The organism is Pseudoalteromonas luteoviolacea (assembly GCF_021654285.1).
Lineage (GTDB): Bacteria > Pseudomonadota > Gammaproteobacteria > Enterobacterales > Alteromonadaceae > Pseudoalteromonas > Pseudoalteromonas luteoviolacea_J.
The window spans coordinates 57672-115342 of record NZ_JAKFZS010000012.1 but is presented as its reverse complement, the minus strand read 5'-3'; the positions used below and the strand labels follow the sequence as shown (position 1 = coordinate 115342).

Sequence of the window (57671 nt, the reverse complement as noted above, 5' to 3'; positions counted from 1 at the left end):
AACACGGCCTGATTTTAACAAGCTAATTGCCTCAGCCCAATTATAGGCATCACACACGCCGTTAAGTGGAATAGCTGACATCAAACGGGCATTTACGAATGCTCTGTGAAGTGCATCACGCATTGCCAAGCCATTCATCACTGTCGCCAACATACCCATGTGATCACCAACAACACGGTTCATACCCGCTTCAGCTAATGAGCCACCACGTAAAAAGTTACCGCCGCCGATAACCAAACCCACTTCTACGTCGAGTTCTACAAGCTCTTTGATCTCTTGCGCCATACGATCCAATACTTTTGGATCGATACCAAAGCCTTCATCTCCCATTAAAGCTTCACCGCTTAATTTAAGAAGAACGCGTCTAAAAACAGGTTTTCGATTGATAGTCATAATTTCCGGGCCAAGTTAAAATTGAGACAAAAAATAACCGCGCTTATGATAGACATAAATGCGCGGTTATTTTAGAGAATTTTCTTCATTGACGCAAAAGCAAATCAACACTTTTATGTCAATAAGATTATTCTATTGCGATTATTCGCCTTTTGCAGCTGCGATTTGAGCAGCAACTTCAGCAGCGAAGTCTTCTTCTTTCTTCTCGATACCTTCACCTACTTCTAGGCGAATGAATGAAGAAACTGTAGCGCCTTTCTCTTTAAGGTACTCACCAACAGACTTCTTAGGCTCCATGATGAAAGCTTGACCAGTAAGAGAGATCTCACCAGTGAACTTCTTCATACGACCAACAACCATTTTTTCTGCGATTTCAGCAGGCTTGCCTTCGTTCATAGCGATTTCAACTTGAACCGCTTTTTCTTTTTCAACAACGTCAGCTGGTACGTCTTCTGGCTTCAGGAAGTCAGGCTTAGAAGCAGCAACGTGCATTGCAACGTGCTTAAGTGTTTCTTCGTCAGCATCACCAGTTACAACAACACCGATACGGTCGCCGTGACGGTATGCAGATAGCTTGTCACCATCGATGTACTCAACGCGACGAACGTTGATGTTTTCACCGATTTTAGCAACTAGTGCAACACGAGTTTCTTCGAACTTAGCTTGAAGGTCAGCAATTGTTGCTTTAGTAGCAACAGCGTCGTCAAGAACAGTGTTAGCAAAACCTAGGAAGTTTTCGTCTTTAGCAACGAAGTCAGTTTGACAGTTAACTTCAAGAAGTGCAGCGAAGCCTTCGCCTTGCTTGATAAGGATTGTACCTTCAGCAGCGATGTTACCCGCTTTCTTAGCAGCTTTAGCAGCACCACTCTTACGCATGTTCTCGATCGCTAGATCGATGTCACCGTTAGTTTCAGTTAGTGCTTTTTTACAATCCATCATGCCAGCGCCAGTACGCTCGCGAAGTTCTTTAACTAGGGCAGCAGTTACAGCCATTAGAATATCCTCAATTCTGAATTCGGTTTTTTGATAAGCGAATTACCGCTTGTAAAGAATATCAAGTCTTCATCACAATTGGATGAAGACTTGATGACAGCTAATTACTCAGCTTCTACGAAATCGTCGTTTTCTGCTTGAGCAACGATGTTGCTTTCACGACCTTCAGTGATAGCAGTTGCAACAGCGTTAGTGTAAAGCTGGATTGCACGGATCGCGTCGTCGTTACCTGGGATGATGAAATCAACACCATCTGGGTTTGAGTTAGTATCAACAACAGATACTACTGGAATACCTAGGTTGTTAGCTTCGCGGATTGCGATGTGCTCGTGGTCAGCATCGATTACGAAGATAGCGTCAGGTAGACCGCCCATATCTTTGATACCGCCAAGGCTCTTCTCAAGCTTTTCCATTTCACGCGTTTTCATTAGCGCTTCTTTCTTAGTAAGCTTCTCGAAAGTACCGTCTTGGCTTTGTGCTTCAAGGTCTTTAAGACGCTTGATTGATTGACGAACTGTTTTCCAGTTAGTCAACATACCACCTAACCAACGGTGATTTACGTAGAACTGCTCACTTGAGATAGCTGCTTCTTTAACTGCTTCACCAGCTGCACGCTTAGTACCAACGAAAAGGATTTTACCTTTGTTAGATGCAACGTTTGATAAAAACTTAAGTGCATCGTTGAAAAGTGGAACTGTCTTTTCTAGGTTGATGATGTGAACGCGGTTACGTGCACCGAAGATGAACGGCTTCATCTTAGGGTTCCAGTAACGTGCTTGGTGACCGAAGTGAACACCAGCTTGAAGCATATCGCGCATTGAAACGTTTGCCATTGTATTTTCCTCTATTTAGTAGGGTTAGGCCTCCACATATCCCATAGCACCAACATGCTTATTGCGTATCATTTGTCGATACAAACATGCACCCAAGTGTATGTGTCGATATGTGTGTGTGTTAAAATTAAATTTTGTGTGTCTTAAGTACAAACAACCATCAAGATCAAATCGAGAAGATTTATTTGTAAAAAGACGGCGCGCTTTATACCATATAAAATAAATTAACTCAATGATGAGACCAAAATTTGCTCGTCATTGCTTTGTGAAAAATATGACTTGGAGTCTCAATGAGTGCAGTGATTAAAACCCCTGAAGAAATCGAAAAGATGCGTGTTGCCGGTAGGTTAGCGGCTGAAGTATTGGAAATGATCGAAGAGTATGTGAAGCCTGGGGTTACCACAGACGAATTAAATACAATTTGTCACAATTACATTGTGGATGTGCAAGGCTGCATCCCTGCTCCGCTCAATTATCACGGATTTCCAAAATCAATTTGTACATCTGTTAACCACGTTATCTGTCATGGTATCCCGAATGAGAAACCACTGAAAGAAGGTGACATCGTTAATATCGACGTGACAGTTATTAAAGACGGTTACCATGGCGATACATCAAAAATGTTCTACGTCGGCACACCAAGTATTCAAGGCAAGCGCTTAAGTGAAATCACCCAAGAATCTCTTTATCTCGCGATTAAGATGGTAAAACCGGGCGTACGCCTTGGTGATATTGGCGCGGCAATTCAAAAGTTTGCGGAAGGGTTCAATTACTCAATCGTACGTGAATACTGCGGCCACGGCATCGGTGCACAATTTCATGAAGAGCCACAAGTTATGCATTATGGCAAACCAGGTACTGGTGAAACCTTAAAAGCAGGTATGTGCTTGACTATTGAGCCAATGGTTAACGCAGGCAAACGCCAGTGTAAACTGCTTAAAGATGAGTGGACTGTTGTAACGAAAGACCGCAGCTTATCTGCACAGTGGGAACACACACTACTGGTCACGGGCAATGGTGTTGAAATCCTTACGCACCGTAAAGACGACACGATTGACCGCGTGATTGAACACGCTTAAATCAAAATCCGCTGCTTGTGACTGCAAGCAGCACCCTACTTTTATTTCATCAGACTGGTTCAGTATTAGGTAAAAAATACCCAATTAGTCGTTCAATCCTGTAAAACCCGTAAAAAAACGCGCCTTTGCCGCTTCAAGTCGTGCCCATATACAAGTAAACTGACTTCATCTTGTGCTCCAAGGATCTCTCGTGGCGTTACCAAATAAAGTAAAGTTGTTGCTTGACCAAGCCCAACAACTTGATGATTACAAAGGTTGTATGACCTACTTTTACAAGTGGCTCAATAATCAATTTTCAAAGCAGCCAGTCAGACTGCTGATTAAAGCGCGCTCTGAATTTATTGATACCTTATTGAAAAAGCTATTTGTTCAAACCGGCCTCTCAGAATTTTCTCAATTGGCCCTGATTGGTATCGGCGGATATGGGCGAGGTGAATTACACCCATTTTCTGACATTGATTTTATGCTGCTCACAGATGGGGAACCCTGCGATGAGCTTCGCAGCGCTTTAGAGATCTTTGTAACCTACTTGTGGGATTTAAACTTAGACATCGGTCACAGTGTGCGTACCCATGAGCAAGTTCTTGAGCAAAAAAGTAAAGATGTTCACTTCACAACAAGTTTATTAGAAAGCCGCTTAATTTGCGGTAACCTCGTTGAATTTGAAAGACTCAAAAGTCATATTGTAAAAACCCCGATTTGGCGTTCCGATGATTTCTTCATTGCTAAGGTCAAAGAGCAAAAGCTTAGGCGCAAAAAATGCCATGGTACTGCCTACAACCTAGAACCAAATATAAAAGAAAACCCAGGTGGATTAAGAGACTTACAAACTATTTTTTGGGTTGCTAAAAAGCACTTCCATGCTGAAACATTAGAAGAGCTCATTGGTCATGGTTATTTGACTCATGAAGAATACCAAGAGCTCATGGAATGCTTGGAAAACCTATGGAATATTCGCTTTGCACTTCACCTTGCCGCCGGGCGTTGTGAAAACCGCCTGCTATTTGACTATCAACCGCATGCTGCTGAATTGCTTGGGTTTGGCTCTGAAGGTAAACCATCAGTAGAGCGCATGATGAAACGCTTATTCAGGATCATGAGCCGCGTCCGAGAGATGAACCAAATGCTGCTCGCCTATTTTGAGCAAAGTATACTTCCAGATCATGATGCACATGTCGTCACACCTTTAGATGCGCATTTTGAACGCATCGGTAATAAAATTCGAGTAAAAGATCCCTCCGCGTTCTTTTTACGAGAAAACCTTCTAGTCCTATTTGAGCATATTGCTGACAATACTGACATCACAGATATTGACCCAAATACCATACGCTCAGTCAGACAAGTACGCAGGCGTTTACTGGGTGACCTGCAAGACTACGCCGCATGTCGTGACGCATTTATGCGTTTGCTCAAGCATCCAAATGGCATGGGTAGAGCATTCACGCTGATGCACAAACATGGCATTATCGCAGCGTATTTGCCGCAATGGAGAAGCATATTCGGGCAAATGCAATTTGACTTATTTCATGCTTATACGGTAGATGAACACACTCATAAGCTAATTAATAATATCCATAGATATCGGGAAAAACAGCGTAATAAAGACTTTCCAATTTGTACGGAGATCATGACTCGCATGGATAAGCCAGAGTTACTGTATCTGGCCGCTATTTTCCACGATATTGCCAAAGGGCGTGGCGGAGACCACTCAGAGCTAGGCGCTGTTGATGCCACTGCGTTTGCCAGCATGCACAAATTAACCCCATCAGATGCTAAGCTCATTGCTTGGCTAGTTCAGCATCACTTGCTCATGTCAGTTACCGCGCAACGTAAAGATATAAACGACCAAAATGTCATCAACGAATTTGCTTCTAAAGTAAAAAATGAACGACAACTTGATTATCTCTATTGCTTAACAGTGGCAGACATCCGCGCGACTAATGACAATTTATGGAATGATTGGAAGAATATTCTTCTTAGAGAGCTCTATTTGCAAACACAACGAGCTTTAAGATTAGGCCTTGAGCACCCAATGGATATGCGCGATCAAATTCGTGATAAAAAAGCGCAAGCCATGGAAAGGCTTATTGAAGACGGGTTCATAAAAGAAGATATTGTAAATCTATGGTCCCGTTTCAAACCCAACTATTTTACGAGTTTCAGTGAAGAGTTAATATCATGGAATAGCAAACACTTACTAACCTCATATAGTAAAGAGAAATCGGGAGTTGCAGTTTCTGAAAAACCAATGCAAGGCGGTACACAAGTATTTGTTTACGCCCCTTATGAAGCAAGCTTATTTGCCAAACTTGTGTCTGTTATAGGCAGTAAAAAAGCTCAAATTCAAAATGCGCAAGTCATGACAACCAAAGATGGCTATGTGGTGTTTAGCTTTGTTATTTTAGAAGTCAACGGCGATGCCATTAGCGGTAGTCGCGCGAAGAACTTGCGTAGAGGGCTCGATAGCATTTTGGTCGATCCGAAGAAAAAAATACGCTTGAAGAAAAACCGCTCACAGCGATTTAAAGATTTTAATATCAAACCAAAAGTGATTGTCCGTCCACATGCGCGTGACGATAGAAACCTAGTCGAAATTCAAGCCGTGGATATTCAGGGCCTATTAACCAAAATTGCGGAAGTATTACAGGTTCATAACCTACATATTCACGCAGCACGGATCACCACAGTTGGGGAACGTGCAGAAGACTTTTTCGTGGTCTCAAACGAACATTATTTAGCATTAAGTGAAGATGAAAAAACCGCTTTACATCATTCACTAATGAAAAAATTAAACGCCGAATCTGAATAAAAGAGGAAACTATGTCGGATTTAAAAAGTATTATTGAACAAGCGTGGGAAAACCGCGATACCATCACACCAACTACTGTTGCACCTGAAGTTAAAAGTGCAATAATTGATTCTTTAGAGTTACTTGATAAAGGCGCAGCACGAGTTGCTGAAAAAGTCAGTGGTGAATGGGTTGTTCACCAATGGCTAAAAAAAGCAGTATTACTGTCTTTTAGAATTCGTGATAACCAGCCAATGAATGATGGCGTAAACCAATTTTACGACAAAGTACCACTTAAATTTAGCGATTACACGCCAGAGCAATTCCAACAAGGCGGCATGCGTGTTGTACCAAATGCTGTCGCCCGCCAAGGCAGTTTTGTTGGTAAAAACGTTGTATTGATGCCTTCATACGTTAACATCGGTGCATACGTTGATGAGGGCACTATGGTCGATACATGGGCTACTGTAGGCTCGTGTGCGCAAATTGGTAAAAATGTACACCTGTCTGGTGGTGTTGGCATTGGCGGTGTTTTAGAGCCTCTACAAGCTAATCCAACCATCATTGAAGACAACTGCTTTATCGGCGCACGCTCAGAAATCGTAGAAGGTGTGATTGTTGAAGAAGGCGCTGTTATTTCTATGGGTGTTTATATCTCTCAAAGCACACGTATTTATGACAGAGAAACTGGTGAAATTCACTATGGTCGTGTGCCTGCTGGTTCTGTGGTAGTGCCAGGCTCGCTGCCTAGTAAAGACGGTACCCACAGTCTTTACGCTGCAATTATTGTGAAAAAAGTGGACAAGCAAACACGCGAAAAAGTCGGTGTAAACGCCCTACTTCGCTCTGTGCAAGACTAACCCATACCTGGCCGTGCGCAACTTAGCTGCACGGCTTCTTTTCAATTCAAGTTCGATTCATTATTTTCAACCCTGTCAATCTGTGATTAAAGTAACAACACACCCAAACATGGAAAGACATAATGATAACAATATTCCGTAGGTGCCTTCTTTGCGTATTCATCTTATTTTTAGCTGGATGTGCCAATACGACAACCGTACACATTTACGCTAAATACATACCAGATGAATCTCTTATTCAATTAAAGCAAGCTCTAGAAGAAAATGGTTTCAATGTCGAGACCAACACTCTCGCTTTTCCAACCAGCATTTCCCGAAATACAATGCTTCATTCTCTTATGCTGCAAGACCCAAATGCAGTAGAAACTGCTAAGCATACGGCCAACAAAAGTGGTTTTAAGATCTCAGATATTCAAGCTCTTAAAGAGGGTAACCATTGGTACACCAAAAACGCCATTGCAATTTATCCCTTTCCAAAAGATAAACAAAATAGCCCGCTCCTTAAAGCAGACTTGGCACAGCATTTTAAAACAACCTCATGTGACAGTGAATATAAGCTCAAGCTCCATAAAAATGGCGCCTACGAGCTCTCTGGTCAGAACATATCAGAAGAAAATAAAGGGTTTTTAAAAGGTACTTGGCACTATGTGCAATATCCATATATGGAGCTCAGACCTTACAAAGGCATTAGCTGGAGCCGCTATTTTGAAATACACCAGTTAGTCACGCGAGATAAAATCAGTGAAATTGAATTAATACAACTAAAGCCAATTGAAAAACACTACGTAAGCCAACATTGCGTATATGAATTCGGCACGCGTCTTTAATTTTTAAGTTTATTGAATAAAACAAGAAAGGTGAGCCGTAGCTCACCTTTTACTTTTATCACGACGGCCTGTTTACAGGCCGCGATTCATTTCGTCAAATTTAGCTTCTATCGTTTTTGAAGGCGGTGCCGTCATTAAGCTCACTGCCACAATTGCAATGGATGCTGCAATGAAGCCAGGTACGATTTCATAAATGAATCCGCTTGGGCTTTGACCTGCAATTGTGAATGGTGCATAAATCCATACAAGCACGGTAACAGCGCCAACAACCATACCTGCAAGCGCACCTGAGAAGTTCATACGTTTCCAGAACAAGCTAAACAATACCAATGGGCCAAACGCAGCGCCAAAGCCTGCCCACGCATTGCTCACTAGGCTTAGGATTGTGCTTTCTCTGTCGTGAGCAAGATAAATCGCTAACACAGAAACGGCTGCTACGCTGATACGACCTACCATAACTAGCTCTTTATCTGTGGCATTCGGTTTGATAAATACCTTATAAAAATCCTCAGTTAAAGAACTTGAGCTCACCAATAGCTGTGATGAAATCGTACTCATAATCGCTGCTAAAATAGCAGCCAGTAAGAAGCCAGCGATCAATGGGTGGAACAATAGTTCAGACAAAACAAGGAAAATTGTCTCAGCATCTTTAACAACAATGTTGTTTTCATGAGCATAAGCTGCACCAAACAAACCTGTTGTGATAGCACCAACTGTGGCTACAATCATCCAACTCATGCCAATATTTCTTGCTGTCGGCATATCTTTAACACTGCGCACCGACATAAAACGCACGATGATATGTGGTTGACCAAAATAGCCTAAACCCCAAGACATTGCAGAGATAATACCAATGACGCCACCAGCACCCACCCAAGTGAGCATATCAACATCAGGATTCATCTGGTTTATCTCATTCAATGTAGTGACTAACGGCTGCTCCAAAAGGCTAAAGGTCACAAAAGGGACTAAAACAAGAGCAATAAACATGATACAACCTTGCACAAAATCCGTGAGGCTGACTGCTAAGAAGCCGCCAAACAGCGTATAAAGTACAACCACACCAGTCGTTACATACAAACCGGTTTCGTAACTCATACCAAATGAGTTTTCAAATAGTTTGCCCCCTGCTACGACGCCAGAAGAAGTATATAAAGTGAAGAACACAATAATAACAATGGCAGACACAACACGCAGTGCGTTACTGTTGTCTTCAAAGCGATTTGCAAAGTAATCTGGAATCGTGATCGCATCGTTGGCAACCTCGGTGTAGACACGTAGTCTTGGTGCGACAAGTAAATAGTTTAAGAATGCACCAATTACCAAACCAACCGCAATCCAAGTGCTGCTGAACCCTGTTAAAAACATTGCGCCAGGCAATCCCATTAAGATCCAACCGCTCATATCTGATGCACCAGCTGAAAGCGCTGCAACGCTAGGTGGTAGATTACGACCCCCTAACATGTATCCAGATACATCATCGGTAGATTTACGATAGGCATAAAGGCCAATAGCTAACATTGCAACAAAATACAAAGCCAGCGATATCATTGTGCCAATTTCCAAAATGACCTCCGTTAAAAAGAGCTTCTCTCCGAATAACAGTAAACTTACTCCTTAACTGATATTGGAACAAAAGCCAAAAACAAAGGCGCACTATATCACGCCTCCTCTTTACCCCCAAGCAAGTCTACGCAAATAGCTGTTATTGCGCATTTCACACTCTAAAATATTACCCTTTAGTACCAAAATACTAAAAAAGTGTAAATTTAATAATGAAATACGCTTTATATTGCCTTATATTGAAGTGAAATGAAGTAACAATTGGGTGTCTTGTTCCATGTATTTTTATGCCGCTAGGCAACCTATTTTAAATATAAATAAAGAAGTCGTCGGCTACGAACTGCTGTTTCGTGATGGCGTAGATAACGTGTTTCCTAATATTGATGACGTAGAAGCTACATCCAAATTAATAGAGGGTAGCCAGTTCAACTTCGGTTTAGAAGACCTGACCGACTCAAAGCCTGCGTATATCAACTTTACACTTGAAACAATTCTAAAAGGCTACCCCACTATGATGGGGCGCGATCAACTTATTGTTGAGATTTTAGAAACAGTTCAGCCTGGTAAGCGCCTGTTGGCCGCAGTCCAAGATCTCAAAGAGAAAGGTTATAAGTTGGTGTTAGATGACTATAAACATCAAAAAGTTTGGCGTCATTTTTATCCCTATATTGATCAAATTAAAGTGGATATGTTGGTAACCAGTGTTGATGAAATTCATGAACTCAAAGAGGCCATAGCGCCACATACACATATCGAGCTCGTTGCAGAGAAAGTAGAAACTTACGAACAATACCAACTCGCCCTTGAACTGGGTTTTACACTTTTCCAGGGGTTTTTCTTCGCTAAGCCAGAGATGGTGCAAACCAAAGCATTGCCGCCTTCTGAAATGGCATTGGCTGAGCTTTTATATGAAACATCCAGTGTAGATGTCGATTTGAAACGCATTACACAAGTGTTCGAGCGTGATGTAAACCTAAGCTACAAATTACTGCGTTACTCAAACTCAGCCGCCTTCAAACGCAGAGCTGAAATATCCACAATCAAGCAGGCATTGGTTGTGCTCGGAAATCAAGAACTGAAGAAGTTTCTCTCTTTATTGTTCGCATCTCAGGTTGCCTCAGATAAGCCCATGGAACTTATTCGACTGTCCCTAACACGGGCAAGATTTTGTGAACTGCTCGCAATCAAACACAACCAAATGCGCGATACCGGTATGGCGTTTTTGACCGGTATGATGTCCTTAATGGATGCTATCTTAGATGAAACCATGGACAGTGTAATGCAAAAGCTCCCTTTAACTATCGATATTAAAGATGCGCTATTACAAGGTGAAGGCATGCTGGCGAAATATCTAAGTCTTGTCATGGCATACGAAAAAGCAAATTGGTCTGATGCATCTCAATTGACTGAACAGTTAAACTTGCAAACTCAGTCTTTGCCCGAGTTATACTCTGAAGCTCTACAGTGGTGCGATCAACAAGTTGAAGCCATGGGTATTTAACCCATGCTTTCATTACTTCATAAAGCGGTGATGTCTTACATCATCGCTTTAAAACTCAAGATTTTTGAGCTGAATCAATTTTTCAAAGTTTTGTAACCGAGTGCGACATTTTGTCACATCCCAACCTGTTCCCACATCAGTAAAATACGCCTCAGAATAAACTATTGGCAATCAAATCAACTACCTTACTAAAAAGTTATGTTGATATACAACTCTGAGGATATCCATGAAAAAGCGTCTGATCTGTACCGCGATAACCGCATCCATTGCTTGGCAAGGACACGCACAATCTGAACAAACGATGGAACACATCGAAGTCATTGCCCCCATGCATAGCCCGCTCGATATCAAAACAGATCCTAAAGCCACAAGACAGCCTCTACCTGCACAGGATGGCGCAGATCTACTCTCTAGCATTGCGGGTTTTTCACTGGTCAAAAAAGGTGGCGCAAGTAGCGACCCTGTTTTCAGAGGTATGGCGGGTTCTCGTATTAACATTATCACCGATGGCGGTGTCACATTAGGTGGTTGTGGTGGTCGAATGGACCCGCCAACTGCCTACATTACACCGCAGACTTATGACACTTTAACCGTAATTAAAGGGCCGCAAACCGTCTTATATGGTCCTGGTAATAGTGCAGCAACTGTGGTCTTTGAACGTGAATCTGAGCGCCTGCTTGAGCGTGGTACAACGGGTTTCGTTAACACCACACTGGGTGACTTTGGAAAACGAGTCATAAACAGTGATATCAAAGCTGGGACTCAAGATTACTTCGCGAGAGTTGCTGCCAGTTACAGTGAAGCTGACGATTACCAAGATGGCGACGGCACCAGTATTCATTCGGCATATGAAAAATGGAATTTGGATACACAATTTGCATATACACCAGATGATACCACTTTATATAGCTTAAGCCTTGGTCGCAGTGATGGTGAAGTGGCATATGCCGACAGAATGATGGATGGCAGTCTCTTTGATAGAACACAAGTGGCTTTACACATTTCAAAAAGCGAGCTAAGTGGTTTTGTCACGAGCATTGAAGCCAATGTGTTTTACAACAACATAGATCACATCATGGACAATCACAGTTTGCGCCAATTTATGCCAAATATGATGATGAAAACGCCCGTCTCCTCTAACCCAGATAGAAGAACTTTTGGTGGTAAAATCTTACTCAATTCAGAGCTCAATGATAAAACGGCTCTAGCCTACGGACTTGATCATCAACAAAACCGCCACCGTATTCGAATTGGCCGAGACCTGGAAAATACCCCCGTCGAATCATTGATTCGTCAAGAAACAGCAGAGTTCGAGCAAACCGGTTTATTTGCCGAACTTGAATATAGTCTAAGTCAAAACAGCCAGTGGGTTAGTGGCTTAAGAGTTGACGATTGGCAAGCCACAGATAGACGCCAAACTCGCACTGTGATGATGAACATTGTGCCTAACCCAACAGCAGATATGACACGCGATGATACCTTAATCAGCGGTTTTACACGTTATCAAGCGCAAACAAAAAACAGTAGTTATTATATAGGTGTTGGACGCACAGAGCGGTTCCCTGATTACTGGGAAGTAATGGGCGGCGGCCGTGGTGCGGTTGATAGCCCAAGTGCATTTCTCGTCGACCATGAAACAACAAATCAGTTAGATATTGGTTGGCTTGGTCAGTCGAGTGCTTTTACTAATTCGGTCTCTGTATTTTTCAACCGTATCGATAATTACCTCCTTACTGATAACCTATATGAAAAAATGGGCATGGCCAGTAAAGTGACTCGCAATATTGATGCGCAAACCTATGGTTTCGAGGCTGAGAGCCGCTACAACGTCAGTAAAAACCTCATGGCAACAGCGAGCATAAACTATGTCAAAGGCGAAAATCGTACTGACAATATAGCCCTTGCCCAACAACCTCCTTTGCAGCTCCGCTTTGCGCTTAGCTATACCAAAGAAAAATGGCAATTTGGCGGCTTATGGCGTGTAGTCCAAGGCCAACACCGCGTCGCGATAGGCCAAGGTAATATTGCTGGCCAAGACATATCTCAAAGTGACGGCTTTGGCACATTGGCGCTCAACATGTCCTATTCACAATCAGATGATTTGGTCTTTAATCTGGGTCTGGACAATGTGTTTGATAAAACCTACGCAGAGCATTTAAGTCGTTCAGGCACAATGGTAAGTGGATATTCACAAACCAGTAAAGTAAACGAAGCTGGCCGCACGGTGTGGCTAAATATGAACTGGAAGTTTTAATTCATAGTACCGATTAATTGAACATACTAGTAAAAATATAATAGACTGCACGCCAATTTAGTTACTTTCTACATTGGCGTAAGGAAATGAAATTAGAACATATTCAATCAGATACTGGCACATGGATGGGGGTTAAATTTAAAGCCCCCGAGCACCTAAAAAAACCACTATTCTCTTTCCAATCAAACAGTCAAAAACAAATACGCTGCCAATTTAAAGATAAAACCCTATTCTTAGGTAATTTGGTCAATGCTGGTGAAGGCTGCTGGCTAATTCCAAATCACGATACGATTAATCTACTTCCCGCTATTACATCACAAGACATACAAGCAACAATAAAAAAAGATAATATTTCAAGGCTAAGGGGTTGGTGCTCATATTTTGGTAAAAAGCTAACGGAAACAACACATATTTTCGATCAAACAGATTGGTATTTGGCTCCATATCAAGTTAGATGCGGTTCATATGAGCTTCTAGGAACAAACCAACAACTTCGTTTACCCCCTTTGTACATAAATAAAAACACCATCTTCAATAAACATAGCCACTGGATTGACTGGGAAAGCAGCAATGGAAGCTGTGAGTTATTCACACTGCGCAGCACCATGACCTCAAAAGCGCGGATTAAGTGGTATACCAAATGCGCCCAACAAGGCCACTTACCGCCGATTTTGGTTATTTACGTACGATTTTTTGATGCCTATATTGTCCTAGATGGACATTGCCGTTTAGAAGCTGCACTAAAATTAAATATTTCCCCTGACATAATCTCCATATCTCCTTGTCAAAATACAGTTTACTCCCTCACAAAAGAGCAACGTTTAAGCATGCTACATAATTTAAAAAATAAAATGATAAAACGCCCAGATAAGGCTCAGGATACAGCTTGGGTAAATAGTGTTTTATTAAGTTGTTTTGCTAAAACGGAGTATATACACCCGACAATGTTTGCAACTTGTAATCTTGATCCAGAGCAGTGGCACCATGAAACCAAAAGCCTCACGAGCAGAGATCCGAATCAGACATTGATACTAAAAGGAATAGCTCCATAATGAACATTAAAAAGCCAGCGTATGCTGGCCTTTTAATTAAAGATTCTCTAAGAAATCATCATCAAAATCTTCTGGTTCTTCTTCCATTGGCGGATTGCCATCATGCAGTTCAAAAAGCTGTCTTTGAAAGTAGATATCCTTTAAAAACATGTACGGGTCTAGCGCTTCGTTAAGTAACTTTTCTTGCGACATCAATGATGCACGTGCTTCAACGGCTCGCAGTGCAAATACAATCAAAGTTTGTGGTGTCGTCAGTGCAATCTCTGGCAGCACGATATTATCAACAAGATCACCTGTGGTATTTCTCACCGTAGATGGTCCCATGGCTGGCAACATTAAATATGCCCCATCTCCAACACCCCAAACACCGAGTGTCTGGCCAAAGTCTTCGTCTTTGTGCTCAAGGCCTATTTCTCTTGCAACATCAAAAAATCCTAGAATACCGACGGTTGAGTTAATTAAAAACCGTGCAACATTAATCCCTGCATCTCCAGGCTTTCCCTGTAAGGCTGAGTTTATTGCATCCGTTGGCGCCGCAATATTGGTGGTAAAGTTAACTATACCACTGCGCACGGGTGCTGGCGTGATGGCCACATATCCCTTCGCCGCTGGACGCAAAATATAAGCATCCAGCACATCCATATTAAAGTCATAGATGGGTCTATTCATTGATTGCAAGGGATCACGAGGGTCTTCTTTTACCTCAGGGACCTGTGCGCAGCCTACAAGCATTAACGCAAGCGCTGCACCGACAATTTTTTTATACATTTAGCTTCCTGTGCTGGTTATAACACGACTTATAATGACATTAACCTGTTGGCGCATATCGTTATTTATCGTGATCACGTCGGAGGTGCCTTCAAGCTCACCTGCTTGCGTCATCACCGAGTCATCAATAGAAATACGCGCCGTTATCACAACTTTATTAAAGTTCGATAACTTCAGATCTGGCAACATTGCCATACTATCATTCAAAGTGACAACCAAAGGCAAGTTAAAAACTGTAAGTTTTTGCACTGCAAGTGGCATTCTCGGTCCGTTTGCTGCTTTTGCGAACACAAACAAGGTTGCATTGTCTGGTAATTGACTCACTAGCTTATCATCAATACGCACCTGCACACTCAACTGAGGCCCAGATCCTGAATGCACAGACTCGTTTTCCCCGAGCTTTTCAGCAATCTCATCAATACGCTGTTTGATCATGGCGTAACGTGGATCATTAGGCTGTACAGTTGACAGTAAAACCTCAAATGCAGATTTCGCTTCAAGCCAATCCTCTCGCTCATACGCAATTAATGCCAACAAAGAAATCGCATCAATGTTTTGTGGCTCAGCCCTAAGTACACGAGATAACATTCGTGCAGCTCGGTTAATACTTGCCTCGGAACCTTCAATTAATAGCGCTTGGCTGTAATTAACCAACACATTGTGATTATCAGGCTGCATGATCAATGCTTTATCAAACGCCTGCATCGCCATTTCATAATCGTTTAATGACATGGCGACACGTCCTAACAACATCCAAGCAACGGCATCATCACCACTGTTGGCTAGTTTAGTTCGCAATCCCAGTGCAAATGCTTGCAATTCGTTAGCCGATAAAGGCTCACCGGTTTGCAGCACTGCCCTTTCACCATATTCAGGTAGCTTTTCCACCGCTTTTTGCCAATTGGCTATTTGCTGATGGCTACCTGTGAAGTAGTAAAAAACACTGCTGACAACCACAGTAAACGCAATACCTGTAGCACCAAGCACTAGATTATTGCCACGCGTATCCAATGTTTGCTCTGGAGACAACTCATTTAACAGCCGCCTTTTTAACTCAATGACGGACTCTTCAAAGTCATTTTGACCGATGCGCTGATTTTCTAATTCGCCTTTTAGTTCATCTAACCTTTGGTGATATATTTCAATACGCTGTGCATTGGCATCATGATCAACTGACACCACTTTTTCTTTGCGAAGAAAAGGCATCACCACAAATAGGCAACTCAAGATTCCCAGCAACGCAAAAACACCCCACATTTGAGTCAACTCTATCATTGCTGGCGCTCCTTACGCTGATACTGTGCAATCAACCGTTCGAGTCTTTCATCATCTGCTGCGCTCCACTGCTGCTTCTTTGATGCCTTCTTTTGTCTAAACACGATAAAACCAAAACCTAACACAACGATGATCACTGGCAGCACCCACAAAATGATAGTCGCAGGCGTCACTGGCGGCTGGTAGTGCACAAAATACCCGTACCTATCAATCATGTAATCAATTACTTCTTGCTTAGAGTTACCCTCTTGTACTAGAGCCACAACCTTATCGCGTAAGTCTTTTGCAACAACCGCATCTGAGTCGGCAATATTTTGGTTCTGACACTTTGGACAGCGAAGTTCTAATGTCAGCTCTTTAAATGTTTGTGCTCGCTCAGCATTTTTAAATTCATACTTATCTTCAGCAGCATTGGCAACTGTGGCACTTAACAGCAATATCATCACCAACAGCATCACATGTCTGATCTTCATGGTTGCAACTCCTCAAGGACAGGTAAGAACTTATTTCGCCATACTCGCTGGTTAATATCTCCAGTGTGATGCAGCAAAATTGTACCTTCCTTATCAACCAAAAAAGTCTCTGGTGCGCCCGATACCCCAAGATCCAACGCAAGACTGCGCTCTAAGTCCAAAATATTAAACTGATAAGGGTTACCCGCTCGGCTTAACATGGTATCGACTTCTTCTCTAAGTGCATTGATATCAAAATGGTCACCAAAATCTGGGTCATAGGCCTGCTCATAATACAAGCCCACTATTTTAACGCCCTGCTCACGCAACTTAGTTAAATACCCCAGCTCAGCAATACATGTAGGGCACCAAGTACCCCACACATTCATCAAATATACTTCACCCAGTAACTCTTTTTCTGTCCAGCGTTTATTTTCATCCATTAAATCAGGTAAATTAAAGCTCGGCATAGTTTGCCCTAATCGACCGGTTTGTAACTCTCTAGGGTTACCAAACAAACCTTGATATAAAAATACGCACAGCAAAACAAAAATTAAGAATGGCAAAAAGCCCAGTATTTTTCGATTCATAATTAAACTTGAGCCTCTTTTTTCACACGACGACGGTAGCGTTTATCTGCCAGCACGACGAAACCTGCCAAGGAAATCAAAATCCCGCCCAGCCACATCCAACGAACATAAGGCTTATGATAAATCCGTAATGACCAAGCACCTTGACTCATTTGCTCACCTAAAGCCAGATACAAATCACGGAAGAACCCATCATCAATGGCTGCCTCTGTCATAAATTGCATGCCAATATCGTATAACCGCTTTTCGGCATAAAGCTCCGTTATAAACTCATCGTTTTTAAGTACTGTTACGACCCCAGCATGACCGCTGTAGTTTGGCCCTCGTATCTCTTTGACTCCATCAAAGCGATATTGGTACTCATTTAAGGTCGCAATATCTCCAGGCTTCATAGCAACAGCACGTTCTACCGAATAAGCAGAAGTCAAAGTTACACTGGCAATCACAAACGCGAGTCCAACATGACCCAGTACCATGGCCCAATAGCTCAAACCGAGTCGTTTGAAACCTTCTGAAATAGATGTCTGCAATGATACTTTTTGCAGTAAATCAGCGATGGTTGAAAACACAATCCAAACCGCCAGTACCGTCGCCATAAAAGTCAGCGCAGAGACTTGCTCATAACTAGAAAACAACCATGCAGCCGTCGCCACAAGGCTAAGCGCAACATTGACCAACCATTTTTTTGCCAACGGAGACAATGTGTTTTGCTTCCAGCGCAACATTGGGGCAATCCCTAACAGCAGTGCGAATGGCACGATTAAAATGGCAAACATCTGATTAAAGAAAGGTACCCCAATTGAAATTGAGCCAAGGCCTAATTCTTTGTGGATCATCGGCAGTAAAGTCCCTAACAATACAATTAAGGTCGCAACCACTAAGAAAATATTATTGAGCCACAAAGCCACTTCTCGAGAAGCAAATCGATAACGACCTTCACTATGGACTTGAGAAACACGTGCGGCATACAAAGCCAAACTGCCGCCCACAACCACAGCTAAGAAAGATAATATGTACAAACCTCTGTCAGGATCTGTGGCAAACGCATGTACAGAGACGATGATGCCGGAGCGAACAATGAAGGTGCCCAACAGACATAAGCTAAACGCGGCAATAGCCAGCAATACGGTCCAAGATTTAAATACCCCGCGTTTTTCAGTCACTGCCAACGAATGCAGCAAGGCTGTGGCAACTAACCAAGGCATCAACGAGGCGTTCTCAACGGGATCCCAGAACCACCAGCCTCCCCAGCCAAGTTCAGCATAAGCCCACCAGCTACCTATGGTGATCCCCAAAGTTAAAAATGCCCAAGCAACCATGGTCCATGGTCGAGACCATTTCGCCCAAGTATTATCTAATTTGCCTGTTAATAATGCGGCAATGGCAAATGAAAATGACACAGACAAACCCACATAGCCCATATACAGCAGCGGTGGATGTATGATCATACCGGGGTCTTGTAACAACGGATTTAAATCACGCCCTTCAACCGGAAAGTAAGGTAACAGACGCTCAAATGGGCTCGACATCCACAAGGTATACAACATGAAACCAACGCCAAGGAAACCCAGTACGCCAAGTACACGTGCTCTGAGCACCCATGGCAATGATTTTGACATCAAAGCAACCAGTGCCGTCCAGCTAGATTGCATGACTAACCAGAGTAAAATCGCACCTTCATGTCCGCCCCACGTTGAGGTCACCTTGTAGTACCAAGGTAAGGTGCTACTTGAATGATGTGCCACGTACGCAACGGTAAAATCATCCGTCAACGTGATATAAATAAGAATGCCAAAAGAAAACAATACAAATAAACATTGCCCGAGTGCTAAAGATGGGGCTGCACGCATCAACCTTAAGTTGCCCGTATATGCACCCCAAAGCGGGAAAATACAAAGAAGCAGGCTCAGTGCCATAGCTAAAACTAGCGCAAAATATCCTATTTCTGGGATCATACTAGTTCTCGCTATTTAAATTATATTTAGGTTTTTCGTGCTTGATCCCTTTTACTGCCTCAGCCACTTCAGAAGGCATATATTCTTCGTCGTGCTTTGCTAAAACTTCAAAGGCTTCTATCACATCGGGTTCAATCAAAGTTCCCTGAGCAACAATCCCCTGCCCTTCTCGAAACAGGTCAGGCAAAATGCCTTGATAGCGAATGGTCACAAGTGGCCCTGTATCAATGAGTTTGAATTCAACATCTAATGAAGTCTCATCACGCACCACTGAACCAGGCACAACCATACCGCCTATACGCAGCTTTTGGCCAATTGTTGGTTTCTCTAATTCTGGCCCTTTACCGTTCACTAACTCGCTCGGTGTGTAGAATAAGTTGATATTTTCTTGCAACGCATACAAAGTCAAACCAACCGCTGAACCAATACCGAAAATCACGGCAAGGACAGTAAACAAACGCTTTTTACGTCTTGGGTTCATACCTGTGCCTCCATTTCTTTGGCCTTTTTAATGCGTTCTTCTCTGGCCATTTGAGACTTTACTTGTTGTTTTAGTTGTTTGCCTTCGTACAGAGAGCCAAATAACAGGCCCAATATGATGACGGCACAGCTTCCAAAAGAGAGCCAAACATAAAATCCATAACCGCCCATGGCGATAAAGTCGCTAAATGATTCAAACTGCATAATCAACCTCGGCTAACTAATTGACGGACCCAAGGACGATGTTTTTCGACCTGTATAATTTCATTTTTAAGACGGATCAAAGTAAGCATACCGACCAGTGCTGCAAACCCTAAAATATTAATCAATAAGGGCCAAAGCATCGACGGATCAATTGCTGATGTATCAAATTTAGTGATAGCGCCACCTTGATGAAGCGTATTCCACCACTCTACAGAAAAATGAATAATCGGTAGATTGACCACCCCTACAATCGCTAAAATACATGCTGCTTTACCGCCTGCTTTTTTATCTTCAAAAGCATGGAATAGCGAGAGCACACCAAGATACAAAAATAATAAGATGAGCTCTGAAGTAAGTCTTGCGTCCCACACCCACCAAGCGCCCCACATTGGCTTGCCCCATGCAGATCCGGTAATAAGCGCAATCGCAGTCATCGCCGCCCCTACTGGCGCAATTGCAATGACAGCCAACTCGGCATTTCGTAGCTGCCAAACCAATGCGATGATGGCGGCTATGGCCATAGAAGAGTATGCCCCCATGGACAAAATCGCCGAAGGCACATGAATAAAGATGATCCGGTAACTATCCTTTTGTTGGTAGTCTGCTGGGGCGTACGCAAGCCCCCACACCCATCCAACCACAATACATAGCACGGACACCACAACAAAGTACGGAAGCAAAGTGTTACACAATTGGTAAGCACGCTCCGCTTTGGCATAAGGATGTAACCACTTCCACATTTTAACTTACACTCACTCTTAAAGCTGACGATATAGCAATTGGTGCGGCGACTAAAGCGACGGCTAACATCGCACCAAGGATTGCAAGCTGCCCACTATATGCTAAAGACATGATGCTAGTATCAATAGCGGACGTTGCAAAAATAAGTACTGGGATATATAGCGGTAAAACGAGTAAACTCATTAAAATACCGCCCTTTTGCAAGCCTACAGTCAGGCCTGCTCCAATGGCACCAATAAAACTTAATAATGGGGTACCAATTAGTAGCGTTAATATGGTGGCACCGAGCGCTTGCGACTCTAAATTCATCAACATAGAAAACACGGGCGCCATGACCACCATGGGGAGTCCAGCCGTTGTCCAATGTGCCGCGACTTTAGCTAATACAGCCAATGGCAATGGATAAGGGGAAGCAATCAGCTGCTCTAATGAGCCATCCATGTAATCATCACGAAAAATCTTATCTAACCCTAACATAGTTGATAAAAGCGCTGCGACCCAAATAATCCCCGGCGCCATTCTCGCTAATAAGCCTGGTTCAGGGCCAATCGCTAGGGGAAATAAAGTAATGACAATCAAGAAAAACAGGAGCGGATTAACGATTTCAGCCCGTTGGCGAAAAACCAGTGTGACATCTTTTTTATAAACGGAGCAAAATAGCGTCCAATATGAATTGCTTACTTGCATCAGTGGCGATACTCCAAAACCAAGGTTTGCAAAGAGCTAAACGAGTTGGTGAGATCTTGGTGAGTTGTTAACAAAATAGCGCCACCGTTATCCAAATGCAGTTGAAATTGCGCCTGTAACATAGCAACACCCTTTTTGTCTAAGGCAGTAAAGGGCTCATCTAAGATCCAAAGCTTGGCATCATTGAGCCACAAACGCACCAAAGCTACGCGGCGTTGTTGACCAGCTGATAGGGTTCTGATTGGGACATCTTCTAAGCCGACAAGACCTAGCTTGCCAAGGAGGTCATATATTTCCGTTTGTACGCTTTTATAGCCATGAACAGTGAGCCAATGCATGACATTTTCATAGGCAGTGAGCTGCTGATTAACACCTGTTTTATGTCCAATAAACAGCAAGGACTGAGCGAACGCATCGTAATCTTCAGTAATATTTTTCTTATGAAACAGAACACTACCTTCATCTGGCTGAGAAAAACCGGCTATTATTCTCAGCAACGATGTTTTTCCTGCACCATTTGGGCCTTCTATTTGCATGATTTGACCAGATAACAATGAAAAGTTAAGTGATTCGAACAAACAACGGTCTTGTTTGATACAAGTTAAAGCCTTAATCTCTAGCAAAATTTGTTATTCTCACGACCCTAAATGTGGGCGTAAGTCTATCATAGTGATATTGTAATACGAATAATACCTTGTGACCGATTACCGAAAATTTGATTTAGAATAATGAATAAGCAAACAATTCCTGTACAACATCCGGCAAATGTGTCAACGACAACAATATCTTCACAAGGTAGCAACACTCAACCGCAATTAGACGCCGATAAAACATTTTTAGCGCGTAATATTGTTATCAAACCAGACTCGATTCAAATGGAAGTTGCGCTAGAAGGCCGTTGGCAACCGGTACGCTTAAGTAGCGAAGCAAACATAGATCAGGTTTTGAAATTACCGGAAGCACAATTAAAATTAGATGCCACTGGCACTGTCCTAACCCTTGTGACACCTGAAGCGAAATTATCGTTAAAATCAGCACAATCACTGCTCAGTTTACTTGGCGTATTAAAAGGGTTTGGCGATCACAGTGCCATTCAAACCGACGCACAAATAAAACAAACACCTCATTCACAACTCGCTTTACCTAAACTTGGGGTAAACGTGCCAATTCCGCCCAGCATAGGCAACTTATTGCAGCAAGAATCTAAATTGGTCGCGAGCCTAAGCGCCAAAAGTGATAAAGTCTTGATGCAAGTATTTAATATGTTTGGCGACAAGCTGCATCAAATGCCGGTTGCCAAAAAGGCCATTGCAAAATTAGTCAGTCAGCTCAGTCAACAAACATCTAACTATTTGCAGCTGACGCAAAGTAAAGGCACGCTGAAGCTCGGTCGACATCAGCATGACATTACGCAAATTCAAACACCAACACCTACTGAATTAAAGCAATTACAAAAGCAAGTATGGCATGGTGCTAAGCTAAGCACTGCACCGGATGGGATTGAAGTCGCAATCGCGACTAAGTCAACTAAAATCAAACTGGCTACATCACTTAAAAGTATTTTACCCAAGCTAGATACTCAAGCATTTCAAACTCAATTAAAAGAGGCGACCCAGTCATACAAAGAGCAAACATTAAAATATGACAAACCGCTTTTTAACGTTTCCTTGGCTGATATAAAGCAAACCGTAAAGCAGGCCTTGCAAGCCATAACACAGACACCATTTTTTAATCGCGCTGCACAGCAAGATGCAAATAGGACCAATCAGCATCCAGCCCAGCAAATTCCATCTATCACTGCTACAGCCAAAAGCTATTTACACCAGCCACTTTACACATCAGCAGCACTGCGCCCTACCAGCATAGCGTTAATGACACTCTCTGAAGGTATTAAACAAAATTTCTCTGGGCTGGACTCACAAAATCAATCCGCTATGCACAAACAAGGACTTGTTAATGCAAAAAACCAAGCCCCACAATCACCTTTTGGTGACGCAAACACAACAGAGCAGCAAAAAGCTAAAAGTACTCCCCCTGATAACAGCAAGCCAAATAACTTTGCTCTTCAAGGTGACAATAAGCAATCAGTGAGCACGCCAAACACACAAGCAAGCTCACCTGTAAATACTTTGCAAAGTGCACAAAGCAGCACAGCAAAAGTGCCATTTGAGATGCGTTTGCAACTGATCCAACAAGTCCTTTCTGCAGCATTACCAAAAAGTAACGGGCCAATTACAGCTGATCAGCTCAGCATGACGCAAACAAAACTCGCGACACAAATGCAATTAACGGATGTGATCCCGCTGCGAGGCGCCCAAAAATCACAAAATGCAGTACCTGCATCACTGCCACTGGCACATATACTTAGCAAACCTTGGCGAGAAGCTGCATTAACAGAAACGCAAACACCAGATCTCAAAGATCCCGCATTGTTGAGCGAGAAAATCTCAGAAAAGATGACCTTTAAAAGCGGCCAGTCGGTGGATCTCACTCGGCTTGTTCACCAGGCATTTTCACGCTTAATGGACGAAGGAAAAGCAACACCAGACATGGTTAGCCAAGATTTGTTTAGTCGTTTACCGAGTATCGCAACGCCGCTGAACACCAATGTGCCTATGACGAGCTTTACTCAAGCATTAGATAAATTACTTGTAACACTACTAGGCACACAACTCAGTACTCAAAATGAAGCTCAACTGCCAAAAAATGTGTCACAAGAACAACGTATCGCCAGCATGGTAGAAACCTTATTTCCCGGAAATAAATTACAGCAACCCAAGCAGTTTATTCAGGCTGTGAATTTATCAGCACAGCACAATCTGGTTGAGGAACTTGGCTTTATCCAAAATGCCATGTCACCAACAAACCAAACGCAAGCACTTGGTCAAAAGTTTGACAGTGAGAGTCAACTGCTCATCAACTTATTCTTGCCGATGAAAACCCCACCAGAGTGCAGACAAAGTGAATTGCAAATAGGCAACTACAAAAAACCGGCAAAAGCGGGGTTGCCGGAAAAGCAAGTATGGTTTGTCAGGCTAAACTTTGACTATGAAGCACTGGGACAGCTAAGTGTCCAAGCTGAGCTTATGGACAAAGCCGTAGATTGCGAAATTGTTGGTGACAGCCCTAGCGTATGCCAGCTTGCCGAACCGCATCTGGACGCCTTGAGAAGCAAGCTTGCAGCCCATGGCCTGCAAGTGGGTGATATCGCACTGCGTGAAGATGCCGTGCAAGTCAAACAGTTCTACGATAAACACGCTATCGTCAACATAAAGGTATAAATATGGAACAAAAAACAGCCGTTGGGCTATTATATGAAGCGGGTAAATCGCCGGAAGTTGTCTGTAAAGGATTTGGAGAACTCGCTGAAGAGATCATCGCTTTGGCCAAAGAAAAAGACATCATGATCCACGAAGATCCTGCCCTGGTGAAAACGCTCGGGCAACTAGACTTACATGAAGAGATCCCAGAAGAGCTCTATTATGTCATCGCTGAGTTAATCGCATTTTCTTATGTGTTACGCGGTAAATTTCCACCGGGTTGGAAAAATTTTCAGGGCAAGCTAAATATAAAAGCCTAACAATTAGAAATATTAATAACGATATTAATACCTTGTGACACATGGTGCGCACCAATATTTTGTACGCCACTTCAAATCATAAAGTAAACATTTAAACTGCAAACATGAATGAATGTGCTTTTTTGCCTTACTCTCATTGCAAGCAAAATAGTTGGCTAATATAAAAAAGATGACTTTCTGATTTCAATCTCGTTTATTTATATTCTGCTTGCATAGATACTTTATTTGAGCACGTTATAACTCGCCCAAGCCACCGCTCTAGAATAAAAGTCAGGTAATGCATGCTGTTGCAGAGAGTTGATTAACCGCCTACTCCATATACCATCTAAATTGCCATTTGTTAAATAAATATATGTCATATAGTCGTCTTTATTTTCTTGATATAAGACAGACACTCTTACCAATGTGCCGCCATCATGTCCTGCCGTCGACCAATGCCCCACTTCGTCGGTATTCCACCCCAAGGCAAAGTAATTTGTCATACCGTTTTTAAGCTTCTGCGGCCGCCAAAAGTCAACTAACAGGGTTTTATTGATCAACTTGCCTTCCATCAAGCCACTCAAGAAAAGATTTAAATCGTATGCCGTCGAATAAGCGCCTGTATGGGCAATACTATAACGAGGAAAGACATAACCATTGGGTTTTAAACTATCTCCCCCATTTGACAGGTATGAACGCACAACGCCTTTAGTAAGGTGATCAACATGAAAAGCGGTGTTGGTCATTTTTAAAGGGCTAAATATGCGTGTTTTAACTAATGACTCATAAGATTGCCCAGTCATAGATTCTAATAGCGCTTTGAGCAGCATATAGTTTGTTTGCGTATACTGAATTTGAGTATTTAATTCAAAGATAGGCTGTTGGGCCCCGAGTTTTTCTATCACCGCATCTTGGTTACTTGGCGCCACTACTTCTTGGTTAGACATAACAAAGTACTCAGGCAGCCCTGATGTATGGTTCATTAAAGCGTTGATAGGTATATGTTGCCAATGACTTGGTAACTTAACATACTCACCTATACGGTCACTTAGTTTAATTTGCTGTTTTTCTACAAGTTGATACACAAGCACATTGGTGAACAGCTTACTTACAGAAAAAATTGGAAACATGCTGTGCTCGTTTAACTTTATATCCTCTTTTTGCTGAGAGGTATCTAATGCATAGTTAAACTTTATATTACCATTATTACTAACTAATACTGCTTGGGAGGGTATACCATGTTGTAGCGCATTATTATGAACCTGCTGGATCAACTTATTTTGCAAAGATAAATCAGTTTGCGCACAGCCCACAAGCATCAAAAAAATAATAAAACAAATTAATCGATAAACCATTCACTTTCCTTGGTGAAACTCAATTACTACTATTGTCGCATCGTATACTATCTAATTATTGTCTAGTAATCGAGCGTATTTAGACTTATGTTTTCATAATTCTGAGGTCATGAGCAGTATTTTATATATGTAATAAAAAAGGTGCCCTTTGGCACCTTTACTAAGATTTGTTATGTAGAGACATAAGCAACTCGGCTTCTGCTCTGGGGAGCTCACACTCTCTCATTATTTCTTCTAAATCTGCACCAAGCTCAACCATCTTGACCGCTCGAGAGTATATTTTTGCATCTGGGTCATCATACTTTTGGGCAGCTTGTTGTTGAGCTAAATCTTTTGCAAAAGTTTCACACTCAACAAGCCGCTTTCCAATACTCAGCACACTTGCTCTTACTTCTGCGATTTCACTTCTTAAAATACTAATTTGTTCAGCATCACTATGTGATTGCTTGTGTAACCTCGCAGCATTGTTTTGGGTTTGTTGTAAGCGTTTGCTAAATAAAAACAACAAACCTAAACAAGTTAAGCTGACAACGCATGATACGACCACAAGTACAATGAGTACGTCATCTAAATTTACTGCCGCCACAAGTTACAAATGACTCAGCTCATCCCACTCATCATCACTGAGTAGTTTGTTCAAATCAACCAAGATCAGTAGCTCACCTTCGCGATTAGATACGCCTTGGATGAACTTGGCGCTTTCTTCAGTGCCAATGTTTGGCGCACTGTCAATCTCAGAGCTGCGTAAGTAAACAACTTCTGCAACGCTATCGACCAAAATACCAATCACTTGCTTTTCAGCTTCGATTATCACGATACGTGAGTTATCAGTCACTTCTGCACTCATCAGTCCAAAACGTGCACGTGTATCTATTACTGTTACAACGTTACCACGCAAGTTGATGATACCTAGTACATAGCTTGGTGCACCTGGTACAGGCGCAATTTCAGTGTAACGAAGTACTTCTTGTACCTGCATTACATTGATACCGTATGTTTCTTCCTCTAGCTTATATGTCACCCACTGTAGGACTTCATCATTACTATCGGCATTTTTATCTGCAGAAAGTATTCTTTCTTGGCTCATGATTAAACTCCAGATTGATGCTAGTTACTGCTCTCGGCTATCGAGGCCTTGTTCTAGCAACCTATTTAAATTCTCTACGTCAATAAGCGCACACATTTTTTCTTTAATAACGCCCGCAAGCCATGGACGTTTACCACATGCTGTTCGCCATTTTACATCATCAGCAGTGAGTGTAATATTATTGACTAACTTTTCTGCTAGCAGCCCCCATTGGCTATCTCCTAACATTATCAAATATTGATAATTAAGCTGAGATTCCAATTCAGGGGTAAACTTTTCAGGCATAACCCACCTAGCAGTATCAACAACGTTCAGCTTCTCTTCACGGTTCAGCATCACACCTTTAAACCACTTAGGTTTTCCAAATAACTGATTGACCTCTGTAAGCTGATGAATGCCACCCAGCGCTTGCAAAGGAACAGCCAACGTCAGTCCAGCTACTTCAAAGAATAAAGCCTGAAACTCCCCTTCAATAAAAGCTTCTTTTGCAGCACTCTTAGCAGGTGCTTGTTCTTTGATAATAGTTGTATTTTCAGTTATCTCAAGCTCTTGAGTTGGCATCACTGGAGTTTCTTGCAGAACCTTCTCTACAATCTTCTCCTGTGGCTGAGCTTTTACCTCAACATCTGCTTTTAATGCGTCTTTATTCTCGATTTGTTCGAGTAGTTGCTTTTGTGCGTCAGGCACAGATTCAAGCAGCCTTGCAACTGGCGCAAGTGCAACATCCTGGTCATCCTCTTCTTGCAATAAGGCTCCTAGATATTGTTTCATCACTTGTTCATTTGCAAACAGGTGCTTACTCATTCTTACCTCTTTCTAATTCACCAATATGCTCAAGTAAGGCTCGATATGCATACACGCCTCTTGATTTGGGGCAGAATTGTACCGGAACCTTCTGTGCCAAGCTAGCATCTCTGAATTTAGTATCAACAGGTATAACTCCCGGCCACACTTTATCCTGATAAGATTCTACTAAGGATTTGTACGCTTCCAAAGATGCTTTCGTACGCTTATCGTACATTGTAGGGACTATAGTATATTGATATTGCTTAGAATGCGAACTTTGCATTAATGTCATTGTTCGCATCATTCTATCAAGCCCTTTTAATGCCAAAAATTCGGTCTGTACTGGAATTAAAATGCGCTCACTTGCTGCCAGCGCATTGACCATCAACACACCAAGCACAGGGGGACAATCTAAAATTGCGTAGTCATAATAGTCGCTAATTTTAGCTAACGCTTTTTTTAATATAAGGCCCATGCCCGAGCGATTCCCCATACTTCGATCAAGCGTTGCAATCGCCATTGTCGCAGGTAGGATATCTAAATTCTCAACGGTTGAAGGACACAAGGCTTGCAATATTTCTTCGCTTTGCATATTGGAGCCGCGGATAAAAATATCATAAACACTCACCTCTAGATCTTCAGAATCTATACCAAAGTAATATGTCAGTGATGCATGTGGGTCAGTATCGATTAATAATACCTTTTTACCTTCAGCGGCAAGAATGCCGCCCAAGCTAACCGCAGTAGTTGTTTTACCTACACCACCTTTTTGATTCGCTACCGTCCAAATTTTCACTTTATTATTTTATTCCTTTGTGACTTTCATGACAAAGCTGCAACTATCAAGTTTGTATCTCTTAAGCAATCCCCAGCTCTTTATTGATCCGCAGCGCAACATCTTGTAAAGCTAAACTTTCTGATGACAATCCAGCTGCGGCTACTGCTTGAGGCATACCATATACAACACAGGTCTTTTCGTCTTGAGCCCAAATCGTTGCACCAACTTGTTTCAGCATGCGTGCACCATCTCTTCCGTCAGCGCCCATACCTGTTAACACGATTGCCAACACATCTCCTGAATAGGCCTTTGCCGTACTTGCAAAGGTAACGTCAACGCATGGTTTATAAGTGATCCTAGGGCTATCGTCCTCAAACACCTTCAGCGTTTTACTGCCACCTCTAGACTCTACCATCATTTGCTTACCACCTGGCGCCAAATATGCGACACCCGGCATAAGTTTATCGCCCTGCTCAGCTTCTTTAACCTTAATTTTGCACAAACTATTTAATCGCTGTGCAAACGCAGGAGTAAACGCGGCAGGCATGTGTTGGATTAGCAAAATGGGGTGAGGGAAATTAGCAGGTAGTTGCGTCAAAATGGTTTGAAGAGCAACAGGCCCGCCTGTAGAAGTACCAATTGCAACTACCTTATATGATTTTCCTGACGCTTTAAAACTACGTTGTGGCGTGGTTTCTGTCGGCGCTTTTTGAAAGCTTCGGTCTGGTTGCGCAACCGTAGAGCTGCTCCTCAAATTCGAAACGGGCTTAGGCGATGTGCTAGCCGGCGTTGTAGGCTTCGCAGTCGTCATAGGACGAGTGAAGCGGCTTACACGCTTTCTACCAATTTCTTTAACCTTAGTTTGTAATGCTCGGGTAGCTTCTTCGCTGTTACGGGCTATATCCTCAAACTTTTTCGGCAAAAAGTCGACAGCCCCTGCGTCTAGCGCATCTAAAGTTGCGCTTGCACCCTCTCGGGTTAACGATGAAAACATCAAGATTGGTGTTGGGTTACTCTGCATTATTTTTTTAACGGCGCTAATACCATCTAATACAGGCATTTCAACGTCCATTGTTATCACATCAGGTCTCAACTTACTTGCTTTTTCAACAGCCTCTTGACCATTAACTGCAAAGTCAATGACCTCAATTCCTGCATCTTTTTCTAGTATTTCACTTACACGACGACGGAAAAAACTTGAGTCATCAACAACTAATACTTTTACTGCCATTGGCATCGCTCTTTTTTATGTTACAGATCCGAAAAGTGGTGCCTTTAGCACCACTAAATTCGGTGACAACAAACAACATTGAATGTTATTTGCCTGCGTAATGCTTCAACATACTTGGTACATCAAGGATCAAGGCTATACCACCATCTGAAGTAATAGTCGCACCAGCCATACCTGGCGTACCTTGTAGTAAGGAATCGAGAGGTTTAATCACCACTTCTTCTTGACCAATCAATGAGTCAACTACAAAACCAACTTGTTGAGTACCTATTTGTACTATAACGACATGTCCTTCGGCTTTTTTCTGATTAATGTCCGTGCCTTTCACCAACCAATGTTCAAGATAAAACAGTGGAATCGCTTTCTCACGCACAATTATCGTTAGCTGACCATCAACTACATTTGTTTTTGTCAAATCAAGGTGGAATATTTCACTAACACCCGCAAGTGGTAATGCAAATGTTTGCTGACCAACCATCACCATTAAGGTTGGTAGAATAGCTAGTGTCAGCGGCACCTTAATTTCTAGGATAGTACCTACACCCAACTCAGATTGGATGTTAACTTGACCATTCAGCTGCGTGATCTTCGTTTTAACTACATCCATACCAACACCTCGGCCTGAGATGTCAGAAATTTCTTCTTTAGTTGAGAAACCTGGTGCAAAAATTAGATTGTAGGCTTCAGTATCAGATAACCTGCTTGCCTGATCTGAATCGATAACGCCTTTACTTATTGCTATTTTCTTAAGTTTTTCAGGGTCCATACCCGCACCATCATCTCTGATAGTCAATAGAATATGGTCACCTTCTTGCGAAGCAGATAATGTAACTGTACCTGTACGAGATTTGCCGCCCGCCTCACGGACGTCTGGCATCTCAATACCATGGTCTACAGAGTTTCTAACCAAGTGCACTAACGGATCAGCCAATGCCTCAACTAAGTTTTTATCTAGATCTGTATCTTCACCTTCAAGGATCAGATTGATGTCTTTTTTAAGGCTTCGAGCCAAATCTCTTACAACTCTTGGGAATCTACCAAATACCTTTTTGATAGGCTGCATTCGGGTCTTCATGACCGCGCCTTGCAAATCGGCGGTCACCACATCTAGATTTGATATGGCTTTACCCATTGCCTCACTGTTGCTGTTATTAGCAAGGCTGACCAGACGGTTACGTACTAATACAAGTTCCCCAACCATGTTCATTATTTGGTCTAGTCGTTTTGTATCAACACGAACCGTCGTTTCTGCCTGTGCAGCAGGTTTTTTCTGGGCACCGCCTTTAGGCTCTGCTTTTGCAGGCGCAGCTTTAGACTCTGCTTTTGCAGGCACAGCTTTAGGCGCTGGCTTGGCTGCAGGTTTAGGCGTTTCAGCTTTTGGCGCTGGCTTTGGTTTCGCTACAGGAGGCGTCGGTGCTTCTGTTTTGGGAGCCGGCACAGGAGCAGCTCCAGATGGCTCTTCTAAATTTTTTGGCGCTTGACCTCTACCGTGGAGCTCATCAAGCAAAGCCTCAAATTCATCATCATTAATTTCTTCATCACCACCACTTGGCGCACTCTGAGAAGCTGCCGGAGGTGGGCTTGATGGTGTTGGCGTATTGGATGCTTGTCCGCTTGGTGCTGGTGTAGCTTCGTTTTGAGCACCGAACTTACCCACACCATGTAATTCATCCAACAAACTATCGAATTCGTCGTCTGTAATATCGCCATCATTTACATTGGCTGGAGGAGCGGACGGCGCAGCTGATGGTGCTTGCGGTTCTTCAGCTGCGGGCCCATTACCTGAACCATGAAGTTCATCCAATAGACTTTCAAATTCTTCTTCCGTGATTTCATCAATACTGTCAGACGTAGCCGGTTCACCTGAGTCCGTGTCTCCAATATCAAACAAGACGTCATCTTCAGGTTCGCTAACAGGTTCTGGCTCTGGAACAGGTTCTGCGGGAGCCGATGGTGTGACGATTTCTTCGTCAGCAGACTCTGGCTGGCTGAGCTTGTGCAAGACATCTAGTAATTCTTGGTCTGCGGGTTCTGGCTGCTCGCGATTTTGAATACACGCGAACATATCATTTATCGTATCGAGCGACTGCAAGATCACATCCATCAATTCAGGATTGACCGAGCGTTGTCCTTGCCTTAATACATCGAAAACATTTTCAGCACCATGACAGGCATCAACGAGCTCGTTCATGCCTAAGAAACCAGCTCCACCTTTCACAGTGTGAAACCCTCTGAAAATTGCATTCAGCAAATCTTTGTCATCTGGGTTATTTTCTAATTCAACAAGTTGCTCAGATAACAGTTCGAGTATTTCTCCAGCTTCAACAAGAAAGTCTTGTAAGATATCTTCATCGACTTCAAAGCTCATTATTATACTCTCCTATTAGAAACCCAAACTAGATAACAAATCATCAACTTCATCTTGACCAGACACAACATCATCTCGTTCTTCAGCGTCAATGATAGGCCCTTCAGGACCAGATAGTTCATCAGTGGGGGTTTCAACTACTTCTTGTGGTTGTTCAGCCGTATTAAGTTGACCCACTTCTGTCGTGCCGAAAACAGTCAATAGGTGTATTAAGCTGTCCTCTACCTCTCTAACAAGCTCTATGACTCGCCGAATAACCTGACCGGTTAAATCTTGATAATCTTGTGCCATTAAGACATTCGTCATCAAGCTTTGTAATTCGTCGGTGCGGCCTTGTGAAGATTGCATAAAGTCGTTTAAGTCGTGACACAGAGATTTAAACTCTCCAAGTTGTATATCACGACTCATCAACCTATCCCAGGTAGGCTTGATCTCAGAAAGGTCATCAGCCAGCTCTTGAGCAAGCGGTAGACTCGCTTCAACCGCATCCATCGTTTTATTTGCAGCGTTTTCTGTCATTTCCATAACATAGTTTAAACGTTGCTTAGCATCTGGCAGGGCTTCTGTAGTTAAATCTGATAAACGCGTGTCTAACTCGAAGTTTTTCAACGACTCGTGTAACTGGCGTGTCAATTTTCCGACTTCAGCAAATAACTCAGATTGTTCTTTGTTAGTTGCTTCAATTAAAATTTGATCAGCTTTTTCTTGTTCACCGTTTTCAAGATACTCAACAAGTTGCTTCGCTTGCTCTAATGTAATTTGTGGCGCAGAGGATTCTGACATAAGCCTATCCTTACTTGTAACTAGCCTAAGCGTTCAAAAACTTTTTCTAACTTAGTTTTCAATGTTCCAGCAGTGAATGGCTTAACGATATAACCATTCACGCCCGCTTGGGCTGCTGCAACAATTTGTTCTTTTTTGGCTTCTGCAGTTACCATAAGCACGGGAATATGCTTGAGGCTATCGTCGGCTCTTATTGCTCTCAACAGGTCGATGCCTTGCATACCTGGCATGTTCCAATCTGTAACAACAAAGTCAAATTCTTGATTTTGCAACATTGGAAGCGCAGTGCTGCCATCATCTGCCTCTTGAACATTTGTAAAGCCTAAGTCTCTCAAAAGGTTTTTGATTATTCTTCTCATTGTAGAGAAATCATCAACCACGAGAATTTTCATGTTCTTATCCAAAACTTCCTCCGGTGAGGTTTGAACCTAAAAAAATATTAAAATGTACTCTAATTAATCCAGTCATTTATCTTGGCTCTGAGTTTAATCATAGCCTGACCGTGAATCTGACTCACTCGAGACTCGCTCACATCTAGGATCTGGCCAATCTCTTTTAAATTCATTTCATCGTTGTAGTACAAAGACAAAACCATTGCATCACGCTCAGGTAGAGTTTTTATTGCTTCTACTAACGACTCATTAAAGCGCTCATTCTTAACGTTATTGAATGGTTTGTCTAGCGCTAAATCACTGCCTGCAGGTGAAATTACGTCTTGGTCGACACCTAAGTCTTCAATGCCAATAATTTTACTTGCATTCACGTCATGTAAAATATGATGGTACTCATCTAAGGGAATATCAAGTTTTTCAGCGATTTCAGTGTCTTTAGGCTCACGACCTAAAGCAGTTTCCAACTCTGATATCGCCTCAGCCACCATACGACTATTTTTGTGAACTGAGCGCGGGGCCCAGTCACCACGGCGTATCTCGTCTAACATGGCTCCTCGAATTCGAATCCCAGCAAAGGTTTCAAAACTTGCTCCTTTACTAGCATCAAAATTTTTCGTTGCCTCAATCAAGCCTATCATTCCTGATTGAATGAGATCATCAAGCTGAACACTTGCTGGCAGTCTTGCAAGTAAATGACAAGCCACTTTTTTGACTAAAGGTGTATGACGCTCGACCACCTTATTCAGATGGTCTGCTGTTTGATATCCCGCCATTCGATTGACCGGTGTAGCCATAATTACCCGTTAACTAACTGCTCAATGAAAAACTCTAGATGACCCGAGGGCTGATGAGGCACTGGCCATTTCACAGCTTTACTTGCTAACCCTCTAAAAGCAACTGCAGCAGGAGAGTTAGGGTAGAGTTCAACAATGGTTTTTTGACGGCGAGATGACTTTCGCATGTTTTCATCGAAAGGAATTGTCGCGACTAGCTCTAGCGCAACATCTAAAAATCGATCGGTTACTTTGGACAACTTAGCAAATAGCTCCTGGCCTTCACGCAAGCTTCTTACCATATTCGCGACAATCTTAAATTTGTACACGCCATGCTCTCTACTAAGTACTTTAATCAGTGCATATGCATCGGTAATAGATGTTGGTTCATCACAAACCACGACCATCACGTCTTGAGCTGCTCTAGAGAAGCTCAATACCATATCCGATATGCCAGCGGCGGTATCGACGATTAAAACATCAAAGTCATTACTCAGCTCGCTAAAAGCACGAATTAAGCCGGCATGTTCTGCTGGGCTCAGTTCAACCATGTTTTGTGAGCCTGATGTGGCTGGCACAATTCTGATTCCGGCTGGTCCCTCTACTAAAATCTCATCAAGTTCACATTCGCCAGATAGCACATGAGATAAATTACGCTCAACACGCAACCCTAGCATTACATCACAATTTGCTAATCCAAGGTCAGCATCTAAAACTAATACTCTATGGCCTTGTTGTCCTAACGCAATTGCAGTATTTAATGAAACATTAGTCTTACCGACTCCTCCTTTACCACCAGTTACTGCTATTACTTTTACTCCGTGGTTACTTTTTTGATTCATTTTACGCAGGCCACTTGCTTGATCTAAAACTGTATTAATCATACATTCCTACTGTCTGGGACGCCACTGCTTCACGTCGTGAATGTTGTGCTTTTGTTCTTTTTAAATACAATTGCTCAGCCTTTTTAACTAATTTTTGAGCATTTGCTACGCGAATGTCTTCTGGCACTCGCTGTCCGTTGGTAAGATACCCTATTGGTAAACGATTTTGAATCGCTATGCTAATAATCTCACCTAAACTTAGACATTCATCAAGTTTTGTAAAAATGCAACCACTCAAATTAACTTTTTTGAAGTGGTTAACAGTTTCTTGTAAAACATGCATTTGCGAAGTTGCACTCAATACTAAATAACTACGAATATCAACTCGTGAGCTACGCATCAACGTATTTAGCTGCTCCGTCAAACGTAAGTCTCTTTGACTCATGCCTGCAGTATCTATTAATACTAGACGTTTATTTCGCAAATGATAAAGAACTTCTGCTAACTCATTTGCATCTTTAACTTGCTTTACCGGACAGCCAATAATTCTACCATAAGTTGCCAACTGCTCGTAAGCACCAATTCTATAAGTATCTGTTGTAATTAAAGCAACCTTGTCTGCACCATATTTTTGTGCCCCCAACGCAGCTAATTTTGCAACTGTGGTCGTTTTTCCTACACCCGTTGGCCCAACCATAGCATAAACACCACCTTGGCGTAGGATATCATTATTAGTCGTATGCATCTGATTTACAACCATATTCAGTAATGCACTCCATGCCTCTTTTCGAGACACATCGTCAGGAATGAAACATGCCATTTGTTCAGCCACATCAGCACTAATGCCCATCCCTTGTAATCTATCCACTAAACACGCTCTTGTTGGGTCGCGACGATCCATCTCCTGCTTCATCAGGCCTGATAGCTGGTATTCTAATAATTGACGGATCGCATTCATCTCATCACGCATAGAACTCATTTCATCCTGAGAGGTACTATTGGCACTACTGGATACTGGCTGGCTATCAAGTTCTGAGTCTAACTCATCGCCAAAGTCCCAATCAGACGAAATTGGTTCAGCATGCTTAACAGGACGAGGACGCGCAGTCTGAGGTGATGAAGTGTGCACATCATTAAACGCTGGCTGCTGCTCGGCTTTTGGTTGGAAAAGGTCGCCAGTATCAATACCTGATTGAGAAAACATTGAAGCAAGCTCAGGTGAACGAGGCTTTGGTGCTTGTCGCTCCAAAAGGGCTTCTAAGCTGTCAGCGACTTTTGCTTGAGGTTGTTGCGCTTGAGGGCGACGTGTTTGAGGCTTAACAACTCTAGCTGGTTGGCTATACGTCGGTTTTTGCATCGTTGCTGCTGAGGCCATTTCAGGACGAGCCTCAGTCGCAGCAGTTTGCGACTGAGGTGCCACTCTATCATTGTCAATCGCTGCAACAATTTCTACACCATCTGCCAACTTTTTATTTGACATAATTACGGCATCTGCGCCCAGTTCATCTTTTACTTCTTTCAAAGCTGTACGCATATCTTTTGCAAAAAATCTTTTAATCTTCATGACTCAGCACCTCGTTCCTCTATTATTGCCCAACAGAGCTAATGATCTTGATTTGTCTTTCGTCGGGTACTTCCTGATAAGACATTACTCTTAAGCCAGGGATAGTATGTTTAACAAATCGAGATAAAACACTTCTTAACATACCTGAGGTTAATAAGATGGACGGCTCGCCTAGCATTTCTTGCGTTTGATGCGCTTCTCTCAATGAACCTTGAAGTCGCTCTGCAAGACCTGGCTCTATGCCTGCCCCCTCATCACCTGCGTTCTGAAGTGACTGATGCAACATCTGTTCCAACTCGGGCGCCAATGTTATGACAGGTATCTCATCAGCGTTTCCAACGGCGTCTTGAACGATTAATCTTCTTAGTGATATACGCACTGCAGCCGTTAATACATCTGGGTCTTGGCTTCTTGGACCATATTCGACAAGGGTTTGTACAATTGATCTCATATCTCTAATTGCAACGCCTTCGTTTAGTAAGTTTTGCAGCACTTTTACAATGGTTGTCAGAGGTAGAATGTCTGGCACTAAGCCTTCCACTAAACGAGGGTGGCTCTTCGCTAGCATATCTAATAAGTTTTGTACTTCTTCATGGCCAAGCAGTAAAGATGCGTTATTTGTCAGCAATTGACTTATATGTGTAGCTACAACTGTGGCAGCATCCACTACTGTGTAACCTAAAGAATGCGCCTCATCTTTTTGGTCTGGTTTTATCCACACAGCTTCCAAGCCGAAAGCGGGATCTTTTGTCGCCACACCTTGAATAGGACCAAAGACTTGCCCAGGATTAATTGCTAACTCATCGCCATGTTTTAATTCACCATCACCAGAGCCTACACCCATAAGTGTTATCTTGTATGCGTTTGGGTCTAATTCTAAGTTGTCGCGAATATGGACAGGCGGGACAAGAAAACCAAGCTCTTGTGATAACTTTTTACGCACGCCCTTTATACGGCTCAATAGCTCACCACCTTGTGCCTGATCAACAAGTGGGATCAGGCGATAACCTACTTCTAAGCCGATGACATCAACAGGTTGGACGTCATCCCACCCAAGCTCTTTTTGATCTTGTTGCTTATTAGCAACCTGAGTCCCTTTAGCTTCTTGCTCAGCCTCTTGTGCTGCAACTTGCGCTTTGTGACGTTTTGAATAGTAGGCTAGACCACCAATCAAGGATCCCAACCCTAGAAAAGCGACATGAGGCATGCCTGGTACTAAACCCATCACAATTAAGATACCAGAGGCGATATATAAAGACTTTTCATTACCTAATTGCTGAGTTACCTGCTCCCCCATGTTATGAGATTCATTTTGACGCGTCACAACAATCGCGGTACCAATTGATAATAATAGCGAAGGTAGCTGGGCAACTAAGCCATCACCTATTGTCAAAAGTGTGTAAACTTCCATAGCGCGTGAAAAAGTTAAGTCATGTTGTACCATGCCAACAAATAGACCACCGATAATATTGATAGCCAAAATAACAATACCCGCAATGGCGTCACCTTTTACAAATTTACTCGCACCATCCATCGAACCATAGAAGTCAGCTTCTCTAGTCACTTCATCACGGCGAGTACGCGCTTCTTCTGCAGAAATAAATCCAGCATTCAAATCAGCATCAATAGCCATTTGCTTACCTGGCATAGCATCTAGAGTGAAACGTGCAGAAACTTCCGAGATACGGCCCGCACCTTTGGTGATTACCACAAAGTTAATGATGATAAGGATCAAAAATACAACTAAACCAACCGCATAATTACCGCCAATAACCACCGAGCCAAATGCTTCAATAACTTTACCAGCGGCATCACCGCCATTGTGACCTTCAAGAAGTACAACTCGAGTGCTGGCAACATTCAAAGCAAGCCTCATGATTGTCGCAATTAAAAGCACTGCTGGAAACATACCAAATTCAAGTGGCTTCATGGTGTAAACAGTTACCAAGAGCACAACTAGTGCCAGTGCAATATTAAATGAAAATAAGATATCTAATAAAAACGGCGGCATGGGCAAAATAACCATACCTAATGCAGCAAGAACGAGCAAAGGCGTACCAACCCCCTTTGCATAGTCTTTTTTGTCTCGATTAATTTGTTGTAAAACCGCTTTAAAATCCATAACTTATCAACTTCAATTTATTGACGCAGATTAATTAAAGCAAACTCCGTTCCAACTATTAATGTTTGAGGCTATCAGGAATAGGTAAATCTTTACTTAATTTTGTCGGTTTTCTGCCTCGGCCCTTGTTGAACTTTTTCAATTGGAAAACATATGCAAGTACTTGCGCGACTGCGGTAAATAGTTGATCCGGGATTTGGTCACCTACTTCTGTTGTATGATACAAAGAGCGCGTCAAAACTGGGGACTCAACGATAGGCACCTCATTACCTTTAGCAACTTTTCTTATTTGCATGGCTAGCTCGTCTACACCTTTTGCAATGACTATTGGTGCTCCAGCTTTTTCAGTATCATATTTCAAAGCAACGGAGTAATGGGTTGGGTTTGTGACCACAACGTCAGCATCGGGCACATCTTGCATCATACGACGTTGAGACATTTCTCTTTGCGTTCTTCTGATCCGTGCTTTTATCTGTGGATCACCTTCAGAGTTTTTATATTCATCTTTTACTTCTTGCAGAGTCATTTTTAATTGCTTGTGATGAGTGTAGCTTTGATAAGGCGCATCGATAGCAGAAATGATAATCATGGTGCAGCTTAGAGCTAAAAATAACCACCCCAGTATTTCCAAGGAGTGCAGCACACTGCCAGGGGCTGACTCAATACTTAGGTGTAAAATGTCATAAAATAGCCAAGTGATAAATAATATTGCAAAGCCAGCAACCAACACAAACTTTAAAACAGATTTAAGCAGTTCTATTGCAGCTTGAGGGCCAAACATACGCTTAACCCCTTTCATAGGAGACATCTTGCTTGCTTTTGGGGCTGCTGCTTGCCAGCTAAAATTAAAGCCTCCTAGCAGGGTGTTACCTATGATACCTGCAACCGTAATAATTAGTACAAACATGGACATAGGGAAAAATAATTCAGAAAATGCATCGCCCCAAACAGAAAACATTTTTGTCGTATCATAAGTCTCATTGCGATTGAGAGTGAGCATACGCCCCATTATATTATAGAGACCTTTTGCAATATCAGCGCCATACAGAATGAGCGCTACAGCTGAAAAGATAAGCACAAAAGTCGTACCTAACTCTTTCGAGCGAGCAACCTGTCCTTTGCTTCTGGCATCACTAATTTTTTTTGCGGTGGGTTCTTCGGTACGTTCTTGACCTGAATCTTCTGCCATTCCAGCCTCCTAAACCGTGCATCCAATTAAATTGCACATCAATTCAGTCATCTTTAGCCACTGAAATTCGTACTGCATTGTAAAATTGCCTAATGTAGCCCAAATTATCATCAAACCAGCAACTAAAGTGAATGCAAATCCTACGGAGAATATATTCATCTGCGGTGCTGCACGCGTCATTATTCCAAAAGCCAAACTAATCACGAGCATAGCTGTGAGGGGGGCCAAAGAAAGAGATAAGGCCGTAGCAAATAGCCACGATCCCCACGTTGCTATGTCATAGTAATTATCGACATGCCACCAATCACCTCCAATCGGCCAAGATTGAAAACTAAATACTATCATTTGGATCATCATCAAATGACCATTAAATACAAAAAAGAGGAGTGTTGCTAAAATCAAGTAAAACTGACCAACCGCTGGCACGCTCAGTCCATTTGAAGGGTCAACAACTGATGCAAAACCCAACCCCGTTTGCATCGCAAGAATTTGACCTGCAAGAATAAAGGTGTTTAGTAAAAGAAGTGATGCAAAACCAATAGCGACACCGATTATCATTTCTTGGATAACCACAAGTATCATTTGAAATGAAAATAGATCCGTAAACTGAGACTGCGGTATTGCTGGTGCCACAGCCAAAGTAACCACCATAGCAAGGCAAATCTTGATGCGTTTTGAAACACTCTGAGCTCCCAGACCTGCCATCACCATTATCATAGAGCTAATACGGATAAAGGGGATTATGTAATCACTTAACCCCTGCATGAGATCTGAGAATAAAAATTCCATGCTAACCTGCTATCTCAGGGATCCGCATGACCATTAATTTAAAAAAGTCCATAAGCTCTTGCGTCATCCAATGACCACCCGCAATCAGCGCAACAAGCGTAATAATAAGTTTTGGAAGAAAGCTTAAAGTTTGTTCGTTGATTGACGTCGCAGCCTGAAAAACAGAAACAATTAAACCAATAATCAGGCCAGGTACAACAATAGCTGATACAAGTTTAATTACTACAAATAACGAATCACTTAGAATATCAACGAATACTTCAGGTTCCATTTTATGCTCCCAAGCCAAAGCTTCGCGCTAATGTGCCCATGACTAATGACCAGCCATCGACCAAAACAAACAACATTATTTTAAACGGCAACGACACGATCATAGGAGATAACATCATCATACCCATCGCCATCAGGACACTGGCTACCACCAAATCAACAATCAAAAAAGGAATGAAAAACATAAACCCGATGATAAATGCGGTTTGCAATTCACTCGTCACAAAAGCAGGAATGATAACAACAAACGGCGTATCTTCTGGACTATCTAATTTGTCATAACCTGCAATTTTGGCAAACGTTTCTAAATCTTTAATCCGAGTCTGCGATAACATAAATGCTTTCATTGGCTCTTTAGCTGCATGCAATGCTTGCACGGATGTCATTTCTTCATTGATATACGGCTGTACAGCCTCATCATAAATTTTACTAAAGATGGGAGCCATGATAAAAAAAGTCAAAAATAACGACATACCGACCAAAATTTGATTAGATGGCGACTGCTGTAAGCCAATCGCTTGACGTAAAATCGCCAATACAACAATGATACGTGTAAACGAGGTCATCATGATGAGCGCTGCAGGAATAAAGCTGAACGCAGTCATGATGGCTAACACTTGCAATGTGACCGAATATTCTTGTGAACCATCAGGGTTCGTCGTCACACTTAGCGCTTCAATACCATCATTAGCGCTCACTTGAGGAAAGAAGAAAATTAATCCACACAGGATCAGGAATCGAAGCATGATACTCACTTTGTTTTTGTTGTGGGTTGATTCATAAAACGACTCAACTCTTTTACAAAAGGTGCCGTTTGACTTTCATCTAAGGGGGTTTCTAACTGATATAAGTAATTAATATTTTGAGGAGTTACACCGAGCAGGTGCTGTTTATCATCAATTTCGATGACTAGGAGCCTCTCTCGCGTCCCTAGTGGTAAACTCCGGATAACTTTAAAGTCCTGGTTATTACCTACGTTTGGATTAACGCGTTTTACCAACCAAGCTAATCCAATAATCAAGGCCACAATTGATATCAACGACAAAATCACGGTCACTATATCTAAATTAGGCCCTGGTGACTGCGCTGCCGCAGCCACATTTGAAAATATTATCCAAGTCATCTTAGCGTGTTTACCTAAGCTTTTTAATTCGCTCTACTTGGCTTATCACATCTGTTAATCTGATACCAAACTTGTCGTTTACAACAACCACTTCTCCGTGCGCTATCAAAGTACCGTTAACCAATACATCCAACGGCTCACCAGCAACCCTATCCAACTCAACAACGGAGCCTTGGTTCAACTGTAATAAATTGCGAATATTTATTTTCGAACGACCAACCTCCATTGAGATAGTCACTGGAATGTCTAATATCGTATCTAATTTTCTTTTTTCATCTGCACTTAGGTTGGCATTGCTCTCTTCAAGCTCTTCTAATTCAGCGACCTCAGCACTGCCCTGATCGACATCTTCTGCTTCTGCAAGCGCTGCCGCCCATTCATCCATCGTATCTTGATCATCACTCATGCACTTACTACCTTAAAAAACTTGATCACCAGTCAAGGTCCACACCCTCGGATAGGTGCAGATCTTCTTCTAATTCCGCTAACTCTGCATCCGAATCGAGCTTTTTACCACCTTTGGTAAAGACATGCAGCTCAGATTTCACAGATTCAGGACGTTTAATTTTTTCACTAATCTGTAACGCGACGTTGTCTCTAGAGCGACCCATTTTAGCCCTAAAAGTTGGTAACTCTTCAACAAACACCGTTATATGTTCAGGCATTTCAACTGGTATAATATCACCAGTTTTTAACTCCATAATTTGCTGTAGCGACAAGTCAACTTCCAATAACTGTGTCGACATCTCAACTTCAACATCCATGATTTCATCACGCAATGCCTTACTCCAACGTAGATCAGTATCTTCTGTATCTGATTGAACACCCGCATCAAGTAATTCACGAATAGGTTCCAACATAGAATATGGCAATGAGATATGAAAATCTCCACCTCCACCATCTAATTCAATGTGAAAAGAACTAATTACGACGACTTCCGTCGGCGATACAATATTCGCCATTGCGGGGTTTACTTCAGAATCTAAATATTCAAATGAGACATCCATGACGGGTGCCCAAGCCTCTTTATAATCTTCAAAGATGATCTTGAGCAGCATCTGAACAATTCGTCGCTCTGTAGGTGTAAATTCACGGCCTTCAATTTTGGCATGATAACGACCATCACCACCAAAAAAGTTATCAACTAAAATGAACACTAACCGAGCTTCCATGGTGATCAAACCTGTGCCTTTCAGAGGGCGGAATCGCACCATGTTGAGGCTGGTTGGAACAAACAGGGTATGGATATATTCACCGAACTTGAGCATTTGAACCCCGTTGATGGATACTTCAGCTGTACGTCTCATCATATTGAATAAGCTGATCCGCATGTGCCTCGCAAATCGCTCATTAACAATCTCCAGAGTCGGCATTCGACCCCGAACGATTCGGTCTTGTGAGGAAAAGTCATATTGCAAGGCATTAGCATCCTCGCCATCTTCTCCTGTGGATACTTCATCTTCTTCGACTTCATCAACACCATGGAGTAGCGCATCGATTTCGTCTTGTGATAATAAGTCGCTCACAATCTCGTCCTACTGCATTACAAAACCAGTAAACAGCACACGTTCAATAACCTTGCTGCCTTCGACGCCTTCCATTGCAGCTTGAACTTTATCTAGTGCAGATAAACGCAGTGTTTCTTTTCCTGCACTTGTGCTTAATTCATCCGCAGTAGTCGTGGAAAACACGCCCAGTAAAGTGCCTTCGATCAGTGGTATATGCTTTTTAGCAACTTCTTCGTTAACATCACCACGTACGAGTAATTGTACTTTAATTTGCACGATCCGGTCTCTACTGGCACCTGGCACATTAAAGACAAAAGGTCTTGGCATCGCGACATATAACGCACTGCCCATTTCAGCTGCATTTTGCTCACTCAGGTCTTCTTGCACCGCTGTTGACTCTTCTGCCAAGGAAGCTTCTTCTTCCTCCCCTCCAGACATCAAGAAGAAACCAGCAACACCTCCCAAAATCACTACAACTGCAGCGATGATGATGATGAGTTTCTTTTTAGACCCACCAGCTTCTTCAATTTCTAAATCGGTTTCTTCTGCCATACATGCGCTTCTATAACTAAATAATCTTTTTTAATAATAGCAGTTGTTAAGCATAGTAATCTATTGCTGAATCACTTTGTTTTCTGCTAGTCACTGATTGTTCTTTATTATTTTGCGCCTCGCTGCTCTCATTAGCAAGTTTTCCTTGAGCATTCTGCTCATTATCTCCATCGCCACTGTTACCTTCTGATTGCTGCTCGATGCTGCTGTCGCCTAATTGGATCCCCTGCTCCTCTAACATCTCTTTCAGTTTAGGCATTGACTCTTCAAGTAATTCTTTTGCTTGCTGATTTTGCACGACAAAGTTTATCTGCGCCTGTTCAGCATCAGAGCGAATACGAATTTGCATACTACCCAATTCAGCAGGGTCTAATCTAATCTCTGCTTCTTGATTGTTTAAATTGATCATCATATTCACTTTTTCTTGCATCATTTTTGCTGCATCATTTCGTGCAAGATTAAGTGTTTGCATGATCCCCTGCTCTTGAGGCGTTTTCACCTGAGCGGCACTTTGTTGTTGAACGACTTGCTGACTCTGGCGAGATTGTTCAACCTGTTGGATCACGTTCTCAAACTCTTCTTTACTTTGAATTTGCTCTGAACCTAAAGTACGGATCGCTTTAAAAATATTTTCGACATTGGCACTGGCAGTTTGACGTTGGTTGCTGCTGTTATTTTGTGATTGCTCACCATCTGACTCGGTAGCCATTTCAGGGGCTTCTTCACTTAAAGCAACATCAACGTTTTGTTTTGTTGGTTCAGCTACAACGCCCTCTTTAATTGATATTATTTTCGTAGAATTGTAACTCATTTCAGACTTATCAATCTGCTGAGAGGGTAGTTCAACCGCTGCATTACTCAATTTAACCTTACTGTCACTTAACTTATCAGCTGCGTGCTCATTATTCGAAGTATCTTTTGCCTGCTTTGGATTTACATCAGGAGCAGGTTTACCTGTTACCAATGTATATAATGTACTTTCAAGGCGTTTTACCTGAGGGTCAGCCATTTTATCACTGCTTAACTTCTCATTTAGGGCACTCTCCAATTGCTTTTTCTCTTGGGGGGAGAGTTGCTCAACCATAGACTTTAACTCTGAAAGTACTTTGATGTTTGGAGAACCTTTTTCATTTCCCTGTGTCGCAACCTCAATTGCAGGCTTTGCTTTTAGTTCATCAGTTGATGCCTTGGCTGTTAGATCAGTTTTAGAACTAGTTTCGTCAATACTTTGCGCCTGAACAGTCCCTTTTGGTTGAGTCACTTGCGGCTCCTGAGTAACAGCTTTTCTAATCTGCGAAGCCAAATATGAAGCTTCACTATTTAGTTCACTTTCTACTGACTTTGCTGCATCGTTTAAAGCAGTCTTTAATTCTGTTTGCACTTTAGGTTCTGTTGAAGCTTTTGCATCAACTGAATCTGTCTTTACAGCTTTAATTGCTACATCAGGTTGTATTTGTTTCTGAACTTCTGACTTGTCAGAAGTAGCATTTTTATTATGTAAGAACCATTCACGCGACTTTACTTCACCATTAAAAATTTCCTTACCTGTAATGATATCTTTTTGGGACTGAGGGTTATTAGTAGCCTTTTTTACATCATCTTGCACGTTACTTGGATCACCAACCGGGCCCTCAGAATAACGAGGCCCAGGATCAATGGCTTTAAAACGTTCCGATCCTGTCTGTTGGCTTTGCTGCTGAGGAATATCCGCACTTAGAAGTTTGTCAGAACGAAATGACGATGCTGATTTATTGTCTGCAAGGGCATCGGTACCGGTTTCCGCTTTTTCCCCTTGCGTTACTATGGGTCCTATTAGGTCAATAGGTCCTTTTTTCCCTTTGTTTGTTCCAGGGTTACCTGGTAACACTTCAACTTTGTCTACGTGCTCTCGCATCGCGGTCGGCACCGGAGCTAAATGGTGCTCCACATCGGTTTTTTGATTGTTAGAAGCTGTTATTTGCGATAATAAGCTATCAGGGTTTTGTCCTGTCTCCTTTTGTTGACTATCAATGTCATCTGAAATCTCTACCTGCAACACTACATCCGGGCCTGTCTTAGGTAAATGTGAATCATCTAATTTCAATGGCTCATCAGGGCCTGTTTGCACCTTACTAGGTTCATGTTCCACTTTTTCACTCTGTGATGCATGTTGTCTACGCTGCACTTCAGCTTTTGCTTCTGACGCTAACGCAACTCTTTTAGCCTCTTCTTGCTCATTCGCTTGCGCCAATACAGCCATGAACCCTTGTTCTGCTGACCTTTCATCTGCCTGTCTATGCTGAGGTGCAACTGAATTATTCAAACCTACATCTAGCGAAACATTAGCCATACTCTCACCTTTCTATGTGGCAACCTAAGACCGCTTGCCTACTTCAAATACCAATATTGTTAAAAAATGCAATTTTTAAGCCACTAATTAAGCAGTTTATTTCTCATAAACATATTTGTTGCGAACTCATCAAGCATTTTTTGTTCTACTTTTGCTTGGACTCGCTGTTTTTCTAGCAGTTTTTTCTCGATGAGCTTTGCAATGGCTTTTACTTTTGCCTGTTGTGCTAGCCATAGTTTTCTGCGCTGCTCAACAACACGTTTTGCCGTTGCAACCGTATTTGCTTGCTGTTTAATTGCCTCTTCAATTTTATTGATGAAGCTGTGGTATTGAGTAAACCCGCTACTGCTCAGCCCTTGCTGCGCCTTCGTGTGCAATTGTTGGGTATACTCCAAACGAAAGTCATTCAAGCCTTTCAACTTTTGTTGATTATCATTCAAGCTGTTTTCAGCCTGAATGAAGTTAATCCGTAACGTATCTTCTTTATCAGTTTCCAGCTTGTGTAAGAGAGATAATTTGTCAGTCGCCATTAGCCTTGTCCTAATAATTGTGATAAACCTTGTAAGCATTCATCGTAGTTAAGCACATCTTTCATACCTTGTTGCAAAAAGCCATTTACGCTTGGCATCATTGCTATAGCTTGATCAAGCATAGGATCACTGCCTTTTTGATAAGCGCCTAATGTGATCATATCTTTGTTTTGCTGATACATTGAATACACTTGTTTAAGGATCCTTGCCTGCTGCATATGTGTGTCCGAAACAACTTGCGGCATTACACGGCTAATAGACTTTTCAATATCAATTGCTGGGTAGTGACCACTGTCAGCTAATTCTCTTGATAATACAATGTGACCATCCAATATAGCTCGTGCAGAATCAGCAATGGGGTCTTGCATATCATCCCCTTCACTCAAAACAGTAAAAAATGCGGTGATTGACCCTTGACCTTCCCCGCCATTACCAGCCCTTTCAACTAAAGCAGGTAATTTAGCAAACACTGAAGGTGGATAACCTTTGGTTGCTGGTGGCTCACCGACTGCAAGCGCAATTTCACGCTGAGCCATCGCATAACGTGTTACTGAGTCAAGCAGTAATAATACATTTAGACCTTGATCTCTAAAATATTCCGCAATTGTGACTGCACTTTCGCAGCCTTTTAATCGCATTAAAGGTGAGGCATCGGCTGGGGCTGCAACCACCACAGAGCGACGGCGCCCTTCAGTACCTAGGATCTCATCTATGAACTCTTTAACTTCTCGCCCACGCTCACCGACTAGGCCAACAACAATCACATCGGCTTCACTGCCTCGCGTCATCATTCCTAATAAGACTGATTTACCAACACCACTACCTGCAAACAACCCCATTCGCTGACCTTGTCCTACAGTGATAATTGAATTAATTGCCCTTACGCCAACATCCATTGGCTCTTTGATCGGGCGTCTAGCCAATGGATTGATGGGAGCCTGGGCAAATTTGAGTCTCGTTTCTGCTTGTATTGCGCCTAATCCGTCTAATGGCCGTCCCAAGCCATCAACCACACGACCTAATAACCCCATTCCGACAGGTAATCCAGCTTCTTTTACTTGAGGAATAACTCGTGCGCCAGGCAAGACACCTGAAATACGATCATTTGGCATGAGATAGAGGACATCATTATTGAAACCAATCACCTCAGCATCAATAAAACCATTAATAGTTTCGATTTTGCACTGACTACCTACGGCAGCATTGAGCCCTTTTGCTTCAAGGGTTAGCCCAACAACACGTGTTAAGCTCCCCGCAACAGCAACACCAAAAGGGTGGATATGTTTTTGGTATGTGTTAATTCGTTGTGCAAACGATTGGTTTTGAGGTTCTAACTCTGACATTTAACATGGCGCAATTATTCTTAGATACCACTGTCATGCAAAAACTTTTCCAATATTTCAGTCAGACGGGTTTTTACCGTTAAATCGATAGAAGAGATCAGAGATTTAATTTCACAACCGCCGCGTTCAAAGGTAGGCTCTGGAATAAGCTGCCATTGCTGCTTTTGGATCATATCTGCCCCATAGGCTTCCTCAACTAAAGAAAGATCATCAGGGTGCAGGTGGACTTTAAGTTGCACCTCACCGATGGGTAATGCATCCAGACCTTTTTTCAAAGCTTGTAAGATCAGTTCAGGGTTTGTCTTTATCTCGTGGAAAGTTATTTGTTGTGTCAATAAACTGACAAGCTCGATCAACTGTTTTTCGCAAGCATCATCAACTTGCTTAAGCGGCTCATGAATTTTCTCAATTAACTGTGTTAGTGTTTGTAGCCTTTCTTCCACCAAAGGTTTGGCATCTTCAAGGCCTTGTTGCTTGCCGATCTCTAACCCTTCTTTTTGTCCAGCTTCATTGCCCTCTTTGGCGCCCTTTTCAAACCCTTCAAGATAACCTTGCTCATGACCCTGTTTTAATCCCTCTTCATAAGCATCCTGACGGATCTGTTCAAGCTCCTCCAAGGTTAAAGTCGGAATTTCAGGTTCAACTGCTTCAGGCTCAACATTACGTTCGGTCTTTGTATACAACTCTTCAAGCGGAGTACCCATTGCGGTTGAACGACCGCTCAACCCACTTAGGTCCTCTTTGACATCCGGTATCGGCCACTCTTCTAAATGATCGAGTAATGCATCGACAGCCTCTCCATGAACAGGGCGTCCACGGTGAAATTTAGGATCAGACATACTTTACAGGAACTCCTCACCGCCACCACCGCCGAGCATGATCTCTCCAGAGTCAGCTAAACGTCTGGCAGTTGCCAATATTTCTTTTTGTGCAGCTTCTACTTCACTGATCCTCACAGGTGGCATTGCCTCTAAGTCATCGGCCATCATTTCAGCAGCACGCTTAGACATATTGCTTAAAATTTTATCTTTTAATGAGTCATCTGCGCCTTTAATGGCTTTCATCAAGACATCTTGCTGTACTTCTCTTAGTATTGCTTGAATACCTCGGTCTTCAACATCCATCAAGTTTTCAAATACAAACATCAGATCTTGAATTTGCTGTGACATCTCTTCGTCATGTTCACGAATTGAGTCCATTAACTGACCTTCAACATTAGTATCTAGGTAGTTCATGATATCAGCAGCTGCTTTCAAGCCGCCCATTTTAGCGGCTTGTGCACCAGCTTGACCTGCAAATTGTTTTTCCATGATTTCGTTAAGCTCTTGCAATGCTGCTGGCTGAACTTCTTCAAGGTTTGCAATACGCATTGTTAAGTCTAACCGCACTTTCTCGGTAAACTGTGAAAGTATCTCTGCTGATTGCTCCGGCTCTAGATATGACAATACAATTGTTTGGATCTGCGGGTGCTCGTTGCGGATAATGTTGGCAACCTGTTTTGAGTCCATCCACTTCAGTGAATCTAACCCTTTCGCACCAGAACCCATAACAATTTGGTCTATTAAACTTGCAGCTTTGTCTTCACCTAATGCTGCAGTCAGGGCCTTCTTAATAAAGTCTTCAGACTGGAAACCAATAGTACTAAAACTCTGAATTTGTTCTATAAACAAATTATGTACGGCACTAATTTTGGATTGCGACAAGTCATCAATTGCCGCCATCGCCATACCCACTTTCTGTACTTGCTTGGGTTCTAAATGTTTTAAGATTTGCGCCGCATCTTCTTCTGTTAAACTGAGCAGTAAGATGGCGGCTTTATCGACGCCATCTAACTTTTCTACATCAAATGTAGGGGGCAGTTGTTTTTGTTCTTCATCACTCATCTTCAGTTAACCACGCTTTGACCACTTGTGAAGAAAGCTCAGGCTCATTTGCTACCAATGCTCGAACCGCTTTCAATAGATCTTCATCTCCATGTAAGTCTGGCAATTGTAATGTACCATCCGAGGAGAAGCCAACAGCTGATTCATCAAAGTCGTTACTAAGCATATCTAAAGTACTATCTCCTAAGTCTACACCTGCAGTAAGTGCATCCTCATCATAGTCCTCAAGTGTATCGTCTGGGTAAATAAGTCTTTTCAGCATAGGGCGAACTACCGCCATTATCAATACAATGATTACTAAAGCACCAGCAGCTAAACGTGCAACCTTCATAAACCACTCTTGCTCCCAAAGAGGTAGCTCTGAAGTTTCTAAAATATCTTCTCGTACAAACGGCACTGTTACCACTTCTAATGCATCGCCACGTTGCATATCAAAACCAACACCACCTTGTAGCAAGCGACGTATGTTATTTAACTCTTCTTGTGCGCGAGGCACCATAGACACATTGCCCTCAGCATCGGCTTTAGCGACATAGTCAACCGCAACTGACACACTGATACGACGAATAACACCTGTTTGTTGACGCTTGTGAGAAATCGTGGTGTCCAGCTCATAGTTTCGTGTTGCTTCTCTTTGAGAGCGGCTAGGCGTTGTGCCTTTACCGCTGCCACCCGCCCCAGCGACTTCTGGAATATTTGAGTCCATTGGTGGCTGGTTAGTTAATGCGCCTGGAATACCAGCGGTGATCCCACCAATGTTATTCTCTTCAAATGTTGTTTCACTGCGCACTGCAGGCAAGTCTGGGTTAAAGCGTTTGTGCGTTTCTTCAACTGCGCTAAAGTCCATGGTCAAATCAACTTGTGCAGTAAAGTTACCCAAGCCAACCACTGGGATCATGATACTGTCAATTTTTGATAAGTACTCTGACTCACGTTTGCGTTCTATTTCATATTCTTTACGAGAACGTGCCGCCAATGAATCTTGCGAACCAGAATTTAACAAACGACCATTTTGATCTGTCACGGTTACACGAGAAGGTTCAAGACCCTGAACAGCAGAGGCTACAATATCAACAATAGAGTCAACTTCTTCTCCATCGAGCGTGCGACCACGCTTCATAGTTAATACCACAGTTGCGGAAGGCTTTTTCTCACGGCGAGCAAATACATTTTCTTTAGGAATGGCGAGTAGTACTTTAGCACGATTAATATCTTGTAACTCTTCAATTGTACGCGCTAACTGCTGCTCACGGCTATGTTTCAGCCTTTCTCTCTCAAGACGCTGACTCACGCCAAAACCCATGTCCTGCATCAAAATATCAGTGCCGGAGGTTGGCGATTGCGTAAAGCCATCCCGTGCCATTTTAAGTTTGATATTTTGATAATCTGTTTCAGCAACCATGATGGTATTGCCATCTAGTTCATACTCAATTTTTTGGGCATCGAGGAAATCGAGTGTTTGGACTAGCTCATCAGTTGGGTATTGACCGAGTGGGCGCATATCAGGTTGGCGAGCCCAAATAATAATGAAGATGGCGATTGCCAAACAAATTGCTAAGGCGATTACGAGCGTAACTTGACGTAGCATATCAACGCCACTTAAAGCACTAAAATAACCAGACTTTTGTTCTTGCTGGGTGTCTGCACCTTCAGCGACTGCCCCTGCTGGGCCATCTGAAAGTGCTAGATCTGTCGTTTGATTTGTAGCCACAGTTACTCTCCAATCATCTCATTAATTACACAGGCATGCTCATAATGTCTTTGTAAGCTTCGACAAGTTTGTTACGAACTTGAACGGTTGCTTCAAAGGCCACTGATGATTTGTTTTTTGCAATCATTGCTTCTGCTAAGGAAACGCTACGGTCGCCCATTTCAACTGCGGTGACTTTTGCTTTTGCATCTCTTTGCAAATCAGCGACATTATTTAACGCGCCTTTCAAAATATCACCAAACTGCGCGCTTGATGTCGCCGCAGTCGCATCCATAGGTTGCTTAACTTGAGGCTCAATACGGCCTGCTTGAGAAGCCATTGACTGCATCTCTTGATATAAACTGGTATTTTGAATTTTCATGTTGCTCACCCTGTAAATTCTCTTACAAGGTATAAAGCATGAAACATGCCAACTTTTAATTCTTTAAATTCAATGAGTTGAATCTTAAATTGTGAGGTCGATTTTTTGACAGATGAAAAAGCAACCAGATTTAACTGGTTGCTTTATAAGTTATTAAGCAGGGACTGGCAGGCCTAAATCCCTCATTTTGGCCAATTTATATCTGAGCGTTCTTGGACTGATCCCAAGAATTTCAGCAACATCTTTTCGTTTACCATTACAACGAGTAAGCGTGTCCAATATAATTTGATGCTCTTTATCCTGAAGCTCTTCTTTGTAGCTCATATTATCACTAGAGCTAGGTGCTTCAGGCTCCATGTTTGAGTAAGCATTATAAGGTGAAGCATCAAGCTCAACAGGTCGAGAAGCCAAAGCCTGTTCAGCTGATAGTTCCACTGGTGCTAAATTTTCAATGAAAATATCAGCATCAGTGACTTGCTCCCCCTGCTGTAGGATCAATGCACGTTGAACAACATTATCCAACTCTCTCACATTACCAGGCCAAGCATGCTGTAATAATTTTTGCTGCGCAGCCACGGTTAACTTAGGTGTCAATTGGTTCGATTTTTGACAATGCCTTTCAATCAGGTGCACAGCTAAAGGGACAATGTCTGCAGCTCTATCTTTCAGAGGTAACCAAGTCAGCGGAAAAACATTTAATCTATAATACAAATCTTCTCGGAATTTGCCTTCAGCCACTGCATCTTTCAAATCTCGGTTGCTGGTCGCCAAAACTCTGACATCCAATTCGATGGTTTTTCTACCACCTAACCTTTCTACTTCACGCTCTTGCAAAACACGTAAAAGCTTTGCCTGCAAGCCTAAGTCCATCTCAGTAATTTCATCGAGTAAGATGGTCCCTTTTTGTGCTTGCTCGAACTTACCGGGACAGGCCTGTATTGCACCTGTGAATGCGCCTTTTTCATACCCAAATAGAGTCGCCTCAAGCATATTTTCAGGGATCGCCGCACAGTTAATGGCGACAAAAGGCTCACTCTTACGCTCAGAACTATCATGAATATAACGAGCCAATACTTCTTTACCCGAACCACTCGGGCCCAATACCATCACACTGGCATCTGACAGCGCCACTTTTTTGGCAAGGCTTAATAGTTGAAGACTTTTTGGATCAGCGACAATAGGGCCATCCGTATCTTTTTCCTTTTCGGGCATGTAACGGCTTACCATATTCAGCAATACTTCCGGTGCAAATGGCTTAGCCATGTAATCAATAGCGCCAAGTCGCATAGCTTCTACAGCGTCATCAATTGTTGCGTACGCCGTCATCATCAAGACAGGTAGATTTGGATAATTCAGCTTAATGCTTTTAAGCAAGTCAATACCACTCATTTGTCCCATTTGAACATCACTCACCACCAGCGAGAAACTTTGCTGTTTGAGTAATACCATAGCTTGCTCTGCGCTATCTGCCTCAACACAATCAATGCCAGCAAGCTCTAATGTGTCCAATAATGCTTCTCGTAAACCTGCGTCATCTTCAACGACTAGAATTTTATTGCTCATACAACCTCCTGAAGTTGAGTATGTTGAGATATGGGTAATAGCATACTGAAGCATGCTCCTCCGTTTGGCTCGTTGTTAACTTCAACGCGCCCCTTATGCGAATTGGCAACTGAACTAACAACAGCTAACCCCAGCCCAGTACCTTGTGATTTCGTAGTAAAAAATGGTTCAAAGAGTTTATCTGCCAAACTCATGTCAACACCTGGTCCATTGTCACACACAGCGATACGAACATGGTCGTCTTGATCTTTCACTGCACTTAGCGTAATTTCGGCGCCCGAGCCAATGACTTGAACACTGTTATGGATCAGATTTTGGATAGCGCTTGCCAATGCGGTTTTATTACCAATAATTTCAATATCTGGGTCGGGTAAAATGACGTCTAACTTGGCATGATGTAATGACAACATTGCATCAGAGCCTGCCTTAACCTCATTAAGTAACTGCTGCATAGATACTTTTTCGATAACTTGTTGCTCACCACTTTTAGCAAACAACAACATATCATTGACCTGATTTTCAAGGTCTTTTAGTCTAGACATGAGCTTATTATGGAATTTTTCACGTGATTTGGTCGGTAAGTTTTCACTGCCCAAATTTGCGCCGTATAACATGGCAGCAGAAAGTGGTGTACGAACTTGATGCGCCAGCGATGCCACCATTTTACCAAGCGCACTCAAACGCTGCATATGGGCCACTCGAGCTTGAAGACGGCGAGTTTCTGTCAGATCTGTCATTAAGATCAATTGACCCGGCTCAGGTGTCAGTGCTGATATTTCTAGCTTAATTAAGCGGCCATCACGCAATGATACTTCATGCCCATCATCTTGCTGAGGACTAAAAGAGCGTTGAATGATGTTAAACCATTTCTCACCCTCTAACGGCTCACCCAACATATCTTTGGCAATTTGATTTGCTTTGGCAATCATACCTTGACCATCCAATACAACAACGCCAGCAGGCATGGTATCAACCAAATGGCCCAACCAGCTTGCTTGTTGTCGCAAGTCGCTCAGCTCACCAATATATGCTTCTTGCAACAGGCAAGGGTTATATTGATTTTCTGGCACAAATTGTGGATTTATCACTTTCGCTAACGCCATGACACTACTCTCATGTATCTTCCTAACATGATAAAAGCAAATGCCGTGCCAAATTTATTTTATATAAATAACAATTGGTTAAGTAGAAAATGTGCAAGACAAAACTTTGACACTCTCATTGCTAGCGCACCAAAAGTGCTCTTTTCTAGATACTTTCAAAGTGCTTAATTCACATTCAAATTAATCTCACTATTTCTTGATTAAAACTACTTAATGTAAGATAAATATTTATACTCCACCTTCACCAGAGAACTGAAATGTGCAAAAGATGTTTATGGCTTGATGTGAGCAAACCGGATTATGTTGCTTATCATGATCAAGAATGGGGAGTGCCTATTTGGAATGATCACAAATTATTTGAATTTATTACCTTGGAGTCAGCACAAGCCGGACTGAGCTGGTATACCATCTTAAAAAAACGTGAAAACTACAGAGCTGCCTTTAAAGAGTTTGATGTCCAGAAAGTCGCAAACATGTCAGAACAAGATGTAGATATGCTTATGGACAATAAAGGAATTGTACGTAATAAAGCCAAAATATTGGCCACCATAAACAATGCACAGCGTTTTATTGAAGTTCAGTCAGCTTTTGGCAGCTTTGCTAAATACCAATGGGCATTTGTGGACTTTACCCCAATCATCAATGATATTAAGAGCAAAGATGACTACCCCACGACAAGTGAAATAAGCCAAATATTTGCCAAAGATTTAAAAAAGAGAGGGTTTAAATTTTTAGGGCCGATAACAGTATACGCACATATGCAAGCTTGTGGTATGGTCAATGACCATGATAACGACTGCCACAGGAAGCAGCCATTAATCGGTCTAACTGAAACTTTAGACTTAGCAGAGCAGCTAAACAAAGAACCTATTTAGTAATAATCTTAATCTCGATTCAGATTATACTTTTTCATCTTTTCGACAAGTGTCGTGCGCCTGACGCCTAGTATTTCAGCAGCACGAGCTACGACGTAATCATACCGCTCTAATGCTTGAGTGATCAGGCTAATCTCCAAATCAGCCAAGTAATCTTTTAATTCGATCCCTTCATCAGGCAGTAAACCAAGCATAGGCTGATCTGGCGCCACAATATCCTCTTCCTCTTCAAAATCACTAAAGCCTTCACTAAATAAGTCATTGAAGGCATCTCTTTCCATGAGTTCTTCAGGGTATTCTGGCTCAAAAGCTTCCACTTCAATATAACGATACTTAATTGGTAAATCAGTGACATCAACCAATTTGTCAGGAAACATAATCGCCATACGCTCCACCAAATTAGCCAACTCGCGAATATTACCTGGCCAAGCATGAGACTTTAAGCTTTCAATAGCTCTATCGGTGAACTTAACCCCTTTATTGCCTTGCTCAGTCACTCTACGAAGAAGTTCCTTTAATAGCAGAGGAATATCATCAACACGCTGGCTAAGTGATGGGTTCTCAATGGGAAATACGTTTAGACGATAAAACAAATCTTCTCTAAACTTCCCCTTTTCTATCATTTCCTCGAGGTTTCGGTGTGTCGCAGCTATGACGCGAACATTGGCTTGAATCGGCTTAGTACCGCCAACTCTTTCATAACTTCGCTCTTGCAAAACGCGCAGTAACTTAACTTGCATTTGCAGTGGCATATCGCCAATTTCATCTAAGAATAACGTACCATTTTGAGCCAATTCAAAGCGCCCTTTACGAGCCGAAATGGCACCTGTAAACGCCCCTTTCTCATGACCAAATAGTTCACTTTCAAGTAACTCTCCAGGAATAGCACCACAATTGACTGGTACAAAAGGACCATCTGAACGGTTTGAAAGTAAATGTACGTTACGAGCTACGACCTCTTTACCAGTGCCAGATTCACCAAGGATCAAAACATTAGCATCAGTTTGTGCAACTTGAGAGATTAAAAATCTCACTTCTTTTACCGCTTCAGTATCACCAACAAGTCCATCAAATGACTTAGCATCACGCCCGTGTTCGACTTGTCCCGGTAACAGACTCAAGTACTGTTGGCAGTCGTGTAGCAGCTGCATAGTCACATCATGACTAAATGGCTCAGTAATTAACCCGATCACGTTAGCCAGAGATAATAAGGGTTTAAGTGTTTCGCCAACTAAAATAAAAGGATGAGCAGGAAGGCTCTTTATATGGCGTTCATGATCCAATCCATCGAGTGCGCCAAGGACCACCTTACATTCTTGATACTTTTTTACCAGCTCTGGACTAAATTCCGACTCAGCAACTACAATTGCTGGTTGTCCGCAAAATGACAACGCGGCTGCAAGTCCAGAAGCGCGATTATTGTTTTTATCGATGATCAGTATCATTTGGACTGGATCCAAAAATTTTTATAAGTCTATGAGTATGATTGTAAGGGAGTATCTAAGGGATGCAATACCTAAGTGGCAAAATATTGACGTAAACGCCAAATAAATGCCACTGAGTATGTTTTGAATCAATACAATAGTATTAATTATTACTAAAGTAAGTTAAGTACCGAGGATGCA

The 57671-nt window shown here is 42.4% G+C and carries 56 protein-coding genes (2 of these 56 cut by a window edge); 10 read left to right on the top strand and 46 right to left on the bottom strand.

Annotated elements, in window-relative coordinates; genetic code table 11:
- From pyrH to rpsB, 3 genes are all read right to left on the bottom strand, one after another.
- Window positions 1-393 carry the 5' portion of a UMP kinase gene (pyrH, locus tag L1077_RS13410; RefSeq protein WP_023401852.1) on the bottom strand. 348 nt of this gene lie to the left of the window's left edge, so the window shows 393 of its 741 coding nt (coding positions 1-393); the start codon lies at window positions 391-393; its stop codon lies off the left edge, out of view.
- Window positions 394-534: 141 nt separating this feature from the next.
- Window positions 535-1386: a translation elongation factor Ts gene (gene tsf / locus L1077_RS13405; protein ID WP_046355137.1), complete on the bottom strand. Its 852-nt coding sequence runs from the start codon at window positions 1384-1386 to the stop codon at window positions 535-537.
- A gap of 104 nt (window positions 1387-1490) precedes the next feature.
- Window positions 1491-2219, bottom strand: coding sequence for a 30S ribosomal protein S2 (gene rpsB / locus L1077_RS13400; RefSeq protein WP_063362921.1), 729 nt, complete (start codon window positions 2217-2219; stop codon window positions 1491-1493).
- Window positions 2220-2509: 290 nt separating this feature from the next.
- Here rpsB and map point away from each other — a divergent pair, with 290 nt between their 5' ends.
- The 4 genes from map to L1077_RS13380 all read left to right on the top strand — a co-directional run bounded on the left by map (window position 2510) and on the right by L1077_RS13380 (window position 7773).
- Window positions 2510-3298 (top strand): type I methionyl aminopeptidase, encoded by a 789-nt coding sequence (map, locus tag L1077_RS13395; protein ID WP_237137286.1) that lies wholly within the window; start codon window positions 2510-2512, stop codon window positions 3296-3298.
- A gap of 190 nt (window positions 3299-3488) precedes the next feature.
- A complete protein-coding gene (gene glnD, locus L1077_RS13390; RefSeq protein ID WP_237137285.1) occupies window positions 3489-6107 on the top strand; it encodes a [protein-PII] uridylyltransferase in 2619 nt (872 codons plus the stop codon).
- Window positions 6108-6118: 11 nt separating this feature from the next.
- Window positions 6119-6946: a 2,3,4,5-tetrahydropyridine-2,6-dicarboxylate N-succinyltransferase gene (gene dapD / locus L1077_RS13385; protein WP_237137284.1), complete on the top strand. Its 828-nt coding sequence runs from the start codon at window positions 6119-6121 to the stop codon at window positions 6944-6946.
- Between the two features lie 122 nt (window positions 6947-7068).
- The gene (locus tag L1077_RS13380) at window positions 7069-7773 is read left to right on the top strand and encodes a hypothetical protein (RefSeq protein WP_237137283.1); all 705 of its coding nucleotides are present in this window, start codon (window positions 7069-7071) and stop codon (window positions 7771-7773) included.
- A 72-nt stretch (window positions 7774-7845) separates the two neighbouring features.
- On the opposite strand, the gene putP is transcribed toward L1077_RS13380, so the two are convergent.
- Entirely contained in the window at window positions 7846-9339 is a 1494-nt protein-coding gene (putP, locus tag L1077_RS13375; protein WP_237137282.1) for a sodium/proline symporter PutP, read from the bottom strand.
- Window positions 9340-9613: 274 nt separating this feature from the next.
- On the opposite strand from putP, the gene L1077_RS13370 reads away from it, so the two are divergent.
- The 3 genes from L1077_RS13370 (at window position 9614) to L1077_RS13360 (ending at window position 14143) form a co-directional block, all read left to right on the top strand.
- Window positions 9614-10837: an EAL and HDOD domain-containing protein gene (locus L1077_RS13370; protein WP_237137281.1), complete on the top strand. Its 1224-nt coding sequence runs from the start codon at window positions 9614-9616 to the stop codon at window positions 10835-10837.
- A gap of 226 nt (window positions 10838-11063) precedes the next feature.
- Entirely contained in the window at window positions 11064-13091 is a 2028-nt protein-coding gene (locus L1077_RS13365; protein ID WP_237137280.1) for a TonB-dependent copper receptor, read from the top strand.
- An 86-nt stretch (window positions 13092-13177) separates the two neighbouring features.
- Window positions 13178-14143 (top strand): hypothetical protein, encoded by a 966-nt coding sequence (locus L1077_RS13360; protein ID WP_237137279.1) that lies wholly within the window; start codon window positions 13178-13180, stop codon window positions 14141-14143.
- Between the two features lie 36 nt (window positions 14144-14179).
- Here L1077_RS13360 and L1077_RS13355 read toward each other — a convergent pair whose 3' ends face one another.
- From L1077_RS13355 to ccmA, 10 genes are read right to left on the bottom strand one after another with little or no spacing between them, the layout of a single operon-like run.
- Window positions 14180-14911 carry an MlaA family lipoprotein gene (locus L1077_RS13355; RefSeq protein ID WP_237137278.1) on the bottom strand — a complete coding sequence of 244 codons (732 nt, stop codon included), beginning with the start codon at window positions 14909-14911 and terminating at the stop codon, window positions 14180-14182.
- Entirely contained in the window at window positions 14912-16186 is a 1275-nt protein-coding gene (gene ccmI, locus L1077_RS13350) for a c-type cytochrome biogenesis protein CcmI (protein WP_237137277.1), read from the bottom strand.
- A complete protein-coding gene (locus tag L1077_RS13345) occupies window positions 16183-16659 on the bottom strand; it encodes a cytochrome c-type biogenesis protein (protein WP_237137276.1) in 477 nt (158 codons plus the stop codon). The genes ccmI and L1077_RS13345 overlap by 4 nt, the downstream gene beginning before the upstream one ends.
- Entirely contained in the window at window positions 16656-17228 is a 573-nt protein-coding gene (locus L1077_RS13340) for a DsbE family thiol:disulfide interchange protein (RefSeq protein ID WP_237137275.1), read from the bottom strand. The genes L1077_RS13345 and L1077_RS13340 overlap by 4 nt, the downstream gene beginning before the upstream one ends.
- Before the next feature lie 2 nt (window positions 17229-17230).
- Window positions 17231-19183 (bottom strand): heme lyase CcmF/NrfE family subunit, encoded by a 1953-nt coding sequence (locus L1077_RS13335; protein ID WP_237137274.1) that lies wholly within the window; start codon window positions 19181-19183, stop codon window positions 17231-17233.
- A 1-nt stretch (window position 19184) separates the two neighbouring features.
- Complete coding sequence (gene ccmE, locus L1077_RS13330; RefSeq protein ID WP_063362909.1) at window positions 19185-19664, bottom strand: cytochrome c maturation protein CcmE; 480 nt, start codon at window positions 19662-19664, stop codon at window positions 19185-19187.
- The gene (ccmD, locus tag L1077_RS13325) at window positions 19661-19867 is read right to left on the bottom strand and encodes a heme exporter protein CcmD (RefSeq protein WP_211037279.1); all 207 of its coding nucleotides are present in this window, start codon (window positions 19865-19867) and stop codon (window positions 19661-19663) included. Before ccmD ends, ccmE begins: the two co-directional genes overlap by 4 nt.
- 2 nt (window positions 19868-19869) lie before the next feature.
- Entirely contained in the window at window positions 19870-20607 is a 738-nt protein-coding gene (locus L1077_RS13320) for a heme ABC transporter permease (protein WP_063362907.1), read from the bottom strand.
- A gap of 1 nt (window position 20608) precedes the next feature.
- Window positions 20609-21295 (bottom strand): heme exporter protein CcmB, encoded by a 687-nt coding sequence (gene ccmB / locus L1077_RS13315; RefSeq protein ID WP_237137273.1) that lies wholly within the window; start codon window positions 21293-21295, stop codon window positions 20609-20611.
- Complete coding sequence (ccmA, locus tag L1077_RS13310) at window positions 21295-21918, bottom strand: cytochrome c biogenesis heme-transporting ATPase CcmA (RefSeq protein WP_237137272.1); 624 nt, start codon at window positions 21916-21918, stop codon at window positions 21295-21297. Before ccmA ends, ccmB begins: the two co-directional genes overlap by 1 nt.
- Window positions 21919-22023: 105 nt before the next feature.
- Between ccmA and fliK the strand changes: the two genes are divergently transcribed.
- Both fliK and L1077_RS13300 read left to right on the top strand, forming a co-directional pair.
- On the top strand, window positions 22024-24576 hold the full coding sequence (gene fliK / locus L1077_RS13305; RefSeq protein ID WP_237137271.1) for a flagellar hook-length control protein FliK: 2553 nt from the start codon (window positions 22024-22026) through the stop codon (window positions 24574-24576).
- Window positions 24577-24578: 2 nt separating this feature from the next.
- Window positions 24579-24875, top strand: a complete 297-nt coding sequence (locus L1077_RS13300) for an EscU/YscU/HrcU family type III secretion system export apparatus switch protein (protein ID WP_063362904.1) — start codon at window positions 24579-24581, stop codon at window positions 24873-24875.
- A gap of 221 nt (window positions 24876-25096) precedes the next feature.
- On the opposite strand, the gene L1077_RS13295 is transcribed toward L1077_RS13300, so the two are convergent.
- The 30 genes from L1077_RS13295 to L1077_RS13150 all read right to left on the bottom strand — a co-directional run bounded on the left by L1077_RS13295 (window position 25097) and on the right by L1077_RS13150 (window position 55171).
- A complete protein-coding gene (locus tag L1077_RS13295) occupies window positions 25097-26209 on the bottom strand; it encodes a serine hydrolase domain-containing protein (protein WP_237137270.1) in 1113 nt (370 codons plus the stop codon).
- A gap of 160 nt (window positions 26210-26369) precedes the next feature.
- Window positions 26370-26795 (bottom strand): DUF2802 domain-containing protein, encoded by a 426-nt coding sequence (locus tag L1077_RS13290; RefSeq protein ID WP_237137269.1) that lies wholly within the window; start codon window positions 26793-26795, stop codon window positions 26370-26372.
- 3 nt (window positions 26796-26798) lie between these two features.
- Entirely contained in the window at window positions 26799-27296 is a 498-nt protein-coding gene (locus tag L1077_RS13285; RefSeq protein ID WP_023401824.1) for a chemotaxis protein CheW, read from the bottom strand.
- Window positions 27297-27320: 24 nt separating this feature from the next.
- Window positions 27321-28100: a chemotaxis protein CheW gene (locus tag L1077_RS13280; protein ID WP_237137268.1), complete on the bottom strand. Its 780-nt coding sequence runs from the start codon at window positions 28098-28100 to the stop codon at window positions 27321-27323.
- A complete protein-coding gene (locus L1077_RS13275) occupies window positions 28093-28878 on the bottom strand; it encodes a ParA family protein (RefSeq protein ID WP_237137267.1) in 786 nt (261 codons plus the stop codon). The genes L1077_RS13280 and L1077_RS13275 overlap by 8 nt, the downstream gene beginning before the upstream one ends.
- 61 nt (window positions 28879-28939) lie before the next feature.
- On the bottom strand, window positions 28940-30091 hold the full coding sequence (locus L1077_RS13270) for a protein-glutamate methylesterase/protein-glutamine glutaminase (RefSeq protein ID WP_237137266.1): 1152 nt from the start codon (window positions 30089-30091) through the stop codon (window positions 28940-28942).
- A gap of 85 nt (window positions 30092-30176) precedes the next feature.
- Window positions 30177-32459 carry a chemotaxis protein CheA gene (locus L1077_RS13265; protein ID WP_237137265.1) on the bottom strand — a complete coding sequence of 761 codons (2283 nt, stop codon included), beginning with the start codon at window positions 32457-32459 and terminating at the stop codon, window positions 30177-30179.
- A 15-nt stretch (window positions 32460-32474) separates the two neighbouring features.
- Window positions 32475-33242 (bottom strand): protein phosphatase CheZ, encoded by a 768-nt coding sequence (locus L1077_RS13260; protein WP_237137264.1) that lies wholly within the window; start codon window positions 33240-33242, stop codon window positions 32475-32477.
- Between the two features lie 20 nt (window positions 33243-33262).
- A complete protein-coding gene (gene cheY, locus L1077_RS13255; protein ID WP_010364893.1) occupies window positions 33263-33646 on the bottom strand; it encodes a chemotaxis response regulator CheY in 384 nt (127 codons plus the stop codon).
- 47 nt (window positions 33647-33693) lie between these two features.
- Window positions 33694-34428 (bottom strand): RNA polymerase sigma factor FliA, encoded by a 735-nt coding sequence (locus tag L1077_RS13250; protein ID WP_023401817.1) that lies wholly within the window; start codon window positions 34426-34428, stop codon window positions 33694-33696.
- Between the two features lie 2 nt (window positions 34429-34430).
- Entirely contained in the window at window positions 34431-35291 is an 861-nt protein-coding gene (locus L1077_RS13245) for a MinD/ParA family ATP-binding protein (RefSeq protein ID WP_023401816.1), read from the bottom strand.
- Window positions 35284-36795, bottom strand: coding sequence for a flagellar biosynthesis protein FlhF (flhF, locus tag L1077_RS13240; protein ID WP_237137263.1), 1512 nt, complete (start codon window positions 36793-36795; stop codon window positions 35284-35286). The genes L1077_RS13245 and flhF overlap by 8 nt, the downstream gene beginning before the upstream one ends.
- A 22-nt stretch (window positions 36796-36817) precedes the next feature.
- Window positions 36818-38917, bottom strand: coding sequence for a flagellar biosynthesis protein FlhA (gene flhA / locus L1077_RS13235; RefSeq protein ID WP_237137262.1), 2100 nt, complete (start codon window positions 38915-38917; stop codon window positions 36818-36820).
- Between the two features lie 58 nt (window positions 38918-38975).
- On the bottom strand, window positions 38976-40106 hold the full coding sequence (gene flhB, locus L1077_RS13230; protein ID WP_237137261.1) for a flagellar biosynthesis protein FlhB: 1131 nt from the start codon (window positions 40104-40106) through the stop codon (window positions 38976-38978).
- A gap of 9 nt (window positions 40107-40115) precedes the next feature.
- A complete protein-coding gene (fliR, locus tag L1077_RS13225; protein WP_237137260.1) occupies window positions 40116-40895 on the bottom strand; it encodes a flagellar biosynthetic protein FliR in 780 nt (259 codons plus the stop codon).
- A gap of 1 nt (window position 40896) precedes the next feature.
- Window positions 40897-41166, bottom strand: coding sequence for a flagellar biosynthesis protein FliQ (gene fliQ, locus L1077_RS13220; protein ID WP_063363400.1), 270 nt, complete (start codon window positions 41164-41166; stop codon window positions 40897-40899).
- Between the two features lies 1 nt (window position 41167).
- Window positions 41168-41911, bottom strand: coding sequence for a flagellar type III secretion system pore protein FliP (gene fliP / locus L1077_RS13215; RefSeq protein ID WP_063363401.1), 744 nt, complete (start codon window positions 41909-41911; stop codon window positions 41168-41170).
- 5 nt (window positions 41912-41916) lie between these two features.
- Window positions 41917-42288 (bottom strand): flagellar biosynthetic protein FliO, encoded by a 372-nt coding sequence (gene fliO, locus L1077_RS13210; RefSeq protein ID WP_237137259.1) that lies wholly within the window; start codon window positions 42286-42288, stop codon window positions 41917-41919.
- Between the two features lie 10 nt (window positions 42289-42298).
- Window positions 42299-42694, bottom strand: coding sequence for a flagellar motor switch protein FliN (gene fliN, locus L1077_RS13205; protein WP_063363403.1), 396 nt, complete (start codon window positions 42692-42694; stop codon window positions 42299-42301).
- A gap of 25 nt (window positions 42695-42719) precedes the next feature.
- Window positions 42720-43814, bottom strand: a complete 1095-nt coding sequence (fliM, locus tag L1077_RS13200; protein WP_063363404.1) for a flagellar motor switch protein FliM — start codon at window positions 43812-43814, stop codon at window positions 42720-42722.
- Window positions 43815-43823: 9 nt separating this feature from the next.
- Window positions 43824-44348: a flagellar basal body-associated protein FliL gene (gene fliL / locus L1077_RS13195; protein ID WP_039609455.1), complete on the bottom strand. Its 525-nt coding sequence runs from the start codon at window positions 44346-44348 to the stop codon at window positions 43824-43826.
- Between the two features lie 46 nt (window positions 44349-44394).
- Window positions 44395-46677: a flagellar hook-length control protein FliK gene (locus tag L1077_RS13190; protein ID WP_237137258.1), complete on the bottom strand. Its 2283-nt coding sequence runs from the start codon at window positions 46675-46677 to the stop codon at window positions 44395-44397.
- An 83-nt stretch (window positions 46678-46760) separates the two neighbouring features.
- A complete protein-coding gene (fliJ, locus tag L1077_RS13185; protein WP_237137257.1) occupies window positions 46761-47207 on the bottom strand; it encodes a flagellar export protein FliJ in 447 nt (148 codons plus the stop codon).
- On the bottom strand, window positions 47207-48550 hold the full coding sequence (fliI, locus tag L1077_RS13180; protein ID WP_237137256.1) for a flagellar protein export ATPase FliI: 1344 nt from the start codon (window positions 48548-48550) through the stop codon (window positions 47207-47209). The genes fliJ and fliI overlap by 1 nt, the downstream gene beginning before the upstream one ends.
- Before the next feature lie 20 nt (window positions 48551-48570).
- Window positions 48571-49389 carry a flagellar assembly protein FliH gene (gene fliH, locus L1077_RS13175; RefSeq protein ID WP_237137255.1) on the bottom strand — a complete coding sequence of 273 codons (819 nt, stop codon included), beginning with the start codon at window positions 49387-49389 and terminating at the stop codon, window positions 48571-48573.
- A 3-nt stretch (window positions 49390-49392) separates the two neighbouring features.
- Window positions 49393-50433, bottom strand: a complete 1041-nt coding sequence (gene fliG, locus L1077_RS13170) for a flagellar motor switch protein FliG (RefSeq protein WP_023401801.1) — start codon at window positions 50431-50433, stop codon at window positions 49393-49395.
- On the bottom strand, window positions 50426-52144 hold the full coding sequence (fliF, locus tag L1077_RS13165; protein ID WP_237137254.1) for a flagellar basal-body MS-ring/collar protein FliF: 1719 nt from the start codon (window positions 52142-52144) through the stop codon (window positions 50426-50428). Before fliF ends, fliG begins: the two co-directional genes overlap by 8 nt.
- A gap of 25 nt (window positions 52145-52169) precedes the next feature.
- The gene (gene fliE, locus L1077_RS13160) at window positions 52170-52505 is read right to left on the bottom strand and encodes a flagellar hook-basal body complex protein FliE (RefSeq protein WP_063363410.1); all 336 of its coding nucleotides are present in this window, start codon (window positions 52503-52505) and stop codon (window positions 52170-52172) included.
- A 153-nt stretch (window positions 52506-52658) separates the two neighbouring features.
- Complete coding sequence (locus L1077_RS13155; protein ID WP_237137253.1) at window positions 52659-54068, bottom strand: sigma-54-dependent transcriptional regulator; 1410 nt, start codon at window positions 54066-54068, stop codon at window positions 52659-52661.
- The gene (locus tag L1077_RS13150; RefSeq protein ID WP_237137252.1) at window positions 54065-55171 is read right to left on the bottom strand and encodes a sensor histidine kinase; all 1107 of its coding nucleotides are present in this window, start codon (window positions 55169-55171) and stop codon (window positions 54065-54067) included. The genes L1077_RS13155 and L1077_RS13150 overlap by 4 nt, the downstream gene beginning before the upstream one ends.
- Before the next feature lie 257 nt (window positions 55172-55428).
- Between L1077_RS13150 and L1077_RS13145 the strand changes: the two genes are divergently transcribed.
- Window positions 55429-56046: a DNA-3-methyladenine glycosylase I gene (locus L1077_RS13145; protein ID WP_237137251.1), complete on the top strand. Its 618-nt coding sequence runs from the start codon at window positions 55429-55431 to the stop codon at window positions 56044-56046.
- A gap of 8 nt (window positions 56047-56054) precedes the next feature.
- Here L1077_RS13145 and L1077_RS13140 read toward each other — a convergent pair whose 3' ends face one another.
- Together L1077_RS13140 and L1077_RS13135 are read right to left on the bottom strand one after the other, a co-directional pair.
- Window positions 56055-57491: a sigma-54 dependent transcriptional regulator gene (locus tag L1077_RS13140; protein WP_237137250.1), complete on the bottom strand. Its 1437-nt coding sequence runs from the start codon at window positions 57489-57491 to the stop codon at window positions 56055-56057.
- A gap of 152 nt (window positions 57492-57643) precedes the next feature.
- Window positions 57644-57671 carry the final stretch of a flagellin N-terminal helical domain-containing protein gene (locus tag L1077_RS13135; protein ID WP_237137249.1) on the bottom strand. Its footprint extends 761 nt past the window's final position, so 28 of the gene's 789 nt are visible here — the last part of the coding sequence; its start codon lies beyond the right edge, outside the window — the gene reads right to left on this strand; it ends in the stop codon at window positions 57644-57646.

Coding starts and splice junctions, on each gene's coding strand:
- tsf (WP_046355137.1), bottom strand. CDS start 1,386: ATGGCTGTAACTGCTGCCCTAGTTAAAGAACTTCGCGAGCGTACTGGC.
- rpsB (WP_063362921.1), bottom strand. CDS start 2,219: ATGGCAAACGTTTCAATGCGCGATATGCTTCAAGCTGGTGTTCACTTC.
- map (WP_237137286.1), top strand. CDS start 2,510: ATGAGTGCAGTGATTAAAACCCCTGAAGAAATCGAAAAGATGCGTGTT.
- dapD (WP_237137284.1), top strand. CDS start 6,119: ATGTCGGATTTAAAAAGTATTATTGAACAAGCGTGGGAAAACCGCGAT.
- L1077_RS13380 (WP_237137283.1), top strand. CDS start 7,069: ATGATAACAATATTCCGTAGGTGCCTTCTTTGCGTATTCATCTTATTT.
- L1077_RS13370 (WP_237137281.1), top strand. CDS start 9,614: ATGTATTTTTATGCCGCTAGGCAACCTATTTTAAATATAAATAAAGAA.
- L1077_RS13365 (WP_237137280.1), top strand. CDS start 11,064: ATGAAAAAGCGTCTGATCTGTACCGCGATAACCGCATCCATTGCTTGG.
- L1077_RS13360 (WP_237137279.1), top strand. CDS start 13,178: ATGAAATTAGAACATATTCAATCAGATACTGGCACATGGATGGGGGTT.
- L1077_RS13355 (WP_237137278.1), bottom strand. CDS start 14,911: ATGTATAAAAAAATTGTCGGTGCAGCGCTTGCGTTAATGCTTGTAGGC.
- ccmI (WP_237137277.1), bottom strand. CDS start 16,186: ATGATAGAGTTGACTCAAATGTGGGGTGTTTTTGCGTTGCTGGGAATC.
- L1077_RS13345 (WP_237137276.1), bottom strand. CDS start 16,659: ATGAAGATCAGACATGTGATGCTGTTGGTGATGATATTGCTGTTAAGT.
- L1077_RS13340 (WP_237137275.1), bottom strand. CDS start 17,228: ATGAATCGAAAAATACTGGGCTTTTTGCCATTCTTAATTTTTGTTTTG.
- L1077_RS13335 (WP_237137274.1), bottom strand. CDS start 19,183: ATGATCCCAGAAATAGGATATTTTGCGCTAGTTTTAGCTATGGCACTG.
- ccmE (WP_063362909.1), bottom strand. CDS start 19,664: ATGAACCCAAGACGTAAAAAGCGTTTGTTTACTGTCCTTGCCGTGATT.
- ccmD (WP_211037279.1), bottom strand. CDS start 19,867: ATGCAGTTTGAATCATTTAGCGACTTTATCGCCATGGGCGGTTATGGA.
- L1077_RS13320 (WP_063362907.1), bottom strand. CDS start 20,607: ATGTGGAAGTGGTTACATCCTTATGCCAAAGCGGAGCGTGCTTACCAA.
- ccmB (WP_237137273.1), bottom strand. CDS start 21,295: ATGCAAGTAAGCAATTCATATTGGACGCTATTTTGCTCCGTTTATAAA.
- fliK (WP_237137271.1), top strand. CDS start 22,024: ATGAATAAGCAAACAATTCCTGTACAACATCCGGCAAATGTGTCAACG.
- L1077_RS13300 (WP_063362904.1), top strand. CDS start 24,579: ATGGAACAAAAAACAGCCGTTGGGCTATTATATGAAGCGGGTAAATCG.
- L1077_RS13295 (WP_237137270.1), bottom strand. CDS start 26,209: ATGGTTTATCGATTAATTTGTTTTATTATTTTTTTGATGCTTGTGGGC.
- L1077_RS13285 (WP_023401824.1), bottom strand. CDS start 27,296: ATGAGCCAAGAAAGAATACTTTCTGCAGATAAAAATGCCGATAGTAAT.
- L1077_RS13280 (WP_237137268.1), bottom strand. CDS start 28,100: ATGAGTAAGCACCTGTTTGCAAATGAACAAGTGATGAAACAATATCTA.
- L1077_RS13270 (WP_237137266.1), bottom strand. CDS start 30,091: ATGGCAGTAAAAGTATTAGTTGTTGATGACTCAAGTTTTTTCCGTCGT.
- L1077_RS13265 (WP_237137265.1), bottom strand. CDS start 32,459: ATGAGCTTTGAAGTCGATGAAGATATCTTACAAGACTTTCTTGTTGAA.
- L1077_RS13260 (WP_237137264.1), bottom strand. CDS start 33,242: ATGTCAGAATCCTCTGCGCCACAAATTACATTAGAGCAAGCGAAGCAA.
- L1077_RS13250 (WP_023401817.1), bottom strand. CDS start 34,428: ATGGCTACACCGGTCAATCGAATGGCGGGATATCAAACAGCAGACCAT.
- L1077_RS13245 (WP_023401816.1), bottom strand. CDS start 35,291: ATGATTAATACAGTTTTAGATCAAGCAAGTGGCCTGCGTAAAATGAAT.
- flhF (WP_237137263.1), bottom strand. CDS start 36,795: ATGAAGATTAAAAGATTTTTTGCAAAAGATATGCGTACAGCTTTGAAA.
- flhA (WP_237137262.1), bottom strand. CDS start 38,917: ATGGATTTTAAAGCGGTTTTACAACAAATTAATCGAGACAAAAAAGAC.
- flhB (WP_237137261.1), bottom strand. CDS start 40,106: ATGGCAGAAGATTCAGGTCAAGAACGTACCGAAGAACCCACCGCAAAA.
- fliR (WP_237137260.1), bottom strand. CDS start 40,895: ATGGAATTTTTATTCTCAGATCTCATGCAGGGGTTAAGTGATTACATA.
- fliQ (WP_063363400.1), bottom strand. CDS start 41,166: ATGGAACCTGAAGTATTCGTTGATATTCTAAGTGATTCGTTATTTGTA.
- fliP (WP_063363401.1), bottom strand. CDS start 41,911: ATGCTTCGATTCCTGATCCTGTGTGGATTAATTTTCTTCTTTCCTCAA.
- fliO (WP_237137259.1), bottom strand. CDS start 42,288: ATGACTTGGATAATATTTTCAAATGTGGCTGCGGCAGCGCAGTCACCA.
- fliN (WP_063363403.1), bottom strand. CDS start 42,694: ATGAGTGATGATCAAGATACGATGGATGAATGGGCGGCAGCGCTTGCA.
- fliL (WP_039609455.1), bottom strand. CDS start 44,348: ATGGCAGAAGAAACCGATTTAGAAATTGAAGAAGCTGGTGGGTCTAAA.
- L1077_RS13190 (WP_237137258.1), bottom strand. CDS start 46,677: ATGGCTAATGTTTCGCTAGATGTAGGTTTGAATAATTCAGTTGCACCT.
- fliJ (WP_237137257.1), bottom strand. CDS start 47,207: ATGGCGACTGACAAATTATCTCTCTTACACAAGCTGGAAACTGATAAA.
- fliI (WP_237137256.1), bottom strand. CDS start 48,550: ATGTCAGAGTTAGAACCTCAAAACCAATCGTTTGCACAACGAATTAAC.
- fliH (WP_237137255.1), bottom strand. CDS start 49,389: ATGTCTGATCCTAAATTTCACCGTGGACGCCCTGTTCATGGAGAGGCT.
- fliG (WP_023401801.1), bottom strand. CDS start 50,433: ATGAGTGATGAAGAACAAAAACAACTGCCCCCTACATTTGATGTAGAA.
- fliE (WP_063363410.1), bottom strand. CDS start 52,505: ATGAAAATTCAAAATACCAGTTTATATCAAGAGATGCAGTCAATGGCT.
- L1077_RS13155 (WP_237137253.1), bottom strand. CDS start 54,068: ATGAGCAATAAAATTCTAGTCGTTGAAGATGACGCAGGTTTACGAGAA.
- L1077_RS13150 (WP_237137252.1), bottom strand. CDS start 55,171: ATGGCGTTAGCGAAAGTGATAAATCCACAATTTGTGCCAGAAAATCAA.
- L1077_RS13145 (WP_237137251.1), top strand. CDS start 55,429: ATGTGCAAAAGATGTTTATGGCTTGATGTGAGCAAACCGGATTATGTT.
- L1077_RS13140 (WP_237137250.1), bottom strand. CDS start 57,491: ATGATACTGATCATCGATAAAAACAATAATCGCGCTTCTGGACTTGCA.